Annotated in this window: 49 protein-coding genes and 1 pseudogene (2 of these 50 only partly in view); 29 read left to right on the forward strand and 21 right to left on the reverse strand. The window is 71.2% G+C overall.

From position 1 onward, the window contains the following. Nucleotides 1-483, reverse strand: the 5' portion of a protein-coding gene (locus tag C6Y14_RS23705; protein WP_107018927.1) for a MurT ligase domain-containing protein. It extends 756 nt beyond the left edge of the window; 483 of the gene's 1239 nt are visible here — the first part of the coding sequence; its start codon is at nt 481-483; the stop codon falls past the left edge of the window. 143 nt (nt 484-626) lie between these two features. Between C6Y14_RS23705 and def the strand changes: the two genes are divergently transcribed. Continuing rightward, entirely contained in the window at nt 627-1166 is a 540-nt protein-coding gene (gene def / locus C6Y14_RS23710) for a peptide deformylase (protein WP_107018806.1), read from the forward strand. 240 nt (nt 1167-1406) lie between these two features. On the opposite strand, the gene C6Y14_RS23715 is transcribed toward def, so the two are convergent. After that, nucleotides 1407-2051, reverse strand: coding sequence for a TetR family transcriptional regulator (locus C6Y14_RS23715; RefSeq protein WP_107018807.1), 645 nt, complete (start codon nt 2049-2051; stop codon nt 1407-1409). 169 nt (nt 2052-2220) lie between these two features. On the opposite strand from C6Y14_RS23715, the gene C6Y14_RS23720 reads away from it, so the two are divergent. After that, nucleotides 2221-3450 carry an acyl-CoA dehydrogenase family protein gene (locus C6Y14_RS23720; RefSeq protein ID WP_107018808.1) on the forward strand — a complete coding sequence of 410 codons (1230 nt, stop codon included), beginning with the start codon at nt 2221-2223 and terminating at the stop codon, nt 3448-3450. A 121-nt stretch (nt 3451-3571) separates the two neighbouring features. Here C6Y14_RS23720 and C6Y14_RS23725 read toward each other — a convergent pair whose 3' ends face one another. The 8 genes from C6Y14_RS23725 to C6Y14_RS23760 all read right to left on the reverse strand — a co-directional run bounded on the left by C6Y14_RS23725 (nt 3572) and on the right by C6Y14_RS23760 (nt 11620). Then, nucleotides 3572-4102 carry a cupin domain-containing protein gene (locus C6Y14_RS23725; RefSeq protein ID WP_225891233.1) on the reverse strand — a complete coding sequence of 177 codons (531 nt, stop codon included), beginning with the start codon at nt 4100-4102 and terminating at the stop codon, nt 3572-3574. Further along, nucleotides 4099-5325, reverse strand: a complete 1227-nt coding sequence (locus tag C6Y14_RS23730; protein WP_107018809.1) for a cytochrome P450 — start codon at nt 5323-5325, stop codon at nt 4099-4101. Before C6Y14_RS23730 ends, C6Y14_RS23725 begins: the two co-directional genes overlap by 4 nt. Before the next feature lies 1 nt (nt 5326). Continuing rightward, nucleotides 5327-6391, reverse strand: a complete 1065-nt coding sequence (locus C6Y14_RS23735; protein WP_107018810.1) for a type III polyketide synthase — start codon at nt 6389-6391, stop codon at nt 5327-5329. A gap of 301 nt (nt 6392-6692) precedes the next feature. Further along, a complete protein-coding gene (locus C6Y14_RS23740; RefSeq protein ID WP_107018811.1) occupies nt 6693-6932 on the reverse strand; it encodes a DUF6213 family protein in 240 nt (79 codons plus the stop codon). A gap of 25 nt (nt 6933-6957) precedes the next feature. Then, the gene (locus C6Y14_RS23745) at nt 6958-8343 is read right to left on the reverse strand and encodes an NADP-dependent succinic semialdehyde dehydrogenase (RefSeq protein ID WP_107018812.1); all 1386 of its coding nucleotides are present in this window, start codon (nt 8341-8343) and stop codon (nt 6958-6960) included. A gap of 132 nt (nt 8344-8475) precedes the next feature. Then, complete coding sequence (locus C6Y14_RS23750) at nt 8476-9000, reverse strand: NUDIX domain-containing protein (RefSeq protein ID WP_107018813.1); 525 nt, start codon at nt 8998-9000, stop codon at nt 8476-8478. Continuing rightward, a complete protein-coding gene (locus C6Y14_RS23755; protein WP_107018814.1) occupies nt 8997-10553 on the reverse strand; it encodes an ATP-dependent DNA ligase in 1557 nt (518 codons plus the stop codon). The genes C6Y14_RS23750 and C6Y14_RS23755 overlap by 4 nt, the downstream gene beginning before the upstream one ends. A gap of 131 nt (nt 10554-10684) precedes the next feature. Continuing rightward, complete coding sequence (locus C6Y14_RS23760; RefSeq protein WP_225891234.1) at nt 10685-11620, reverse strand: NAD(P)/FAD-dependent oxidoreductase; 936 nt, start codon at nt 11618-11620, stop codon at nt 10685-10687. A 77-nt stretch (nt 11621-11697) separates the two neighbouring features. Here C6Y14_RS23760 and C6Y14_RS23765 point away from each other — a divergent pair, with 77 nt between their 5' ends. The 6 genes from C6Y14_RS23765 (at nt 11698) to C6Y14_RS23790 (ending at nt 17385) form a co-directional block, all read left to right on the forward strand. Next, on the forward strand, nt 11698-12336 hold the full coding sequence (locus C6Y14_RS23765; RefSeq protein ID WP_107018816.1) for a helix-turn-helix domain-containing protein: 639 nt from the start codon (nt 11698-11700) through the stop codon (nt 12334-12336). 279 nt (nt 12337-12615) lie between these two features. Next, the gene (locus tag C6Y14_RS23770; protein ID WP_107018817.1) at nt 12616-13617 is read left to right on the forward strand and encodes an NADPH:quinone oxidoreductase family protein; all 1002 of its coding nucleotides are present in this window, start codon (nt 12616-12618) and stop codon (nt 13615-13617) included. Further along, nucleotides 13614-14822: an acyl-CoA dehydrogenase family protein gene (locus C6Y14_RS23775; protein ID WP_107018818.1), complete on the forward strand. Its 1209-nt coding sequence runs from the start codon at nt 13614-13616 to the stop codon at nt 14820-14822. Before C6Y14_RS23770 ends, C6Y14_RS23775 begins: the two co-directional genes overlap by 4 nt. Further along, nucleotides 14819-15931 (forward strand): acyl-CoA dehydrogenase family protein, encoded by a 1113-nt coding sequence (locus tag C6Y14_RS23780; protein ID WP_107018819.1) that lies wholly within the window; start codon nt 14819-14821, stop codon nt 15929-15931. The genes C6Y14_RS23775 and C6Y14_RS23780 overlap by 4 nt, the downstream gene beginning before the upstream one ends. Before the next feature lie 248 nt (nt 15932-16179). Beyond that, nucleotides 16180-17046, forward strand: a complete 867-nt coding sequence (locus C6Y14_RS23785) for a phosphatidylinositol-specific phospholipase C/glycerophosphodiester phosphodiesterase family protein (protein WP_107018820.1) — start codon at nt 16180-16182, stop codon at nt 17044-17046. Between the two features lie 144 nt (nt 17047-17190). Continuing rightward, on the forward strand, nt 17191-17385 hold the full coding sequence (locus C6Y14_RS23790) for a hypothetical protein (protein ID WP_107018929.1): 195 nt from the start codon (nt 17191-17193) through the stop codon (nt 17383-17385). 6 nt (nt 17386-17391) lie between these two features. Here C6Y14_RS23790 and C6Y14_RS23795 read toward each other — a convergent pair whose 3' ends face one another. The 7 genes from C6Y14_RS23795 to C6Y14_RS23830 form a co-directional block, all read right to left on the reverse strand. Continuing rightward, on the reverse strand, nt 17392-18651 hold the full coding sequence (locus C6Y14_RS23795; RefSeq protein WP_107018821.1) for a phosphodiester glycosidase family protein: 1260 nt from the start codon (nt 18649-18651) through the stop codon (nt 17392-17394). A gap of 91 nt (nt 18652-18742) precedes the next feature. Beyond that, on the reverse strand, nt 18743-19117 hold the full coding sequence (locus C6Y14_RS23800; protein ID WP_107018822.1) for a DUF779 domain-containing protein: 375 nt from the start codon (nt 19115-19117) through the stop codon (nt 18743-18745). Between the two features lie 257 nt (nt 19118-19374). Then, entirely contained in the window at nt 19375-20391 is a 1017-nt protein-coding gene (locus tag C6Y14_RS23805; RefSeq protein WP_107018930.1) for an ABC transporter ATP-binding protein, read from the reverse strand. 10 nt (nt 20392-20401) lie between these two features. Further along, on the reverse strand, nt 20402-21427 hold the full coding sequence (locus C6Y14_RS23810) for an ABC transporter ATP-binding protein (RefSeq protein ID WP_107018823.1): 1026 nt from the start codon (nt 21425-21427) through the stop codon (nt 20402-20404). Beyond that, the gene (locus C6Y14_RS23815) at nt 21424-22536 is read right to left on the reverse strand and encodes an ABC transporter permease (RefSeq protein ID WP_225891235.1); all 1113 of its coding nucleotides are present in this window, start codon (nt 22534-22536) and stop codon (nt 21424-21426) included. The genes C6Y14_RS23810 and C6Y14_RS23815 overlap by 4 nt, the downstream gene beginning before the upstream one ends. 14 nt (nt 22537-22550) lie before the next feature. Further along, a complete protein-coding gene (locus C6Y14_RS23825) occupies nt 22551-23480 on the reverse strand; it encodes an ABC transporter permease (protein ID WP_107018824.1) in 930 nt (309 codons plus the stop codon). 1 nt (nt 23481) lies between these two features. Further along, nucleotides 23482-25071 carry an ABC transporter substrate-binding protein gene (locus tag C6Y14_RS23830; RefSeq protein ID WP_107018825.1) on the reverse strand — a complete coding sequence of 530 codons (1590 nt, stop codon included), beginning with the start codon at nt 25069-25071 and terminating at the stop codon, nt 23482-23484. A gap of 259 nt (nt 25072-25330) precedes the next feature. Here C6Y14_RS23830 and C6Y14_RS23835 point away from each other — a divergent pair, with 259 nt between their 5' ends. From C6Y14_RS23835 to C6Y14_RS23850, 4 genes are all read left to right on the forward strand, one after another. Beyond that, nucleotides 25331-26311 carry a 2-hydroxyacid dehydrogenase gene (locus tag C6Y14_RS23835; protein WP_107018931.1) on the forward strand — a complete coding sequence of 327 codons (981 nt, stop codon included), beginning with the start codon at nt 25331-25333 and terminating at the stop codon, nt 26309-26311. Nucleotides 26312-26381: 70 nt separating this feature from the next. Further along, nucleotides 26382-27656, forward strand: coding sequence for a glucarate dehydratase family protein (locus C6Y14_RS23840; RefSeq protein WP_225891236.1), 1275 nt, complete (start codon nt 26382-26384; stop codon nt 27654-27656). A gap of 16 nt (nt 27657-27672) precedes the next feature. After that, on the forward strand, nt 27673-28650 hold the full coding sequence (locus tag C6Y14_RS23845) for a 2-hydroxyacid dehydrogenase (protein WP_225891251.1): 978 nt from the start codon (nt 27673-27675) through the stop codon (nt 28648-28650). A 65-nt stretch (nt 28651-28715) separates the two neighbouring features. Beyond that, nucleotides 28716-29639 (forward strand): 5-dehydro-4-deoxyglucarate dehydratase, encoded by a 924-nt coding sequence (locus C6Y14_RS23850; protein ID WP_199854828.1) that lies wholly within the window; start codon nt 28716-28718, stop codon nt 29637-29639. Nucleotides 29640-29690: 51 nt separating this feature from the next. On the opposite strand, the gene C6Y14_RS23855 is transcribed toward C6Y14_RS23850, so the two are convergent. The 3 genes from C6Y14_RS23855 to C6Y14_RS23865 all read right to left on the reverse strand — a co-directional run bounded on the left by C6Y14_RS23855 (nt 29691) and on the right by C6Y14_RS23865 (nt 35690). Further along, nucleotides 29691-31184 (reverse strand): family 43 glycosylhydrolase, encoded by a 1494-nt coding sequence (locus C6Y14_RS23855; protein WP_107018829.1) that lies wholly within the window; start codon nt 31182-31184, stop codon nt 29691-29693. Next, the gene (locus tag C6Y14_RS23860; RefSeq protein WP_225891237.1) at nt 31181-34432 is read right to left on the reverse strand and encodes a discoidin domain-containing protein; all 3252 of its coding nucleotides are present in this window, start codon (nt 34430-34432) and stop codon (nt 31181-31183) included. Before C6Y14_RS23860 ends, C6Y14_RS23855 begins: the two co-directional genes overlap by 4 nt. 229 nt (nt 34433-34661) lie before the next feature. Beyond that, nucleotides 34662-35690: a LacI family DNA-binding transcriptional regulator gene (locus tag C6Y14_RS23865; protein WP_107018831.1), complete on the reverse strand. Its 1029-nt coding sequence runs from the start codon at nt 35688-35690 to the stop codon at nt 34662-34664. 205 nt (nt 35691-35895) lie between these two features. Here C6Y14_RS23865 and C6Y14_RS23870 point away from each other — a divergent pair, with 205 nt between their 5' ends. From C6Y14_RS23870 to C6Y14_RS44180, 17 genes and pseudogenes are all read left to right on the forward strand, one after another. Continuing rightward, entirely contained in the window at nt 35896-37218 is a 1323-nt protein-coding gene (locus C6Y14_RS23870; protein WP_107018832.1) for an ABC transporter substrate-binding protein, read from the forward strand. Nucleotides 37219-37358: 140 nt separating this feature from the next. After that, on the forward strand, nt 37359-38240 hold the full coding sequence (locus C6Y14_RS23875) for a carbohydrate ABC transporter permease (RefSeq protein ID WP_107018833.1): 882 nt from the start codon (nt 37359-37361) through the stop codon (nt 38238-38240). Further along, nucleotides 38237-39055, forward strand: coding sequence for a carbohydrate ABC transporter permease (locus C6Y14_RS23880; protein WP_107018834.1), 819 nt, complete (start codon nt 38237-38239; stop codon nt 39053-39055). Before C6Y14_RS23875 ends, C6Y14_RS23880 begins: the two co-directional genes overlap by 4 nt. 72 nt (nt 39056-39127) lie before the next feature. Next, a complete protein-coding gene (locus C6Y14_RS23885) occupies nt 39128-41158 on the forward strand; it encodes a glycoside hydrolase family 127 protein (protein WP_107018835.1) in 2031 nt (676 codons plus the stop codon). A gap of 13 nt (nt 41159-41171) precedes the next feature. Then, on the forward strand, nt 41172-43376 hold the full coding sequence (locus C6Y14_RS23890; RefSeq protein ID WP_199854829.1) for a glycoside hydrolase family 127 protein: 2205 nt from the start codon (nt 41172-41174) through the stop codon (nt 43374-43376). Nucleotides 43377-43444: 68 nt separating this feature from the next. Continuing rightward, the gene (locus tag C6Y14_RS23895) at nt 43445-44044 is read left to right on the forward strand and encodes an MSMEG_1061 family FMN-dependent PPOX-type flavoprotein (protein WP_107018836.1); all 600 of its coding nucleotides are present in this window, start codon (nt 43445-43447) and stop codon (nt 44042-44044) included. A 107-nt stretch (nt 44045-44151) separates the two neighbouring features. After that, the gene (locus C6Y14_RS23900; RefSeq protein WP_107018837.1) at nt 44152-45030 is read left to right on the forward strand and encodes an ABC transporter ATP-binding protein; all 879 of its coding nucleotides are present in this window, start codon (nt 44152-44154) and stop codon (nt 45028-45030) included. Continuing rightward, nucleotides 45027-46010 carry an iron-siderophore ABC transporter substrate-binding protein gene (locus C6Y14_RS23905; RefSeq protein ID WP_107018838.1) on the forward strand — a complete coding sequence of 328 codons (984 nt, stop codon included), beginning with the start codon at nt 45027-45029 and terminating at the stop codon, nt 46008-46010. The genes C6Y14_RS23900 and C6Y14_RS23905 overlap by 4 nt, the downstream gene beginning before the upstream one ends. A 28-nt stretch (nt 46011-46038) precedes the next feature. Beyond that, nucleotides 46039-48117, forward strand: a pseudogene (locus C6Y14_RS23910) (iron ABC transporter permease); the annotation flags it as partial. A 189-nt stretch (nt 48118-48306) separates the two neighbouring features. After that, complete coding sequence (locus tag C6Y14_RS23915; RefSeq protein WP_225891238.1) at nt 48307-49650, forward strand: sensor histidine kinase; 1344 nt, start codon at nt 48307-48309, stop codon at nt 49648-49650. Further along, on the forward strand, nt 49647-50348 hold the full coding sequence (locus C6Y14_RS23920) for a response regulator (RefSeq protein ID WP_107018840.1): 702 nt from the start codon (nt 49647-49649) through the stop codon (nt 50346-50348). The genes C6Y14_RS23915 and C6Y14_RS23920 overlap by 4 nt, the downstream gene beginning before the upstream one ends. A gap of 158 nt (nt 50349-50506) precedes the next feature. Beyond that, a complete protein-coding gene (locus C6Y14_RS23925; RefSeq protein ID WP_107018841.1) occupies nt 50507-51460 on the forward strand; it encodes an ATP-binding cassette domain-containing protein in 954 nt (317 codons plus the stop codon). Then, nucleotides 51457-53010, forward strand: a complete 1554-nt coding sequence (locus C6Y14_RS23930) for an ABC transporter permease subunit (protein WP_107018842.1) — start codon at nt 51457-51459, stop codon at nt 53008-53010. Before C6Y14_RS23925 ends, C6Y14_RS23930 begins: the two co-directional genes overlap by 4 nt. Next, entirely contained in the window at nt 53007-53783 is a 777-nt protein-coding gene (locus C6Y14_RS23935; RefSeq protein ID WP_107018843.1) for an ABC transporter permease subunit, read from the forward strand. The genes C6Y14_RS23930 and C6Y14_RS23935 overlap by 4 nt, the downstream gene beginning before the upstream one ends. A 149-nt stretch (nt 53784-53932) precedes the next feature. Next, nucleotides 53933-55348 carry an NAD-dependent succinate-semialdehyde dehydrogenase gene (locus C6Y14_RS23940; RefSeq protein WP_107018844.1) on the forward strand — a complete coding sequence of 472 codons (1416 nt, stop codon included), beginning with the start codon at nt 53933-53935 and terminating at the stop codon, nt 55346-55348. An 89-nt stretch (nt 55349-55437) separates the two neighbouring features. Then, nucleotides 55438-56265, forward strand: a complete 828-nt coding sequence (locus C6Y14_RS23945; protein WP_107018845.1) for an aldo/keto reductase — start codon at nt 55438-55440, stop codon at nt 56263-56265. Nucleotides 56266-56329: 64 nt separating this feature from the next. Beyond that, nucleotides 56330-56482 (forward strand): hypothetical protein, encoded by a 153-nt coding sequence (locus C6Y14_RS44180; protein WP_159074306.1) that lies wholly within the window; start codon nt 56330-56332, stop codon nt 56480-56482. A gap of 40 nt (nt 56483-56522) precedes the next feature. On the opposite strand, the gene C6Y14_RS23950 is transcribed toward C6Y14_RS44180, so the two are convergent. Further along, a protein-coding gene (locus C6Y14_RS23950; protein ID WP_107018846.1) for a cytochrome P450 crosses the window boundary here: on the reverse strand, nt 56523-57671 show its 3' portion. 90 nt of this gene lie beyond the right edge of the window; only the last 1149 of its 1239 coding nucleotides appear in the window; its start codon lies off the right edge, out of view; the stop codon is at nt 56523-56525.

The following is a 57671-nucleotide window of genomic DNA, read 5'->3' on the forward strand; positions in this document are numbered from 1 at the left end:
GCCGGCCAGGCCCTCACGCCAGTGCTCGGCCATCATGCGGGTCTCGGCCGCGCGGTCGAGCTGGTCGCGCGAGAGGTTGAGCAGGGCGATGCACTTGGGATCCGTGTCCCGCGCCACCCCGGACAGATACTTCTCGTCGACCTCGATGACGGCGAACCGCGAGTCGGAGCCGCCTGCCAGCGCCGAGGTGATGCCCGCGGGCATGTTCGCGCCCAGCGCGTTCGAGACGACGGGACCCGCCGCCCGCAGCGCCTCGGCGATCAGCCGCGTCGTGGTGGTCTTGCCGTTGGTCGCCGACACCAGGATGACGTCCAGGTGCTGGGCGAGCCTCGCCAGCAGGTCGGGGTCGAGTTTGAGCGCGACCCGGCCGCCGATCACCGATCCGCTGCCGCGGCCCGCGGCACGTGATGCCGCCGCGACCGCTTTGCCCGCTGTCACGGCGAGCTTGGCCCGCGGCGACAGCGGGTCCGAGTTGCCTGCCATCAGTTCCCGATCCTCCTTGCGTACGGCGCCGCGCACTGCCCCCGGCAACGTCTGGCCCTCAGCCTATCGAGATCCACTCGCAGGCCCGAACCGCGGCACCACTCCGTCGGGGGCGCGGCATTGAGGACCGTACCCTTGCCGCCATGCGACACGGCTCGATCCCCGGCGCCCGAGGGCGCGTCCTACCTCTGTCTTTGCTCGGCGACCCCGTGTTGCACACACGGTGTGAAGACATTGAGGAGTTCGGTCCTCAACTGGCGCGACTCGTCGAGGACATGTTCGCGACGATGTACGCGGCGCAGGGGGTGGGGCTGGCCGCGAACCAGGTCGGGGAGTCGTTGCGGGTCTTCGTGTACGACTGTCCCGATGACGACGACGTCCGGCATGTGGGACATGTGGTGAACCCGCGGCTGGTCGCGGCGGACGGGGTGGTGCTGCGGGGGCCCGAGGGGTGTCTGTCGCTGCCGGGGCTTGAGGCGGGTACCGAGCGGTTCGACCATGCGGTGGTGGAGGGGGTGTCCCTGGACGGGACGCCTGTGCGGGTGCATGGGAGTGGGTGGTTCGCCCGGTGCCTTCAGCATGAGTGCGATCACCTTGACGGTGGGTTGTATGTGGACCGGGTCACGGGGTGGCGTCGGCGGAAGGTGCTTTGGCAAGCGGGGCGGGCCGGTTGGGGGCGCTGAGGGTGCGTTGTCGGGTGCGGGTCCGTCGTGGCTGGTCGCGCAGTTCCCCGCGCCCCTAAGGGCAAAAGACTGCGCCGTTCCCCGCGCCCCTTAAGGGCAAAGGATTGCGCCGTTTCCCGCGGCCCTGAAGGGTAAAGCCGGGGCGGAGCCCCGCTTTTCAGGGGCGCGGGGAACGGCGCGAGCAACCCCCACCGGCCCGCGCCTCTGAACGGCCCGCGGTCCCCGAGAAACGAACGTCGGTCAGAAACCCGGGCCGCCCGCCTTGTCGCCCGCTGCTGCCAGGCGGCCCCACAGGAGGTCGGCCAGGGCCTGGACCAGCTCCGCGCGGGCGCAGGGGCGTTCGCCGAGCCACCAGTCGCCGGCCGCGTGCATCATGCCGACGATGCCGTGGCCCCAGACGCGGGCCAACTGTTGGCTGTTCGGGCCGAGATCGACGCGCTCCTCGATGACGTCGGCCAACTCCTCGCCCATGCGGCGCAGGAGGGGGAACGAGTACGCGCCCATGTCGAAGCCCTGGTCGTTCTGCGGGCCGCCCTCGGAGGGGTGCATCAGGAAGCGGTACACCTGCGGGCGGGCCTCGATCGCCGCGAGGTACGTGTCGAGCGTGGCCTCCACCCGCTCCCGGCGCTCGGCGGGCGCGTCCAGCGCGGCGCGTAGCGCTCCGAGGAGGGCGTCGGTGTGCCGTTTGGCGAGGGCCGCGTAGAGTCCGCCCTTGTCGCCGAAGTGGCGGTACAGGATCGGCTTGGTGATGCCCGCCTCCGCCGCGATGGCGTTCATGGAGGCGCCCGGGCCGTCTCGGAGCACCACCCGGTCGGCGGCCTCCAACAGCTCGCGCCGTCGGCGGTCGGCGGACCTCTGCTGATCGGTCCGCTGTGTGGTGTCCATGATCTCTCCCCACCCGTGCTGATTCGGTGACGCCTGCGCAACGTAACACCATGCGCCGACCCCGCCTCGAACGGGCTGCCGACCTGGAACGGGGAGTTGACTTTTACTACTGACCAGTAACAGGCTACCGTTACCGCAAGTAACACGTGAGTGCAGCGCTGGAGGGGACATGGCCGAGTTCACCATGGAGCTCAACGACGAACAGAAGGAGGTGCGGGACTGGATCCACGGCTTCGCCGCCGACGTGATCCGCCCCGCGGCCGCCGAATGGGACGAGCGGGAAGAGACTCCCTGGCCGGTCATCCAGGAGGCCGCGAAGGTCGGCATCTACTCCCTGGACTTCTACGCCCAGCAGTACTTCGACCCCACCGGCCTCGGCATCCCCATGGCCATGGAGGAACTGTTCTGGGGCGACGCGGGCATCGCCCTGTCGATCGTCGGCACCGGCCTTGCCGCGGTGGGCGTCCTCGCCAACGGCACCGAGGAGCAGATCGGCACCTGGATCCCCCAGATGTACGGCGACGCCAACGACGTCAAGGTCGCCGCCTTCTGCTCCTCCGAGCCCGACGCCGGCTCCGACGTCGCCTCGATGCGCACACGCGCCGTGTACGACGAGGCCAAGGACGAGTGGGTCCTCAACGGTACGAAGACCTGGGCGACCAACGGCGGCATCGCCAACGTCCACGTGGTCGTCGCGGTCGTGGACTCCGAGCTGGGCTCCAAGGGCCACGCGTCCTTCATCGTCCCGCTGGGCACGCCCGGTCTGTCGCAGGGGCAGAAGTTCAAGAAGCACGGCATCCGCGCCTCGCACACCGCCGAGGTCGTCCTGGAGAACGTCCGCGTTCCCGGCTCCTGCCTCCTCGGCGGCAAGGAGAAGCTCGACGAGCGCCTCGCCCGGGCCCGTGAGCGAGCGAAGGCGGGGGGTGGCGAGCGCCTGAAGAACGCGGCGATGGCCACGTTCGAGGCCTCCCGCCCGGCGGTCGGCGCCATGGCGGTCGGCACCGCGCGGGCCGCGTACGAGGTGGCCCTCGACTACGCCAAGACCCGCGAGCAGTTCGGGCGGCCGATCATCGACAACCAGGGTGTCGCCTTCCAGCTCGCCGACATGCGTACGTCGATCGACGCGGCGCGGCTGCTGGTGTGGCGGGCGTCCTGGATGGCCGTGAGCGGGAAGCAGTTCACGTCGGCCGAGGGGTCGATGTCGAAGCTGTTCGCCAGCGAGACGGCGAAGAAGGTGACCGGGCAGGCGATCCAGATCCTCGGCGGGAACGGGTACACCCGGGAGTACCCGGTCGAGCGGATGCATCGGGATGCGGCGATCTACACGATCTTCGAGGGCACGAGTGAGATTCAGCGGCTGGTGATCGCCCGCACGCTGTCCGGCATGCCGATCCGGTGATTCGTCGGGTGCGGCGCCGTCGTGGCCGGTCGCGCAGTTCCCCGCGCCCCTAGGTACCTAGGGGCGCGGGGAACTGCGCGGGCGACCCCCACCGGCCTGCACCGTGCCGGCGAGCGGACGCTCATCCGTGGCGCAACGGCGTCAGTTGCTCGATGTCGTAGCGCGACCGCAGCTCGGCGATCGCCGCCACGTCCGGCGAACCCCCCGCGTCAAGAATGCGGAGCAGCTCGTCGAAGTAGCGTTCGTGATCCGGTGGCGGCGACGCCTGGAAGAACATCTTCGCCGGGCTGTCCGTAGGGTTCGCGAACGCGTGCGGACACCCCGGCGGCACGACGATCACCGTCCCCGGCGTCGCCCGCACCACCCGGTTGCCCGACCCCGACTCCCACCGCTGCCAGTTGTCCCGCGTCCGCACCAGCGGCTCGAAGGCGAGCACGTCCAGCTCCCCTTCGAGGACGTAGAACAGCTCCTCGCTGCGCGCGTGGACGTGCGCGCCGACGTCGAAGCCCGGCGGCACGACGACCTCGAAGCTGGACGCCGCCCGGGAGTGCGTACCGGTCACCTTGAAGGTCACGTGCTGGGCCGGAGTCCGTACCGTACGGCCGTGCCCCGGTGGCACCAGCAGACCCTCGGGCGGCGTGAGCGCGGTCACCAGGTGACGGGCAGGGCCTCGGGCCCGCGGATCAGCGCGCCGCGCCGCCACGGCACCTCGTCCGCCGAGACGGACAGCCGCAGCGTCGGAATCCGGTCCAGGAGCGTGTTCACCATCAGCTCCGACTCCAGGCGGGCGAGCATGCCGCCCACGCAGTAGTGCGGACCGTGCCCGAACGCCACATGCGGGTTGGCGGCCCGGTCGAAGTCGATCCGGTCGGGGTCGGGGAAGACGTCCGGGTCCCGGTTGGCGGCCAGGTAGGACACGTAGATCGGGTCGTCCTTCCTGATCCGTACGCCGTGCAGGACGACGTCCTCCGTGGCGATCCGGGAGAGCCCGACGGCGTTGCGGTGCGGGATGTACCGCAGCAGCTCGTCGAGGGCCTGCGGGCGCAGTCCCGGCTCGTCGCGCAGCCGGTCGAACAGCGCCGGCCTGGTCAGCAGGATGTACAGCATCTGCCCGGTGTTGTTGGTGACGGCCTCGCCGCCGATCTGGATCGGACCCGCGAGCGCCACCGCCTCCTCCTCGGTGATGTCGCCCCGGCCGACCGCCGCGCCGAGCAGCGAGGTGACGTCCTCGCCGGTGGCGCCGCGACGCTCGGCGATCAGCTTGGCGAAGTACACCTCCATGTCCCGCTTGGCCCGTTCGCTGGCCTGGGCGCCCTGGCTGGAGGAGAGGATCGACTGCGTCCAGGTGTGCAGGGTCTGCCGGTCGTCGGCCGGGACCCCCATCAGCTCGCAGATGACGGTCATGGGGAAGGGGGCCAGGACCCGGTCGATCAGATCGGCCGGAGGGCCGTCCCTGAGCATCTCGTCGACCATGGTGTCGAGGGTCTGCTGGGCGTTCGCGCGCAGACGCTCCACACCCCGCGAGGTGAACGCCGCGTTCACCGCCCTGCGCAGCCGGGCGTGGTCGGGCTTGTCGACGAAGCTCATCGCGCCCGGCGCGGGGATGAAGTGCGGCGCCAGCCGGGTGACCTGCCGGCCGAGGACCTTCGCCCGGCTGAACCGGGGGTCGTTCGTCACCAGCCGTACGTCGTCGTAGCGCGTGACCAGCCAGGCCCAGCCCTCGCCGTTGGGCAGCTGGATGCGGTTGATGGGGCCCTCGCGCATCAGCTCGGACAGGACGGGGTCGAAGTCGACCCCGGTCAGGTCCAGGGCGGGCCAGTGCCGTACCGGGGGCGCTGCCGCGGTCTCTTGGTTCAGGGTCAGGTCAGAGGTCATGTCACGCCGTCATTTCGCTCGTGCGGTGCCAGCGGCCCAGCGCCATCTCGGCGGTGATCCCCGGCCCGAAGCCGGCGAGCAGGCCGCGCGCCTTGTGATGGGAGCCCCCCTCGTCGAACAGCCTGCGCAGTGCGTCCAGGACGACGGCGCTGGCGATGTTCCCGTACTCGGTGAGCGTCGCCCGGCTGAACCGGAAGGCCTCCGGTGCCACTTGGAGGAACTTGCTGAGGTCGTCGAGGATCCGCGGACCCCCGGCGTGGATGATGTAGAAGTCCAGGTCGGAGGCGTCCCAGCCGTGCAGCCCAGCCAGGTTGTGCAGGGCGGGAGCGAGCGGTTCCATGGTGGCCGGCACCCGCTTGTCCAGCAGGAAGTGGAAGCCGGTGGCCCGCACGTCGTACATGATCCAGTCCTCGGTCTTGGGGATCAGGTACGAACCGTTGCGCTCCAGCCGGATGCCCTCGCCGCCCTGTCCGCGGACCACCGCGGCGGCGATGCCGTCGCCGAAGAGCCCGTTGCACAGCAGGGAGCCGACGCCGAGGTCGGTCGGCTGGTAGCACAGCGAGCAGAACTCGCAGGCCACGATGAGCGCGTTGGCCTCGGGGTAGGCCGTGCAGAAGTCGTGTGCCCGGTTGATCGCGGCGCCCCCGGCGGCGCAGCCCAGCTGCGCTATGGGTATCTGCCGGGTGTCGCTGCTGAACCCCATGGAGTTGATCAGCCAGGCCGTCATCGACGGCATCATGAAGCCCGTGCACGAGACGTAGATGATCACGTCGATGTCGGTGGCCAGCACCTCCGCGTCGTCGAGCGCGCGCTGGACGACGGCCGGCACACGGGCCTTCGCCTCGGCCGTGTACACCTTGTTGCGTTCCTCGAAGCCGGGGTGCTTCAGGGTCTCCTCGATGGGCTGCACGATGTGCCGGGTGCGTACACCGGTGTTCTCGATCAGCCGCAGCGCGAGCGGCAGTTGGGGGTGATCGGGGTGGCGGGAGCGCGCCAGCTCAAGCGTCTCCTCCATCGTGATCACGTATTCCGGAACAGAGACCGCGGGTCTGCACAAAGTCGCCATGTGCCTGCGCCTTCTCTCGCCCGCCGGGAACTCCCTCTCCCGGACGGAAGGGTGGTCCCACCACAATCACCCGAGAAGTCCCGTTTATCGCGCCGGACTACTCCAGACCGGGGACACACACGATCAGGGGCGCGGGGAACGGCGCAGTCTTTTCGCTTTTTGGGGGGCGCGGGGAACGGCGCAATCTTCTGCCTTCAAGGGGCGCGGGGAACGGCGCAGTCTTTCCGCCCTGAAGGGGCGCGGGGAACTGCGCGGCCAGCCCCCACGCACCCGCAGCGTGCCGACGACCTGAAGACCCCCCTCAGCCGGAGGCACCCCCACTGCTGTGCGCAATGCACGCCACATCAATGCGATCAGCAAGCTTCGCCAGCTCGATGGTCAGCGCAGCAACCGTGTCCTCGTCGAGCCCGTCCTCCCCGGCCTCGACGAGATGCAGCCACCGCCCCCCCATCGTGCGCAGCAGCTTGCTCACATCGGCGGCAGCCACCTGCAGGGTCCCGCGGTCGTCGACGATCAGAGGCAGGGTCACTTCGCGGTTCACACCGGGAATCGTAGCCGCGGAAGGCTCACGCCCCGTGCCATACGGTGGTGATGTTGCAGAACTCTCGGATTCCGTGGCCCGACAGCTCACGCCCGTAGCCGGACCGCTTGACCCCGCCGAACGGGAACGCCGGGTGGGACGCGGTCATCCCGTTGAAGAAGACACCGCCGGCCTCCAGATCCCGTACGAAACGGTCGGTCTCGGCCTCGTCGCGGGTCCAGACGTTGGAACTCAGCCCGAACGGCGTGTCGTTGGCGATGGCCACCGCCTCGTCGAGGTCGGCGGCGCGGTAGAGCGTGGCGACCGGGCCGAACGCCTCCTCGTGGTGGATACGCATCTCGGGCGTGATGTCGGCGAGGACGGTCGGCGGGTAGTACCAGCCGTCCCCGTCGGGCCGCTCACCGCCGCACAGCACGGTCGCGCCGCTCTCGACGGCGTCGTCGACGAGTTCCGTGAGGTCGTCACGGCCCTGCTCGGTGGCGATCGGGCCGACGTCGGAGTCCTCGTCCAGCGGGTCGCCCACCGTGAGGGCCTTCATGGCCTCGGTGAAGCGTTCGGCGAAGGCGTCGAAGACGTCGGTGTGGACGATGAACCGCTTGGCGGCGATGCAGGACTGGCCGTTGTTCTGCACCCGGGCCGTCACCGCCGTCTTCGCCGCCTTGTCGATGTCGGCCGACGGCATCACCACGTACGGGTCGCTGCCGCCCAGCTCCAGGACGGTCTTCTTGACCTCGTCGCCGGCGACCGAGGCGACCGCGCGGCCCGCAGGTTCGCTGCCGGTCAGGGTGGCCGCCTTGATCCGCGGGTCGCGCAGGATGTCCTCGATGGCGCCCGAGCCGACGAGCAGCGTCTGGAAGCAGCCCTCCGCGAAGCCCGCCCGGCGGAACAGGTCCTCCAGGTAGAGGGCGGTCTGCGGAACGTTCGAGGCGTGCTTGAGCAGTCCGACGTTGCCCGCCATCAGCGCGGGCGCGGCGAAGCGGACGACCTGCCAGAGCGGGAAGTTCCAGGGCATGACGGCGAGGACCGGGCCGAGCGGGCGGTAGCGCACGAGGACGCGGGAGGCGCCGGAGTCCTCCGCGTCGTTCTTCGCGCCCTCCTCGTCGGCGAGGAGTTCCTCGGCGTGGTCGGCGTACCAGCGCATCGCCTTCGCGCACTTCGCCGCTTCGGCGCGGGCCTGCTTGACCGGCTTGCCCATCTCGGTGGTCATCGTCCGGCCGATGTCCGGTGCGTCGGCCTCCAGGAGGTCCGCCGCGCGGTGCATCAGCCGGGAGCGCTCCTCGAACGAGGTGGTGCGGTGCGTCTTGAACGCGGCCTCCGCGGTGGCGAGGCGGTGTTCGATCTCTTCCTCGCCGAGGGCGTCGTAGGTTTTCAGGGTTTCGCCTGTTGCCGGGTTCACTGTTGCGATGGGCATCGTGCTGGCCTCCTGAAGTCGTATGTCGGGTGCGGGTCCGTCGTGGCTGAGCGCGCCCCGCGGCGGAGCCGCATATCGATGCAGCCCCGCGCCCCCATCGGGGCGCCCCCGCAGGGACGCGTGCCCCTCTCGTCAGCGCATATGTGCTTCCAGGCGGTCCAGGAACTCCGTCTGGGCCTTGATCAGGACCGCTCTGGCTCGGGCAGGGTCCAGCCATTCCACGCGGTCCAGTTCCGGGAACTCCTGGATGTGGCCCGAGCCGCGGGGCCACTCCATCGAGAAGGTGCCGGGGACCATGGCCGCCGGGTCGAGGTCCGCCTCGACGGCCCAGACCGTGACGATCTTGCCGTTCGTCTGGGTGACCTCGCCGAGGGGGACGGGCTCGCCGTCGGGCGGGGGCAGGCCCAGTTCCTCCTGGAACTCGCGGCGGGCGGCGTCCCAGGCCGGCTCGTCGGGCTCGTACTCGCCCTTCGGTACGGTCCACGCCCCGGCGTCGCGCCGCGCGAAGAACGGGCCGCCCATGTGACCCAGCAGCACCTCGATGCCGTGGTCGCCTTGTTCGGTACTGCCGGTACTGCCGGTACTGCCGGTACTGCCGGTACGGCGGAACAGGAGCAGGCCCGCGCTGCGTTTCGCGGCGGCGCCGGCCCGGGTCATGCGGCGACCCCCGGATGCGCGGCGAGCACCGTTTCGACGGTGTCCGCCTCCGCGGGTGTCTTGTCCTCGCGGTAGCGCACGACCCGGGCGAACCGCAGGGCGACGCCCGCCGGGTAGCGCGTGGAGCGCTGCAGACCGTCGTACGCGATCTCCACGACCAGTTCCGGGCGGACGGTCACCACGTAGCCGGTCTCCTCCACGGGGGCGACGGCGAGTTCCTGGAGGCGCTCGGTCTGCCAGGCCAGCATCACGTCGGTGAGGCCCTTGAACGTCTTGCCCAGCATGGCGAAGGTGCCGTCCGGTCTGCGGGCGCCCAGATGCAGGTTGGAGAGCTTGCCGGTGCGCCGCCCGCTGCCCCACTCGGCGGCCAGCACGACCAGGTCGAGGGTGTGGACGGGCTTGACCTTCAGCCAGGAGGCGCCGCGCCGGCCCGCGCTGTAGGGGGCGTCCAGGGACTTGAGGACGACACCCTCGTGGCCGCGCGCGAGCGTGTCCGTGCTGAACCGCTCGGCGGCGGCCCGCGCCGGCTCGTCGGTGGGATCCGGCACGAGGAGACGGCGCACGCGCATCGGCTCGGGGACCAGCCGGGCCAGCTCCGCGTGGCGGTCGGTGAACGGCAGGTCCAGCAGATCCTGGCCGTCCACGGACAGGGCGTCGAAGTAGACGGGGGAGACGGGCACGGCCTCGGCGGCGGTCGCCACGTCCACCCGGGAGCCCACGCGGCCCGCGGTCTCCTGGAAGGGCCGGGGCCGCCCGTTCTCGTCGAGCGCGATCACCTCACCGTCCAGGATGAAGCGATCGACCTTCAACTCCCTTGCGGAGCGTGTGATTTCGGGCAGCCGGTCGGTGATGTCGTCGAGGGTGCGGGTGTAGACGCGTACCTCGTCGCCGTCGCGGTGGACCTGGACGCGGATGCCGTCGAGCTTCTCCTCCACCACGCAGGCGCCGAGCTTGTCGAGCGCCTCGGCGACGGAGGGGGCGCTGTGCGCCAGCATCGGCAGGACGGGACGGCCGACGGTGAGCCGGAACGCCTCCAGGGCCTCCGGACCGTCGGCGAGCAGCCGCTCGGCCACGGTCTGCAGCGAACCCGCCAGCATCACGGCCCTGCGTACGTCCGCTGAGGGCGCGTCCGTCGCCCGGGCGAGCCCTTCGACCGCGACGGCGTCGAGGGCGCCCTGCCGCACCTCGCCGCCGATCAGCGCGCGCAGGAACCTCTGCTCGGGCTCGGTGGCCGCGCCCATCAACTCCCCGACGAGTCGCGCCCGTTCCGCCTGCGAGCCGGTGCCGGAGACGGCGCCGAGAGCCGTCAGCCGGCCGTCCACCTCCCGTACGGTCAGGCTCGGCTCCCCGGCCGGCGGGACGGACGCGCCGAGGAGTTTCCAGCCGACACCGAGCCGCCCCTGGGGCAGGCGGCCCGCCAGATAGGGGATGACGATCGGTACGTCGTCCGCCTCCGCGTCCCGGAACAGCTCCGCGAGCAGAGCGACCTTCCGGGACCGCGCCGAGGTGGCGGCGACCTCCTGGGACACGTTGGCGAGCCGGGACAGCAGCATGAAGTCATCGTGCTACGGAGACGCCCGCTCTACACCTGGGCGGAGCCGGTCCGCCACGCCCGGGCGGGCACCGACGGGCTCGTACCGGCATGCTCGGGCGGCTCGTACCGGCATGCTCGGGCGTGCCGCCGCTACACCCGTACCGCCGCGTCCAGGTCCGCGAACAGCAGTTCCCCGTTGATCGTGGCCCCGGCGCGGTAGCCGCCGCTCGCCGCGTTCACCACCTGCTCGCCGAAGCCGATCGCGTTGCCCGCCGCCCAGACGCCCGGCACGCTGGTCAGGCCCGTCGGGTCGACCGCGGCGTACGAGCCGAACGGGGTCTCCTGGAGGTCGGCGCCCAGCTGTTCCAGCAGGCCGGTGCGGGGGACCGGGCGGGGTGCCACGAACAGCACCGAGCGCTCGTGGGCCGTGCCGTCCGCCAGCCGGACCGCCGTGAGCCGGTCCTCGACGACGTCGAGCCCCGCGACCTCACCCGGCACCACGGCGACCCCGGCCGCCGCGAGCCTGCGCAGATCGTCGTCCGTCAGCTCCTCCTCCGCGACCGTGTGCAGGAACAGGGTCACGTCCTTGGACCACTGGGAGACCATCAGTGCCTGGTGTACGCCCATCGGGGTCGTCGCCAGCACGCCGAAGGCCTGGTCCCGCACCTCCCAGCCGTGGCAGTACGGACAGTGCAGGACGTCCCGGCCGAAGCGCTCGGCGACTCCCGGCACGGCCGGCAGCTCGTCCGCGAGGCCGGTGGCGACGACCAGCCGGCGCCCGTGCACGCGGCGCCCGCCGCCGAGCGTCACGTCGAACTCGCCGTCCGCGTCCCGTGCCACGTCCACCGCCAGGTCCCGGACGAGCTCGACGCCGTACCGCGCGATCTCCTCGCGTCCCACGGCCAGGAACTCGGCCGGTGACATGCCGTCCCGGGTCAGATAGCCCTGCATATGGGCGGCGGGCGCGTTGCGCGGCTCGCCCCCGTCGATCACGAGCACGCTCCGGCGTGCGCGCCCCAGGACGAGCGCCGCCGACAGTCCGGCCGCGCCCCCGCCGACGACGACCACTTCGTATGTATCGGTCACGGTGACCACCTCCACCGAGAAGGTCGCCCCACAGCACCCGTATTGACAAATGGCTTTGCTGAAACTGCAATAAGGGCATGAGTGAGCACAAGGACCACGCAGATCCCGGGGAGCCGGGCGACCGTGACACGGAGGGCGTCCTCGCGGAGGTCGGGCCCCGGCTGCGCCGCGTGCGCAAGGAGCGTGGTGCCACCCTCGCGGGCCTGTCCACCGCCACCGGCATCTCCGTGAGCACCCTCTCCCGCCTGGAGTCCGGCCTGCGCAAACCCAGCCTGGAACTGCTGCTGCCCATCGCCCGTGCCCACCAGGTGCCCCTGGACGAGCTCGTCGGGGCGCCGCAGGTCGGCGACCCGCGCGTCCGGGCGGCCAAGCCGATCGTCATGCACGGCCGTACGCACTGGCCGCTCACCCGCCAGCCCGGCGGCCTGCAGGCCTACAAGGTTCTGGAGCCGAAACGCAAGGACGAGCCGGAGCCGCGTACGCACGAGGGCTACGAGTGGCTGTACGTGCTCTCGGGGCGGCTGCGGCTCGTGCTCGGCGAGCACGACGTCGTCCTCGGGGCCGGGGAGGCGGCCGAGTTCGACACCCGTGTGCCGCACTGGTTCGGGTCGACGGGGGAGGGGCCGGTGGAGTTCCTGAGCCTCTTCGGCCGGCAGGGGGAGCGGATGCATGTGCGGGCGCGGCCGAAGCGGGGTGGCGGCGGGCAGGGCGGCTGATGTCGGTTGCGCCGTTCCCCGCGCCCCTTGGGGGGTTGGGGGTGCGGTGGGTTTGAAGGTGTGGGGCCAGTTGGTGTGGGCGTGCGCCGTTCCCCGCGCCCCTTGGGGGTGGGGGTGTCGTGGGTTTGAAGGGGTGGGGTCGGCTGGTGTGGGTGTGCGCGGTTTCCCTCGGCCCTGGAATGCGCGGCCCCACCTGTTCCCTGTACGGCAAGCGACCGCTTAGTATGCGGTTGACCCCGAGGCGCGAACAGAACAGACACAGTCCCGTGGAGGCCCCGCATGCAGGCATGGCAAGTGCACGAGATCGGCGAGCCCGGCGAGGTGATGCGGCTCGCGGAGGTGGAGCGGCCCGTACCCGGTGACGGCCAGGTCCTGCTCAAGGTGCGCGCGGCGAACATCAACTTCCCGGACGCCCTGATGTGCCGCGGGCAGTACCAGGTCAGGCCGCCGCTGCCGTTCACGCCCGGGGTGGAGATCTGCGGCGAGATCGAGGACGGCCGACGGGTCATGGCCAACCCCGCGCTGCCGTACGGCGGCTTCGCCGAGTACGCCGTCGCGGACGCCGCGGCCCTGCTGCCCGCGCCCGAGGCGCTGGACGACGCCGAGGCCGCCGCCCTGCACATCGGCTACCAGACCGGCTGGTTCGGCCTGCACCGCCGGGCCCGGCTCGAAGCCGGCGAGACGCTGCTCGTCCACGCTGCCGCAGGAGGGGTCGGCAGCGCGGCGGTGCAGCTCGGGAAGGCGGCGGGGGCGACCGTCATCGGTGTCGTGGGCGGCGCGGACAAGGCCGCCGTCGCCCGCGAGCTGGGTTGCGACCTCGTCGTGGACCGGCGTGCCGAGGACGTCGTCGCCGCCGTCAAGGAGGCCACCGGCGGCCGGGGCGCCGACGTGATCTACGACCCCGTCGGCGGGGACGCCTACACGCAGTCCGCCAAGCTCGTCGCCTTCGAGGGCCGGATCGTGGTCGTCGGCTTCGCGAGCGGCACGATCCCCAGCCCGGGCCTCAACCACGCCCTGGTGAAGAACTACTCGATCCTCGGCCTGCACTGGGGCCTCTACAACACCAAGGACCCGAAACTGGTCCTGCGCTGCCACGAGCAGCTCACCGAGCTGGCCGCCCGCGGGGCGATCAGGCCGCTCGTCAGCGAGCGCGTACCGCTGGCCGGTGCCGCCGACGCCGTCCAGCGGGTCGCCGACGGCGTCACCACGGGCCGCGTCACCGTGCTGCCCGCCCTCGGAACCGCCCTTGAGGGCACGAACGGGAACGGAGCCGTCGCATGACCGACACCGTGAGCGGGGGCGGAGCGGTCGACGCCGCCGAACTGCGCCGCCGCACCCAGGAGTTGCTGGCCGCGTACCCGGTCGGGAGCACGGACCGGGTGGACTTCCTCAAGGCGCGCTTCGACGCCGGACTCGCCTGGGTGCACTACCCGGAGGGTCTCGGCGGCCTCGGCGCGCCGCGCTCCCTCCAGGCCGTCGTGGACACCGAGCTGGAGGCCGCGGGGGCTCCCGACAACGACCCGCGGCGCATCGGCATCGGCCTCGGCATGGCCGCGCCGACGGTCCTCGGTTACGGCACCGAGGAGCAGAAGAACCGCTTCCTGCGGCCCCTGTGGGTCGGCGAGGAGGTCTGGTGCCAGCTGTTCAGCGAGCCGGGCGCGGGCTCCGACCTGGCGGCCCTCGGCACGCGCGCCGTACGGGACGGCGACGACTGGGTGGTCAACGGCCAGAAGGTGTGGACGTCCAGCGCCCACCTCGCCCGCTGGGCCATCCTCATCGCCCGCACCGACCCGGACGCGCCCAAGCACCGCGGCATCACGTACTTCGTCTGCGACATGACCGACCCCGGCGTCGAGGTGCGGCCACTGCGCCAGATCACCGGCGAGGCCGAGTTCAACGAGGTGTTCCTCACCGACGTCCGCATCCCCGACGCACACCGCCTCGGCGAGGTCGGCGACGGCTGGCGGGTCGCGCAGACCACCCTCATGAACGAGCGGGTCTCCATCGGCGGCATGCGCATCCCCCGCGAGGGCGGGATGATCGGCCCGGTCTCCAGGACCTGGCGCGAACGCCCCGACCTGCGCACCCACGACCTCCACCAGCGCCTGCTGAAGCTGTGGGTCGAGGCCGAGGTGGCCAGGCTCACCGGCGAACGCCTGCGCCAGCAGATGGTCGCGGGACAGCCGGGCCCCGAGGGCTCCGGCATGAAACTCGCGTTCGCCCGCCTCAACCAGGAGATCAGCGGCCTGGAGGTCGAACTCCTCGGCGAGGAAGGCCTGCTGTACGAGGACTGGACGATGCGCCGGCCCGACAAGGTCGACTTCACCGGCCGTGACGCCGGCTACCGCTACCTCCGCTCCAAGGGCAACAGCATCGAGGGCGGGACCAGCGAGGTCCTGCTGAACATCGTCGCCGAACGCGTGCTGGGGCTGCCCTCCGAGCCGCGCACCGACAAGGACGTCGCCTGGAAGGACCTCGCCCGATGACCCCGACGACCACGCAGCGCGCACAGCCCGACCTGCTGTACTCGGAGGAGGAAGAGGCGCTGCGCGCCGCCGTCCGTGACCTGCTCGCCGACCACTGCGACCCGGCGGGCGTGATCGCCCGTACGGAGTCCGGTGCCCCGCACGACCGCGAGGCGTGGAAGGCCCTGGCCGAGGGCATGGGCCTCGCGGGTCTGCTGGTGCCCGAGGCGCTGGGCGGCCAGGGCGCCACGCACCGCGAAGCCGCCGTCGTCCTGGAGGAGCTGGGCCGTGCGGTCGCTCCCGTGCCGTATCTGACGAGCGCGGTCGTCGCCACCGAGGCGCTGCTGGCGTGCGGCGCCGACGACCTCCTCACCGAGCTGGCGTCCGGCCGCCGTATCGGCGCCCTCGCCGTCGCCCTGAACATCGCTCCTGGCGGCGCCCACCGGACCGTACGGATCGAGAACGGCGCCCTGCACGGGGAGTTGACCGGCATCGCGGACGCGACCGCCGCCGACGTACTGCTCGTGCCCGCCGAGGACGGCGGCCTGTACGCGGTCGACTCGGACGCCGTGACCGTCACCGCGCAGGTGTCCCTGGACCTGACCAGGCCGGTCGCGACGGTCGTCCTGGACGGAGTGCCCGCCCGCCGGATCGGCGACGCCGCCCCCGCCGTACGGCGTGCCCTGCGGGCCGGGGCCGGACTGCTCGCCTCCGAGCAACTGGGCCTCGCCGAATGGTCGTTGACGGAGACGGTCCGCTATCTGAAGGAGCGCAAGCAGTTCAACCGCCCGGTCGGCGGCTTCCAGGCGCTCAAGCACCGGCTCGCCCAGCTCTGGCTGGAGACCGTCCACACGCGCGCCGCGGCACGCAACGCGGCCGACGCGCTGGCCGGCGGCAGCGGGGACAGCACGGAGGTGGACGTGGCGGTGGCCCTCGCACAGGCGTACGCGGCGCCCGTCGCCGTCCATGCCGCCGAGGAGGCCCTCCAGTTGCATGCCGGTATCGGCATGACCTGGGAGCACCCGGTGCACCTCTACCTGAAGAGGGCCAAGGCCGACTCGATCGCGTACGGCACGGCGGGCAGCCACCGGGAGGCACTGGCCGGGCTGGTGGACCTCCAGGCTCCCTGACCGACCCGCCGACTCACCTGCACGCAGTGCGCGAAGGCCCGCTTCTGTCCCCTGGGATGCCTCATGGGGACGGGAGCGGGCCTTCGTGTGCAGGTGTCGGCCGGTGAAGTGAACGCACCACGGCAGTCCGGCCAACTCCCCGCACGGCTCTGCTCCTTGGGCATGTCCACGCCGCATACTCTCCCCAGTCCCGACTTCGTCGGCCCGGGGCGTCCGTGGCCCCGTACGGCATTCCCAGGGAGGCAGACATGGCCCTCACCACCCGTCGCAGAGCCCTCACCACCCTCGCCGCCGGACTCGCGGGCGGTATCGCCCTGCCCGCGTACGCACAGGCGAGCGAGGACAGGCACCGCCCGCGCCCGCTGTGGCGTGCCCACGCCCACAACGACTACCTCCATCCCCGGCCCCTGTTCGACGCGCTCGGCCACCGCTTCGGCAGCGTCGAGGCCGACATCTACCTCGTCGACGGCCAACTCCTCGTCGCCCACGACCCGGTGGAGCTGGACCCGGCCCGCACCCTTGAATCCCTCTACCTGAAGCCCCTCGCCGCCCGCGTGAAGGCCAACGGCGGCTCGGTGTACCGGGGACACCGCAAGCCGCTCCAGCTGCTGATCGACATCAAGACCGAGGGCTCGGCCACGTACCTCGAACTGGACCGCCGACTGCGCCGCTACCGGCACCTCTTCACGACGTACGCCAAGGGCCGTGTCCAGCCCGGCGCGGTGACGGCCGTGATCTCCGGCGACCGGGCCGCCCGGGTACCCATGGAGGCCCAGACCGTACGGCACGCCTTCTACGACGGCCGCCTCCTCGACCTGCTGGCCCCCGTCCCGGCCCCGGCCTCCTTCATCCCGCTGATCAGCGACAACTGGACGCTCAACTTCACCTGGCAGGGCGTCGGCACGTTCCCCGAGGCCGAGCGGCAGAAGCTGCGCGGGATCATCCTGGCCGCGCACTCGCGGGGGCAGAAGGTCCGCTTCTGGGCCACCCCCGACCTGGCGGGCCCCGCCCGTGACGCGGTCTGGAGCGAACTGCTCGCCGCGGACGCCGACCACCTCAACACCGACGACCTCGCGGGCCTGGAAGCCTTCCTGGACGCCCACCGGCGGGCGTGACCGGGGCGCGGGTCCGGGCCGGCGCCGTCACGCGCAGTCAACACACGTTCGGCGGACACGTCAGCCGCACGGACGAACCCTCCGCTACGCCACACTTGCGGCCGAAAGCCGCGGAGTGGCGTGGCGTGGCGGAGGAGGTTGACGGTGGCTATTTCCATCTCTGTGGTGCTGCTGCTCGTGATTCTGACGGTGGTCTTCCTGCGCAACGGCGCGCTGAAGCTGTCGCACGCGGTGGTCTGCGTCCTGCTCGGCTTCTATCTCGCGAGCACGAGCATGGCGCCGACCATCCACGACGGGATGACGGCGACGGCCGACATCGTCAGCAGCCTCAGGCCCTGACGGACCTCAAGCCTTGGAGAAGACGCCGATCCCGTTCGGCACCGGGCGTTCGGCGCCGCCGCTGGGGTGGTTGCGTACGGTCGCGGAGGTCGAGCCGGGCTGCCGGGCAGCCAGTGTGGTGGAACCGCCGCCGTCCAGACTGAACGCGTCCACCGAACCCAACTTCTTCATCTCGACGGCGACTTCTGCGATGGTGAGACCGCTGCGGAACTCCGCCGCCCCGTCGAGCGCCAGCAACAGCAGCCGGTGCCCGCCGTCGGAGACGCCCGCCGCGGTCCGAACCGCCGCCGTCGTGTCGTCGAGCCCCGTGAGCGGCTGCCCGCCGCGCAGGACCGGATACCCACCGATCGCGAAGCGGTACGGGGTCTTCGACGCGGCCGCCACCAGCCGGTGCCGCACCACGACCTGCTCGCCCACGGACAGCTTGCGCAACTGCTGGGCCCCCGCCTCCCGGCCGACCAGGACCGTGGTGTCAGAAGCGATGGTTCCGCTGCCGGGAGTGTCGGCCGACGACACGACCCGGCCGTCCTGGACGGTCACCTCGAAGGTGTCCGTGCTGCAGGGCGCGGCCCGGTCGGTGTCCGTCCCGCAGATGGCCCGCACCCGGGAGACCTGACCCCAGTCCGAGGTGAACGCGCCGACGGAGCCCACCGGCAGCGCGTACTGGTTGAGGCCGCCGAGCGGCAGGGTGGCCCCGGTGGTCTCCACCGAACCGTCGAGCGCCAGGCTGTCCAGGCGGGCCTTGCGGTCCGTGCCGACCCCGAGCACGTCCTCGGTGCTCGTGCCGGGCGGCAGGGCCGGTCCGAAGCGCTGGCCGTTCGGGACCGCCGCCTTGAAAGTGTGTCCGTTCGCGATCGCCGGGCCGACGGACGCGCCGGTCGCCTCGACCCCCGGGTGCTGGGTCTCGGTGATGTTGAAGAAGTCCCCGTTGACGCCGGCGACGGCGCCCTGGGCGTCGGTCAGCCGGGAGACCGTCGCGCGGGCCGCGACCACGCCCGGGTGCAGCAGATCGACGCTCACCTTGGGGTTGGCGAGATCGACGCTGAGCACATGCGCGTGCGTCACGCCCTTGGCGGCCTGGATGTCGAACTCCGTGTAGCGCACGCCCGGCGCGATCCGGCTGAAGGCGGGTGCGCCGCCGGTCCGTGCGCCGTTCGCCTGTGCGCCGCTGGCCGGTGCCGCCCCGGACAGGGCGGCGCCGGCCAGCGCGCTCCACGTGGCGAAGACCGCCAGTGCGGTTCTGAGTCGTCCGGTGCGAGGTGTCACTGGTGTCACGGTGCCCCTGCTCTCTCCGCTGTCTCCTCAAATGGCCCAGGACACAGGGGAGTTCACCACAGAGAGGGTGCCCTGACGATGACTACGTGCCGACGAGGCGCGAACGCGTCAGGAAACGTACCCCTTCGGGTGCCTCCAGGGAGAAGCCGCTGCCCCGGCCCGGCACCACGTCGACGATGAGCCGGGTGTGGCTCCACACCTCGTGCTGGCTCCGTGACATCCAGAACGTCACCGGTTCCTCGACGCCGTCGACGGCCAGGGAGGCGAGCAGGATGTCGGAGTCGCCTGTCCTGAACTCGCCCTCCGGGTAGCACATGGGCGCGCTGCCGTCGCAGCAGCCGCCCGACTGATGGAACATCAGCGGGCCGTGCGCGTCGCGCAGTCTGCGCAGCAGGTCGGCTGCGGCGGGGGTGAGTTCCACGCGTGGGGCGGAGTCGGGGTCGGTGGTCGAGGACACCGGGCATCACTCCTCATCGCTTCGGAGGTACTGCCGCGGACCCTACATCCGGCTGCGGACCGGTGGGGGTGACCCGCGCAGTTCCCCGCGCCCCTTGAGGGGCGGGGCTGCGCCCCGGCCCGCCGGTCGGGTACATCCTTGGCTGCGGGCCCGGTGGGGGTGGGCCGCGCAGTTCCCCGCGCCCCTGCCCGCGCGGGCGGGCGCATCTTTGGCTGCCGACCCCCACCGGGCCCGCAGTCGAAGATGTACCCAACCGCTCACGCCCGCGCAGCGACCCCCTCCAGAGGAAAGTGGCACAGCGCGCTGTGGGAGCCCCCTTCAACCACCGGCGGAGCCTCCAGCGCGCACAGATCCTCCGCCCGAGGGCACCGCGTGCGGAACCGGCACCCCGACGGGATGTCGAAGGGGGAGGGGATCTCTCCCGTCAGCTGGATCTCCCGGTCCCCGGACGCGCCGGACGCGTCCAGCACAGGCGCCGCAGACATCAGCGCACCGGTGTACGGATGCCGAGGCCGTTCGAAGACATCCTCCGTGGCACCGTGCTCGATGACCTTGCCGAGGTACATCACGGTCACCCGGTCGGAGATGTACCGCACCACGGACAGGTCGTGGGAGATGAAGACGTAGGCGACGCCGAGGCGTTCCCGGAGTTCCGACAGGACGTTCAGGACCTGGGCCTGCACCGACAGGTCGAGCGCGGAGACCGGCTCGTCGCAGACGATGAGGTCGGGGTCGAGGGCCAGCGCGCGGGCGATGCCGATGCGCTGGCGCTGTCCGCCGGAGAACTCGTTCGGGTAGCGGTGGGCGTCGCTCGCACGCAGTCCGACCAGGGAGAGGAGTTCGCGCACGCGCTTCTCCCGGGCCTTGGCGTCCGGTACGACGTCCCGGTGCGTGCGCCAGGGCTCACCGATCAGGTCGGCGGCCGACATCCGCGCGTTGAGCGAGGCGAAGGGGTCCTGGAAGACCATCTGGACACGGCGGCGCCAGGCCAGCAGTTCCTTGCCGCGCAGGGCGAACGGGTCGGTGCCGTCGAACCGTACGGTGCCCGCGTCGGGCCGTTCCAGGCCGAGCAGCACCCGGGCGAGGGTGGACTTCCCGCAGCCCGACTCGCCGACGAGCCCGAGGGTCTCGCCCCGGCCGAGCCGGATGTCCACCCCGTCGAGGGCGGTCAGCCGGCGGCGGCCGTGGCCGAAGGTCTTGGTGACGCCCTTGACCTCCAGCAGGGGCCCGGACTCCTCCGGAACGTCAGGGCGCTGTCCTTCGACGGCGGTGATGGCGCGGCTCTCAGACACGGTCGAGCTCCTCGGAGAAGTGGCAGGCGGCCGTACGTCCGTCGCCCGACGCGCGCAGGACCGGCCGTTCCTGGACGCAGCGCTCGCGCACCAGCGGACAGCGGTCCTGGAAGACGCAGCCGGCCGGCACGGCGCTGAGTTCGGGCGGGCTGCCGGGCACGGCGGGCAGCGGACGTCCGCGTACGGCGTGTTCCGGCACCGAGTCGAGCAGTCCCCGGGTGTAGGGGTGGCGTGGGGCGGCGAAGACCTCGCGCACCGGGCCGTTCTCGACGACCGTGCCCGCGTACATGACGACCACGTCGTCCGCGCGCTGGGCGACCACGGCCAGGTCGTGCGTGATCAGTACGAGCGCCATCTCGCGCTCGTCCTGGAGGTCCCGCAGCAGCCGCATGATCTGCGCCTGCACGGTCACGTCGAGCGCGGTGGTGGGTTCGTCGGCGATCAGGACGTCGGGGTCGAGGGCGACGGCCATCGCGATCAGCAGCCGTTGCCGCATACCGCCGGAGAACTGGTGCGGATAGGAGCGGGCCCGCTGCCGCGGCTCCGGGATGCCCACCCGGGTCATCAGCTCGACGGCCTTCTCGTGCGCCTCACGCCGGGAGAGTCCGCGGTGGATACGGAACGGCTCGCCGATCTGCCGGCCGACCGGCTGGACCGGATTGAGGGCGGTCAGGGCGTCCTGGAACACGATCGACAGCACTGGACCGGCCAGCTTGCGGCGTTCCGCCGGGGTCATGCGGAGCGTGTCGTCGCCCCTGACCCGGACGGCGCCGCCGGTCACCTCGGCCGCGGGGTCGAGGAGCCCCACGACCGACAGCGCGGTCATCGACTTGCCGCAGCCCGACTCGCCGAGGAGGGCGAGGGTACGCCCGCGGCGGACGCTGAAACTGACGCCGTCGACGGCACGTACCCGCCCGGAGGGTGTGCTCAGGTCGACGCGGAGCCCCTCGACGTCGAGGGCGGGGGTGTCGTCGGGGAGGCCGGCGGCGGACGGTGAGGGCGCGGCGGTGGTCGTCACGGGATCAGCTCCGGGGGTACGGCGGCGGAGGCTCCGCGGCGCTTGGTGGGCAGTGTCAGTCGCCAGCGCTGGGCGGGGTCGGTGGCCATGCGGACCCACGCGGCGAGCACGGTGGCGGACACGGTCGTGAACACGATGGCGAGACCCGGCAGCACGGTGATCCACCAGGCGGTCTGGAGGTACTGCCGGCCCTGGGCGACCATCAGGCCCCAGCTGACGTCCGGCGGCTGGATGCCGATGCCGAGGAAACTGAGCGAGGACTCGGTGAGCATGACGAAGCAGAAGTCGAGGGTGGCGACCGTCAGCAGCGTCGGCAGGGCGATCGGCAGGATGTGCCGGTGGATGATGTGCCGGGCGGGGGTGCCGAAGGTGCGGGCCGCGTCCACGAACAGGCGGCTGCGCAGTTCGGCCGCCTCCGCCCGCGCGGTGCGCAGATAGACCGGGATGCGGGCCACCGCGAGGATCAGCACGATGTTCAGCGCGCTCGGCGAGAACACGTACAGCACGACCACCGCGATCAGCAGGGAGGGGAAGCTGAGGATCACGTCGGCGACGCGCAGGGCGACGCTCTCGCGGCGGCCCCCGTGGTAACCGGCCCACAGGCCGAGCGCCGAGCCGATCAGCAGCGAGCACAGTACGGCGGGGACGGCCACGGACAGGGTCGTCGCGGCGGCGTCGACCAGCCGGGCCAGCACGCTGCGCCCGAGGACGTCGGTGCCGAACAGTCCGTACACCCCGTCGCCCAGGGACGGTGGCCGCAGGGAGGCGTCCAGGTCCTGGCGCTGCGCGCGGTCGCCGATGACGAGCCGCCCGAAGACCGCCACGAGGACGACCAGCGAGAGGACGACGGCGGCGACGGCCGCCGCGCGGTCGCGGCCCAGCATGCGCCACCAGTTCGCCCGGTGGGGCGCGCGTCCGGCACCGGTGGCGGTGCCGGACGCGGCCGTCTCCGCGGTGCCGGCAGCGGTCATGCCCGCGGTGTCGGCCGCAGGGTCGTCCAGGGCGCCGGCGGCGGAGGTGCCCGGGGTGTCGGCCGCGGCGACGTCCGCTGTGGTGTCCGCGGAGGCGCCCGCAGTGGTGTCCGCGGTCGTGGGTTCTTCTCGGGGCATGGTGCTTCCTTCGCTCACGCCGGCACCGCCAGTCGCACACGGGGGTCGGTCAGCGCGTGACAGACGTCGACCAGGATGTTGAGCGCGAAGATCGTCACGGCGGTGAGGAGCACGGCCGCCTGGAGGACCGCGAAGTCGCGCTGGAGGATGGAGTCGATCATGAGTTTGCCGATGCCCGGCCAGCCGAAGATCGTCTCGACGATCACCGCGCCGTTGACCAGACCGACCGCGAGGTCGCCGGCCACGGTCAGCACCGGCGTCACCGCGTTGCGCAGGGCGTGCCCGAAGATCACCCGCTGAGGCGTGGCGCCCTTGCTGCGGGCGATCTTCACGTAGGGGGCGGAGAGCGCGGTGACCATGCTGCCGCGTACCACCTGGACCAGTACGCCGAAGGGGCGGATCAGCAGGGTGGCGACGGGCAGGATCCAGATCTCGGGTCCGCCGAGGGTGCCGGAGGTCGGCAGCCAGCCGAGGCTCACCCCGAAGACGAGGACGCCCATGATGGCGAACCAGAAGTCGGGGATGCTGGCGGCCGTCATCGACAGCAGGCTGGCGATCCGGTCGACGAGCGAGTTGGGGCGGTAGGCGGCGAGGCTGCCGACCAGCAGCGCTCCGGTGATCGCGAGCAGCATGGTCACCCCGGCGAGCTGCAGGGTGACGGGGAAGGCGTCGAGCACCATCTCGGTCGCGGGCTGCCCGGTCCGCAGCGAGGTGCCGAAGTCCAGGTGGGCCGCGTCGACGAGGTAGTTCCACAGCTGCGCCGGGATCGACAGGTCGAAGCCCTGGGCGGCGGAGAACTCGGCGCGCTGCTCGGCGGTGGCGCTCAGGGGGAGGTAGAGGTCGACCGGATTGCCGGTCATCCGGGCCAGGAAGAAGACGCCCAGCACCACACAGAAGAGCGGGATGGCGCTGGAGATCATGCGTTTGCGCAGGAAGGGGATCATGTCAGTCCTTCGCCCCCTCGGCGGGACCGACCTCGGCCAGCCGCATTTCGTCGCCGGTGGCGGAGTTCGGTTCGTACCGGATCGACGGTGACAGCCCGAGCAGTCCGCTCATGTGGGCGATGTGGGTGTACTGGACGACGGTGTCGTTCTGGTCGGCGAGCAGCTCGGCGAAGGCCTGCTGGCGCTTGTCGCCGGACAGCAGGCCCGCGTCGGCGATGCGCCGGTCGAGTTCCTTGCTTCCGAAGGTGGACTGCGGGCCGTCGCTGAGCAGGTACTGGCTGGCGGTGAAGGCCGCGTCACCGGCCTGGTTGCCGTGCATGATCAGCAGGGCGATGGGTCCGACGTTCTTCGGCAGCGGCCTCAGCTGGTACTGGAGCTGGGTGGCGGTGTCGGCCATACGCACCTTGACGCTCAGCCCGATCTCCTTCATCTGGTACTGCAGGGCCTCCGCGGTCTCCGAGACCCCGGAGAACATGCCGTTGCGGGCGACCAGGGTGATGGTGCGGCCGGTGGGTACGCCGTCGGCCTTCGCCTCCTTCACCAGGGCGCGGGCCTCGTCCACGTTCTGGCGGGTCGGCTCGATCGCGTCGCTGTGTCCGACCACTCCGGGCGGTACGAGCTGGCCCGCGGGTTCGGCCAGTCCGCCGAGCAGCGCGTCGATGATGCCCTGGCGGTCGACGGCCAGGTCGATGGCCCGGCGCACGCGCACATCGTCGAGCGGCGCCTCGCGGCCGTCCAGCCGCAGCGCGGTCGTCTCGTTGTTGGGATAGGAGGCGGTCGTGTCCTTCTCCGCCTCCATCGAGTCGAGCGCGACGGCGATCTCCGCCTCGTCCTTGTCGATCATCGCGGCCCGGACACTCGCGTCGCTGCGCCAGACGTAACGGGCCCGGGGAAAGGCGGGAGCCTTGCCCCAGTAGTCGTCGTAGCGGCTGAGGGAGATCGCGGTACCGGCCTGCCACGAGCGCACGGCGTACGGGCCGGTCCCGATCGGGACACGCACCTTCGCCTCGGTGCTGGTGGAGCGCGGCACGATCTCCACGAAGCTCAGGCGCAGCGGCAGGATCGGGTCGGGCTCGGGCGTGGTGACGGTCAGCCGGTTGTCGTCGACCGCCTTCACCTTCAGGTCGTCGTCGCCGAAGACATAGCCCTCGACGTTGCAGGCGAGGTCGGAGTTGACCGCCCGGTCGATGGAGAACGCGGCGTCCTTCGCGGTGAACGGTTCACCGTTCTGGAAGGTCACCCCGCTGCGGGTGTCGAAGGTCCAGGTGCGTGGCCCGGTCTGCTTCCAGCCGGTCGCGAGCAGCGGGTGCAGTTCGCCGGAGTCGGGGTCGCGTTCGACGAGCGGTTCGGTGATGTTGGACCGGACGACGACGCCGGTACTGGTCAGGGATGCCTCACAGGGCTCCAGCGTCGGTGGTTCCTGGGTGAGCACCACGCGCAGGGTGCGGCCGTCGGCCTCGCCGGCGTCACCGCCGGCGCTGTTGGCCACGGCACAGCCACTGGACACCAGCACCGTGCCCGCCAGCAGCAGGGCGGTCGTCGTGCGGGGCCGCCGTCGGCCGGGCGGAAGGGAGGAAACGGGGGACTTCATCGTCGGCGTATCTCCGGGGGAGTGCTGATGTGTCACGTTCCGAGTTCGGGCCGACCTCCTGAGCTGTTTACACTTACGTACTCGGTCCGCATCTGTGAACGCCGAAGCTAAACCGGTGCCGTGGCAGCGTCAAGGGATGCGCGTCGACGGATCTGCGACCGTCACCGCCCGCTGCCGGGCGATCACCGTCCGGCCCGACCGCTCCGGTGTCCTGGACCTCGCACGTCACCGAACCTTCTGCTCTGACGGGAGTACCACCATGTCCCACCCCGCCGCCCCCGACGACCTGGCCGCTCCGGCCGCCCCCGGCACCGTCCTCCAGGTGTCCCCGCTGCTCCCCGCCCTGGAGAAGGCGCTGGCCGAGCGGCACCGCACCGTGCGGCTGCACGAACTGCCCGACCCCGCGGCCTACCTGCGCGAGGAGGCCGGCGAGGTGGTGGCCGCGGTCACCAGCGCGCGGTTCGGCGTCGCCAACTCCCTCATTGACGCGCTGCCGAGGCTGGGCGCGATCGTCCACTTCGGCGTCGGCTACGAGACCACGGACGTGGCCCACGCCAGGGCGCGCGGCATCGACGTCAGCAACACCCCCGACGTGCTGAACGACTGCGTGGCCGACCTCGCCGTCGGCGGCCTGATCGACGTCATGCGCGAACTGTCGGCCGCCGACCGGTACGTACGGGCCGGTAAGTGGAGCGCGGCGCCCTACCCGCTGACCTCCCGGGTGAGCGGGAAGCGTGTGGGCATCCTCGGCCTCGGCCGGATCGGCCGGGCCGTCGCGCGCCGCCTCGAAGGCTTCGGCACGGACATCGCGTACTGCTCGCGGACCCCGGTCGCCGACGTCCCCTACCGCCACCTCCCGAGCGCGCGGGAGCTGGCCGCCGCGTGCGACGCGCTCGTCGTCACGGTCGCGGGCGGGGCCGGTACCCGGGGCCTGGTCTCGGCGGAGGTGCTCGACGCGCTCGGCCCCCGGGGTTTCCTGGTCAACGTCGCGCGCGGCAGCGTCGTCGACGAACCCGCCCTGGTCGCGGCGGTGCGCGAGGGGCGGATCGCCGGTGCGGCGCTCGACGTCTTCGCCGACGAGCCGAACGTGCCGCGGGCGCTGCTGGAGTCGGACCGGGTGCTCCTGCTGCCTCACGTGGCCAGCGGGACGCACGAGACACGGCAGGCGATGGCCGACCTGGTTCTGGACAACGTCGGGCGGTTCATGGCGGAGGGGGTCCTGCTCACCCCGGTTCCGTGATCAGCCATTGACAGCGATGAGGATGGCTGTCTACAAATGAGAACGCGGACTACATATGAGGACGGCATTCATGGCTAGGAACGCAGCACGCATCGCCGACGTCACCGTGACCCCCGTGGCCTTCAAGGACTACCCACTGCTCAACACGGTCGGGGTGCACGAGCCCTACGCGCTGCGCACGATCGTCGAGCTGACCACCGAGTCCGGTGTCACCGGCATCGGCGAGACCTACGGCGGCACGGTCCACCTGGAACGGCTGCGCCGCGCCGCCGACGAACTGACCGGCCTGGACGTCTGGAACCTCAACGACCTGATCGCCCGCACCACACGCGCGCTGGGGGAGGACACCTCCGGCGGCGACGGCATGTCCGGGATGGTCACCGGCAGCAGCGCCGTGGACCGGGTCATGTCACCCTTCGACGTCGCCTGTCTGGACATCCAGGGCAAGCTGCTCGGCAGGCCGGTCAGTGACCTGCTGGGCGGCGCCGTCCGCCCCTCGGTGCCCTACAGCGCCTACCTCTTCTACAAGTGGGCCGCACACCCCGGACAGCCCGACGACGACTGGGGCGCCGCCCTCGACCCGGCGGGCCTCGTCGACCAGGCCCGCCGCATGATCGACGCGTACGGCTTCTCCTCCATCAAGCTCAAGGGCGGCGTCTTCCCGCCGGACGAGGAGATCGCGGCGGTCAAGGCCCTGCGCAAGGCCTTCCCCGACCTGCCGCTGCGCCTCGACCCCAACGCGGCCTGGAGCACGGAGACCTCGCTGCACGTCGCCCGCGAGCTGGACGGCGACCTGCAGTACCTGGAGGACCCCACCGAGGGCATCGACGGCATGGCGGCCGTCGCCGCGGGGACACAAACACCCCTGGCGACCAACATGTGCGTCGTCTCCTTCGACGACCTCGCCCCGGCCGTGGCCCGCGGCTCCGTGGGCATCGTCCTGTCCGACCACCACTTCTGGGGCGGGCTGCGGCGCGGCCTCCAGCTCTCCGCGATCTGCGACACCTTCGGCCTCGGCCTGTCGATGCACTCCAACTCGCACCTCGGCATCAGCCTCGCCGCGATGACCCATCTCGCGGCGGCCACCCCGCGCCTCACCTACGCCTGCGACACGCACACGCCCTGGAAGCAGCCGGACGAGGACGTCGTGGACACCGGGGTCCTGAAGTTCACCGAGGGCCGCGTCACCGTACCCACCGCTCCGGGCCTCGGTGTGGAGCTGGACCGGGACGCGCTCGCCAGGCTCCACCGGCAGTACCTCGACTGCGGACTGCGCGACCGCGACGACACCGGCTACATGCGCACCGTGGACCCCTCCTTCTCGACCAAGACCCCCCGGTGGTGACCCGCCCGTGCACATCATGCTCAACCACCGCATCCTGAGCCGCTTCCACGAACCCCTCAAGGCCCGCGCGCAGGGCCCGCACACCTGGCTGGAGTCCTTCGACTGGACCCCGGAACGGATCTCCGAAGCCATCACCGGAGTCGAGGTGTTCGTCGGTTCCCACCTGCGCGCCGAGGACGCCCGGCGCGCCGGACGGCTGCGGCTCGTCCATGTCGTCGGCGCCGGCTACGACGGCATCGCGCTGGACGCGCTCGGCCCGCAGGTGTCGGTCACCACCACCCACCACCACGGCCGTTCCATCGCCGAGCACGTCCTCATGTCCGTCATGATGCTGTCCCGCGACGTCCTGGGCGCCGACCGCGCACTGCGGGCCGGACAGTGGCGCAACGTGGCCGTCGACCCGCAGCTACCGTTCGGGACGACGCTGGAGGGCCGCCGGGTCGGCATCATCGGCTTCGGCGAGACCGGCACCGAGGTCGCCCGCCTCTGCCAGGCGGTCGGAATGCGCGTACGTGCCGTGCGGCGCGACCCCTCAGCGCCGGTCCCGCAGGACCTCCGGACCGACTGGATCGGCGGCAACGACCGGCTGCCCGACCTGCTGGCCGAGTCCGACGTCGTCGTGGTCACCGTTCCCCTCGGCCCCGCCACCCGCGGGCTGATCGGCCCCGCCGAACTGGCGGCCATGGGACCGGGAGCCCTGCTGGTCAACGTGGCCCGCGGACCGGTCGTCCAGGAGGACGCGCTGTACGAGGCCCTCGACACGGGTGTCATCGCCGGTGCCGCACTGGACGTGTGGTGGTCGGGCCCGCCCCAGGCGCCCAGCAGGCTGCCGTTCCACGACCTGCCCAACGTGCTGATGACCCCGCACCACTCGGGCCACACCACCGACACCTTCGCCGCCCGCGCGCTGGAGATCGCCGACAACATCAACCGCCTGGAGCAGGGCCGCCCGCTCACCAACGTGGTGCGCGCGGGCGCCGCCACGGCCACCTGACCCGGCACCCGCGCCCTCACCCCCGGCCGTCCCACCCCCGCCCTCTCGCCCCACTGCCCCAGGAGTTGAAGACCCCCATGCTCGAAGGTGTCCTCTTTTTCCCCGTCACCCCCTTCACCGATGCCGGTGAGGTCGACCTGACCGCCCTGCACCAGCACGTCTCGGCAGGAGCCGCCGCCGGCCCCGGCGGCGTGTTCGTCGCCTGCGGCACCGGCGAGTTCCACGCCCTGGACGTCGAGGAGTTCACCGCCGTCGTACGGACCGCCGTCGACGCGGTGGCCGGACGGGTCCCCGTGTACGCCGGGGCCGGCGGCGCGCTCGGACTGGCCCGCCGCTTCGCCCGTGCCGCCGCAGAGGCCGGCGCGGACGGCCTGCTGCTCATGCCTCCCTACCTCGTCGACTCGCCCGCCGAGGGCCTGGTCGCGTACGTCCGCGCGGTCGCCGAGGAGACCGCCCTGCCGGTGATCGTCTACAACCGGGGCAACGCGCGCTTCGACGAGCGCACCGCCTCGGACGTGGCCCGACTGCCCACGGTGACCGGCTTCAAGGACGGCACCGGCGACCTCGATCTCGTCGCCCGGATCATTCCCGCCGTACGTGAGTCGCTGAGCGCGTCCGGCAAGGAGTTCCAGTTCTTCAACGGCATGCCCACCGCCGAGGCGAGCCAGCCCGCCTACCGCGCCCTGGGCGTGAAGCTGTACTCCTCGGCCGCGTTCGCCTTCGCCCCCGACATCTCCCTCGCCTTCCACCGCGCGGTGGAAGAGGACGACACCCAGCGCGTCGACGCACTGCAGCGGGCCTTCTTCCACCCCCTCGTCAGGCTCCGCAAGAGGGTCCCCGGCTACGCGGTGGCCCTGGTGAAGGCAGGCGTGACCCTGGAGGGCAACAAGGCGGGACCGGTCCGCCCGCCCCTGACCTCCCTCGGCGCGGCGGAGATCGAGGAGCTGGCGGCCATCATCGCCGAGGGGCGCGCCGTACTCGCCTCCTGAGATGTTCATACGAGGTCCATGGGAGGGCCGTAGGAGGTCCGTCGGGCGGGGTCACTCGCCCGACGGCACGGTCTGGGCGGCGCCGAGAGCCACCGGGGTGCCGATGTTCGGCGTGCCGTCGGCGTTCCAGGTGAACTTCTGCGCCCTGGTGCTCCGGTTCATGTCGCAGCCGCCGGAGGCGGAACTGTTGGCGTGGTAGACGATCCAGTCCTCCGTCCCGTCGGGCGACTTGAAGAAGCCGTTGTGCCCGGGCCCGTACACACCAGTGGCGTTGGACCGCTGGAATACGGGGTTCGGCGACTTGACCCAGGACGACGAACTGAGCGGATCACCGCCGTTCCAGGTGAGCATGCCCAGCTTGTAGTCGGGTGTGGAACAGTGGCTGGCGGAGTACACGATGAAGGTCTTTCCGCCGCGCTGGAGGACCTCGGCGCCCTCGTTGACCGCGCCGCCCACCGTCTCCCAGCTGTACGTCGGCGTGGACAGGACACGGCGGGTGCCGCTCGCGGTCCAGGGGTTCGACAGCGGCCGGATGAACATCGGCTGCGAGCCGTTGTAGAAGGTCCCCAACAGGTAGAGATTGCCGTTCAGTTGCAGGATGCCCGGGTCCAGTTCCCAGGTGTTGTCCTGGGTCGGGTCGAGCAGGTCGGCCTTGAAGCTGTAGGGCCCCATCGGGTCGAGCCCGGCGCTCTCCAGCACATGGATCCGCTGGGTGCCCAGGTCGTACGGCTCCTGCCCGGCCGTGTAGTAGAAGTACCACCGCTTGCCGTTGGGGCCGTCGAGCAGATGGAACTCGGGGGCCCACATCGTGCCCGCCCCGTTCGGCCGGGTCAGGTTGAAGACCACCTGCTCGGCGGCCGTGGCGAGACCACCCAGGGTGGCCGACCTGCGCATGGTGACCGTCGAGTTCCAGGTCGTCGTGGCGAGGTAGTAGTAGCCGTCGTAGTAGGTCAGCCAGGGGTCGGGCCCGCGCTGGGCGAGCGGGTTGGTGAACGTGCCCGGGCTCGTACCGCCGCCGCTGAAGCCGGGCAGCCGCCACACCCTGCCGTTCGCCGCGGAGCACGGCAGCTGCACCAGGTTGGTGTTCGAGGCCGACGAACCACCGCTCGGCGCCACGCACCTGCCGGAGCCGACGGACACCAGGTTGAAGGTCCGGTCCGTGCCCGGCACCGTCACCGGGACGAGCCGCCACTGCTGGTTCGTCGCGCTGTGGCAGGGCCACTGGATGACCGCCGCGTTGTCCGCCGTCGACGCGCCGGAGACGTCGACGCACTGACCGGACTGCGTGGTGACCGTGTACGTGTCGGTCGTCCCCGCGACCAGGGTGTAACCGAAGCTCTGGTTGGCGCCGGAGCTGCAGGTGAAGGCGCGCAGCTGAGTGCCGTTGGTCGACGAACCGTTGGGCAGGTCCAGGCAGTTGTTGCCGTTCTGGTTCACCCCGGCCGAGGTGAACGCGACGGCGGCGGAGGCGGGCGGCGCCACGAGGAAGGCGACCGCCAGGGTGAACAGGGCGACGAGCGCGGAGAGACATCGGGAACGGGTCACGGGCCGTACACCTTCGCTTCCAGGAGGCCGACGGAGTTCGTGCCGTTGCCCGTCAGCAGCACCCGGAGCCGCGTGGTGCTCGTGGGCGTGAAACTGACGGAGTTGTACTGGTTCCTGACCACCGGATAGGTCCCGGCGCCCGGCACATCGACATAGGCGCTGCCGTTCCAGTACTGGAGCTTCCACGAGGCGGGCATGTCGATGCCCTGGTCGTCGTCGAAGAAGTAGACCTCGGCCCTGGCCAGGTTCTTCGCCGAGGACCACGTCAGGTCGACCCACTGCTGACCCGTCTCGGGCCAGCACCCCCAGCGCGGGTTCACCGTGTCGTTGGACGACGGCGGATCGATCCCGTCGTTGACCGCGGCGACGCTCTCCCAGGACGAGGTGGCCGACGCGGACGCCGTCGCCGACCCGGCGAGGTTGGCGGGCGGCTGGACCCCGCCCCGGTTGAACACCTTGACCTCGGTGAGTCCCGTCTTCGCCCCGGAGGCGTTGGTGGCCAGGACCCGGATGCGCTGCGCGCCGACCGCCGGGAACCGTACCAGGTTGTAGTTGGCGCGCGGCACGGCCGGACTCTGCGTCTGGTCGGCCACGTTCACCCACGAACTGCCGTTGTAGTACTGGATGGTGTACGCGGACGGCGCCCGGTAGGTGGTGCTCGCCGGCCGGCTGTCCTTGAAGTACAGCCGCACCTCGTCGAGTGTGCGCGTGGCGCCCAGATTCAGCTCGTACCAGTCCTGGCTGTTGGGGGAGCCGCCCGCGCCCCAGAAGGGTTCGTTGGTGGGATAGCCGTCGACCGCCCCGGAGACGGCGGAGCCGGAGCCGGTGTGGGACGCGGACACGGTCGCGCCGGAGGCGAGGTTGGGCAGGTCGGCGGTGAGGTCGACGCCGGCCTTGGCGAGCATGTCGACCATCCGGGGGCTGCTCTGCACGACCTGGTTCGGGGCCTTCAGCCCGGCCACGGACGCGTGGTGGGTGACCGTGCCGCTCGTGGTGACGTCACCGGTGGCCGGGTCCCAGGTGAAGGGCACCAGAGAGCTGACGGTCGCGGCCCGGCTGCCGTTGACGTAGATCGAGTAGCCCTCCGGGACACCGGGATAGCGGACCACGCCGTCGGCGGGGTCGTCCCAGACGATGGTCAGGTCGGCGCCCCGGTAGCGGAGGTTGTTGACGGTGAAGTGGCTCCAGCCGATGTTGATCGGGGACAGCTCGACCTTCGCGTCGCTGCGCGGGCGCAGTCCGGCGACGTCCTCGATCACGGTCCAGTTGCTGCTGCCCAGGATGTTGTGGTGGATCCAGGAGCGGTAGTCGATGCCGGTGCCGTTCCAGTCCGCCCAGAACTCGTTGGCGTCCGGCCACTGGGTGTTGCCGCCGACGTACTGCGCCCAGGTGTTCCAGTACAGGAGCTTCTTGTAGTCGGTCGCGTTCATCCAGGAGTTGGAGTAGTTGCGCAGCACGGAGGAGTAGAGGCGGAACTGCACGGTGGAGTTGATGGTGGAGAAGTTGTTGGAGCCGGGGTTGCCGGCGTCGGCCGCCGCCTTCTTGTCGACCTGGTTGGCCGTGTAGAAGGGGAACACGGGATACTGGGCGGGGTCGTCGTACAGGCGCAGGGCCTGCTTGTACGTTGCGGTGTCGGGGACCGCGCCGACCGAGAACGGGTAGTAGTTGTTGATCTCCTTCCAGGGCACCCATTCGTTGGTCGACTTCAGCCGGTGCTCGAAGAGTTGCCGGTTCGGGTTCCAGAGCACGTTGACGATCGCGTCCTTGATCTGGGTCGCGAGCGTGCGCATCTCGGTGGCCTTGGCCGTGTTGCCGGTCGCCTCGTAGGCCTGCGCGGCGGCGAGCGCGCCGCTGTGCTGGTAGGCGGACTCGGCGCGGTCCATGTTCCCGGGCTTCCAGTGGAAGGAGACCGCGTCGGCGTCGTTGCCGGTCAGCGCGCCCCAGTCGTACTCGATGAGCTTGTTGTCGTCGTGGTCGTAGTAGGCGAGTTGCCCCTTGACGTCTCCCTCGGCGTAGCGGGCCAGGTTGGCGGCGATGCCCGGCTGGCCGCCGTGGATCTGGTAGCTCTTCCAGGCCGCCTCGGCGATGTACTGGGTGTAGCTGTTGGACCAGTTCTCGGGGTCACCCGGATTGTCGAGGAACCGGGCCCCCTTGGAGGTCTGGCCGACACTGAGCCAGTCCCCGTACGCGTAGGACGGATCGCGCAGGTACTTGAGGTCGTCGATGTGCATGGGCTGGGTGAGTGCGATCGCGTTGTTGTAGCCGAGGACGCCCTCCGTCGAGGTCGGGAACTGGAAGGTCTGCCCGGGGATGTCGGCGTCGAGGCTGTTGAAGCGCATCAGCCACCAGCGGTAGTAGATGTTCTTCTTGATGGCGCCCTCGGGCACGTCGATGTAGGGCACGTTCTGCGCCCACCACAGGTTGTAGGCCCTGACATGGGTGGCGAACGCGGTGGCGGCCGAGTGGCCCGCGTAGGCGTTGTACTCCGTGAGGGACGCGGGGATCTCGTCGGTGACGAAGCCCATCACCACCTTGGTGGTCACGGTGGCTCCGGCCGCGATCGTCACGGACCGGTTGAGCCCGCCACTGGAGACGGCGAAACCGTCACCGGTCAGGCGCGGGCGCACGGTGGTGAGGTTGTTGTACGCGTTGACCTGCCCGGTCAGCTCGCTGCCGCTGCCGGAGGTGGCGTACGGGGAGGTCGCGCGCAGTTGCAGTGTGGTGGCGGCGCTGCCGTTGTTCCTGATCGACAGGTTGGTCACCGCGACGTTGTTGTCGGTGATGAACTTGGTCTGCTCGACGCTGACCGACCCGGCGGTGTGCACACTCTTCCAGTGGCTCGGGGTCTGCCGGCGCTGGGCGACCTGTTCGGTGAAGGTGCCGGGCGAGATCGCGACCGCGTAGGCGTTGTTGTCGTTGACGCTCTCCCAGTAGGCGACGTGCCCGCCGAAGCCGAGCACCGCGGGATCGTGGGTCTTCATGAAGAGGGCGCGGCCCCGGCTCATCAGCCAGGGCCCGGCCGGGTCGTTGCCGGTACGGGCCAGCAGCCGGTCCATCCAGAAGTCGGTGCCCGAGCTCTCCGCGTCGTAGATGCTCCGCATCATGTCGCCGGTCGTGTGGGCGACGGGCGGGGCGGGGATCGCGGGGCCGCTGAAGGTGGGGAAGCCGATGGTCTGCGCGGCGTGGGCGGGGGTCGCGGTGACCACCGAGCAGCCGATGAGCGCCAGGGCGACGAGGAGGCGCTTCACGGCAGAGCGGTAGGAAGTGCTGTTGGTTCTGGACGGTCTTCTCATCGGAGCTCCCTGTCCAGTTATGTTGTGCTCATGACATTCAGTAAGGCGTATCTGTGCACGTCGAAGCGCTGGAGCGCGAAACTGAAGAGCAGGAATGAAACGACCTAAAAGGTTTTCGCAACGTAGGTCCGTGCCGTGGAAGTGTCAAGAGGGGTGCGCGCGACCTGGGTTCACGCACCGGCCGTCACGACAGGGCCGCCGTGGACCCCCTGATCACCACCCGGCCGGGCTGGATCTCCACGCCCGACCGCCGTGTCCCGGCGATCGCGCCGAACAGGGCCTGCGCCGCCGCCCGCCCGACCTGTTCGAGGTTCATGTCGACGCTGGTGAGCGGCGGACGCGAGGCCGAGGTCAGCACCTGCCAGTTGTCGAAGCCCATGACCGCCACGTCCTCCGGCACCCGGTGCCCGCGCTCCCGCAGTACGTCCATCACGCCCCGGGCGATCTGGTCGCTGCCGCACAGCACCGCGTCCACGTCCGGATGCCGGTCGAGCAGCATCGCGGTGGCGGCCCGCCCCCAGCCCTCCGACCACTCCCCGAACCGCGGTTCGCCGATCAGGGTGAGCCCGGCGTCGTCGAGCGCGGCCCCGGCGCCCTCGGCCCGCTCCCGCGCAGCGAGATACCCGGGGTCGCCGGTGATGTGCGCGATCCGCGTCCGGCCGCAGGCGAGCAGATGGTCCACCGCGAGCCGGCCGGCGCCCACGCTGTCGGGGACGATGGACAGATCCGCCGGGTCCTCCGAGGGCGCGTACGCGTAGACCACGGGGACGGGCAGTTCGCTGCCCAGGGAAGGCCGCGGGTCGGTCCGGCTGCCCACCACGATCAGACCGTCGACCCGGCGGCCGAGCAGCGCGCGGACATGGTGCTGCTCGCGGATCGCGTCGCCCCGCGCGTCACAGAGGAACACCGCGACCGCGCCCGCCCCGAACGCGTCCTCGGCGCCCATCAGGATCGGGATGCTGAATCTGCCCTCCAGGTCGCTGGTGAGCAGGCCGACGGTGCCCGTGCGGCCGGCGAGCAGACCACGGGCCAGCTGGTTGGGCCTGAACGACAGCCGCTCGGCCGCGTCGACCACCCGCTGCCGTGTCTCCGCCCGCACCTGGGCGCGGCCGTTGAGCGCCTTGGAGGCGGTGGCGAGGGACACGCCCGCCAGCCGGGCGACATCGCTCAGCGTGGCGGGCCCCGAACGAGCGGGGTCGGTGGCCTGGGCCATGGGTGTTCTCCTGTCTCGCGGCGCGTGGGTAAACCGTACGCGAGAGGGTTTCGGCCGCGGTGCCTTCAGGATGTTCTCCCGGGGACCGCCTGGTCCCGGACTTCCCCATTGTGCAAGGGGATTGACGGGCGATGAGCCGCGTCCTAGCTTTCAGAAAGGCTTTTCGGTTTCTTTCCGGCGCAGAACCCACACGAGGGGGATCGTTATGGGGAGCACGACCGGACCACCTGGACGTCGACGCCGACGCGTCACCGTCGCCGTAGCCCTGCTGGCCGCCGCGAGCCTGGTCACGGCATGCGGCTCGGGGGACGACGGCTCAGGCGACGGGGGCGGTGGCGAGGCCGGGGCCGGGGCCGCGAAAGGTACCGACGACGGGGCCACCCTCACGATGTGGACGCGCGCGGCGACCCGGCCGCAGAGCGAGGCACTCGTCAAGGCGTACAACGCGAGCCACGAGAACAAGGTGGAGCTGACCGTCGTCCCCACCGACGACTACCAGGCCAAGGTCGGCGCGGCAGCCGGGTCGAAGGACCTGCCCGACCTGTTCGCCTCCGACGTCGTGTTCGTCCCCAACTACACCTCCAGCGGCCTCTTCGCCGACCTCACCGAACGCATCGACGCGCTGCCCTTCGCCGACGACCTCGCCCAGTCGCACATCAAGGCCGGTACGTACGAGGACAAGAAGTACGTCGTCCCGCACACCCTCGACCTGTCGGTCCTCTTCTACAACAAGGACCTGTACCGCAAGGCGAAACTGGACCCCGAGAAGCCGCCCGCCAGCCTGGCCGAATGGGACGCGCAGGCACGGGCCGTGGACAAGCTGGGCGGGGGAGTCGACGGCACCTTCTTCGGCGGCAACTGCGGCGGCTGCGGCGTCTTCACCTGGTGGCCGTCGATCTGGGCGGCCGGCGACGAGGTGCTGAACGAGGAAGGCACCGCGGCGACACTCGACTCCGCCACCGCCGAGCAGGTCTACGCCGCCTACCGGGGGTGGGTGCGGGACGACATCGTGGCACCCGGCGCACGCGACGAGACGGGCACCACTTGGACCGGCGTCTTCCCGAAGGGGAAGGTCGGCGTCATGCCGATGCCGTCGACCACCCTGGGACTGATGCCCAAGGACCTCGACCTCGGGGTCGCGCCCATCCCAGGACCCGACGGCGGCAGGTCCACCTTCGTCGGCGGCGACGCCATCGGCATCTCCGCCACCAGCAAGTCGGCCGACCAGGCCTGGAACTTCCTCGCCTGGTCCCTGGACGACACGGCGCAGATCGACGTGGTCGCCGCCCACAAGGACGTGGTGGCCCGCACCGACCTGGCGTCCAACAAACACTCGAAGGCGGACCCGCGCCTGGTGACGATCAACCAGCTCGTCGCCGACGGCCGCACCCCGTACGCCCTGAAGTTCGGCCAGACCTTCAACGACCCCAACGGCCCCTGGCTGACCCTGATGCGCGACGCGGTCTTCGGCGACGCCTCGAAGGTGAAGAAGGACAACGAGGCGGTCAGCGCGTCACTGGCGGACTGAGCGCCGACCTTTTGGAGGACAGGGGCGCAGCCCTGTCCTCCAGGGGCGCGGGGAACTGCGCGCCCAGCCCCCACGCACCCGCACCCGCACCCGCACGCCACCCACGCACCCGCCCCCACACCACACGCCGAAGGAGCCACATGCAGGGGTTGAGCCCGCGCGCGGTACGGGGCCTCGCCTATGCCACCCCCACGGCGGTCCTGGTCACCGTCTTCTTCCTCCTGCCCCTCCTCCTCGTGGGTCAAATGTCCCTCAGCGACTGGCCGCTCCTCGCGGGCGACCGAGGCATCAACACCCCCGAGAACTTCACCGATGCCACCGACAGCACCCTGTTCTGGCCCGCGGTCCGCTTCACCCTCCTCTACACGGTGATCGTCACGGTCGTCCTCCTCGGCCTGGCCCTGCTTCTCGCCCTGCTGGTGCAGGAGTCCCGCCCCGGAGCCGGCTTCTTCCGCACGGTGTACTTCCTGCCCGGCGCCCTGGGGCTGGCCTCCGCTTCCCTGCTGTTCTGGGGCCTCTACAGCCCCGCCACCGGCCCCCTGAGCCGCATCCTCGAAAAGCTCGGCCTCGTGGACGACCCGGTGTCCTTCCTGGGCACCCCGACCTCGGCCCTCCTCTCGACGGTCTTCCTCATCGTGTGGAAGTTCGCCGGTTTCTACATGCTGATCCTGCTCGTCGGCCTCCAGGGCATCCCCCACGAGGTGTACGAGGCGGCCCGCATGGACGGTGCGAGCCGTGCCCAGATCTTCCGCCGCATCACCCTGCCGCTGCTGCGGCCCTCCATCGCCCTGACCCTGCTGCTGTGCGTCACCGGATCCCTGCTGGCCTTCGACCAGTTCTTCATCCTCACCAAGGGCGGCCCGGACAACAGCACGGTCACCGTCGTCCAGTTGATCTACCGCGAGGCCTTCCAGCGGCTGAACCTCGGCACCGCCGCGGCCCTGTCGATCATCGTGCTCGCCGTACTGCTCCTGCTCAATGCCCTCCAGTTCCGCGGGCTGCGCCGCGCCGACGAGTCATGAGCCGCGCCCTGGGCCGTACGCCCTACTACGTCGTCGCCGGCGGACTGGCCGTCATCTTCCTCTTCCCCCTGCTGTGGAACGCCTGGGCCTCCGTCAGCGGACAGCCCGGCACCGCACAGGAGTCCGGCCACGGGTTCGGCAACTACCGCACACTGCTCCACTACGACGCGGGCCTGTGGCGCTACCTCCTCAACAGCACGGTCGTCTCCGCGCTGACCGTCGCCCTGACCCTCGGGGTGTCCCTGCTGGGCGGCTACGCCTTCGCCCGCTTCGACTTCCCCGGAAAGAACCTGCTGTTCCTGCTCACCCTGGCCATCCTCATGGTCCCGTACGCCACCCTCCTCATCCCCCTCTACGTCCTGCTCGGCAGACTCCACCTGCAGAACTCGCTCGTCGGGCTGAGTCTGGTGCTGGCCATGTTCCAACTGCCGTTCGCCACCTTCATGATGCGGATCTCCTTCGAGGCGGTGCCGCGCGAGCTGGAGGAGTCGGCGTTCGTCGACGGGTGCGGCACGGCGGGCGCGCTGCGCCGGGTGCTGCTCCCGGCGGTGCGACCGGGGCTGATCACGGTCGGGCTGTTCGCGTTCCTCGCCGCCTGGAACGACTTCATCGCCCCGCTGATCCTGATCTCGGACAGCGAGAAGGCGCCCCTGCCGCTGGCCGTCGCGAACCTGCGGCAGCAGAGCATGGGCGCCGTCGACTACGGAGCCACCGAGGCGGGTGTGGTGGTCCTTGCCGTGCCCTGCCTCCTGCTGTTCCTGCTGCTGCAACGGCACTACATGCGGGGCTTCATGTCGGGCGCGCTCAAGGGCTGAGGCCCTGACCGGCCTCGACGACCGACCTCGACTCGACGGACAACCGAAGGGACGAACCGAAGGCATGAAGTGGTGAAGGAGAACGAGGAGACCAAGGCCGGCAGGCCAAGCAGCCAGAACCCGGCGCCGTCAGCCGTCCTCCCGGTGTCGCCGACCCGCGGCAGACTGCGGCCGCTCGGGCTCGACGAGGTCAGCATCACCGGCGGATTCTGGGCCCGCCGCAGGCACACCAACGAGACCGCCACCCTCGGCCACTGTCACGACCGGATGGAACGCTCCGGCTGGACCGGCAACTTCCGCGCCGCCGCCGAGGGACGCGTGCAACAGGACCGGCAGGGACGGGAGTTCGCCGACTCCGAGATCTACAAACTCCTCGAAGCCACGGCCTGGCAGAGCGCCACAGGTACCGCGCCGGACGTGGACGTCACCGCACTCGTCGGGGCCGTCGCCGCCGCCCAGGAACCGGACGGCTATCTGAACACCGCCTTCGGCCGCCCCGGACAGCACCCCCGTTACAGCGACCTGGAATGGGGCCACGAGCTGTACTGCTACGGGCATCTGATCCAGGCGGGCGTCGCCTGGGCCAGGGCGCGGGGCGAGAGCGAGGGCGAGCTGACGAAGGTCGCCCGACGGGCCGCCGACCACATCTGCGCCACCTTCGGCCGGGGCGGCATCGAGCGCGTCTGCGGCCACCCGCTGATCGAGACGGCCCTGGTGGAACTGGCCCGGCTGACAGGGGAGGAGCGCTATCTGGCCCAGGCCGCGCTCTTCGTCGACCGCCGGGGCCACGGCACGCTCGCCGACGGCGAGTTCGGCCGCGTCTACTACCAGGACGACCTTCCCGTACGGGAGGCTCAGACGCTGCGCGGTCACGCCGTACGCGCCCTCTATCTCGCGGCAGGCGCCGTCGACGTGGCCGTGGAGACCGGTGACGAGGAACTGCTCGCCGCCGTCGTACGGCAGTGGGAGGCGGGGGTCGCCCGGCGCACCTATGTCACCGGCGGCATGGGCTCCCACCACCGGGACGAGTCCTTCGGCGACGACTTCGTCCTGCCGCCGGACCGCGCCTACTCGGAGACCTGCGCGGGTGTCGCCTCCGTACAGCTCAGCTGGCGGCTGCTCCTGGCCACCGGAGAACCGCGCTTCGCCGACCTCGCGGAACGGACCCTGTTCAACGTGGTCGCGACCTCACCGGCGGAACACGGCAGGGCCTTCTTCTACGCCAACACGCTGCACCGGCGCCACCGGAGTGCCGTGCCCGCCGCCGACACGGTGAGTCCGGGCGCCGATCCCGGTCCGCGCGCGCCCTGGTTCGCGGTGTCCTGCTGCCCCACCAACGTGGCACGGACGCTGGCCCAGCTGCCCGCGCACCTGGCCACGGCGGACGACCACGGCATCCAGCTGCACCAGTACGCCGACGCGCGCATCGCCACCTTCCTCACCCCCGGTCACGGTGTCGCCCTGCGGATCCGCACCGACTACCCGGCCGACGGGACCGTGGTCGTGCACGTCGAGCGGTCGCCTTCGGACCGCCCCTGGACCGTGTCGCTGCGCGTCCCCGCGTGGACGGCGGGGGCCACGGCACGGCTGACCGAACCGGACGGCACCCGTCGCACGGTCGCCCCGGGCACGGTCGAGGTCACCCGCGTCTTCCGGCCCGGCGACGAGATACGGCTCGAACTGCCCGTACGGCCGCGCTGGATCGACGCCGATCCACGCGTCGACGCGGTGCGCGGCACCGTGGCCGTCCAGCGCGGGCCGCGGGTGTACTGCGCCGAGTCCGTGGACCTGCCCGGCGGCCTCGACGTCGACGCGATCCGGGTGGACCCGGCCGTCGATCCGCGCGACGGCCCGGACGCGGCGGGAGACACCGTGGTCGTCGACGGCCGGATCACCGCGTACGACCCACGGTCATCCGCGTACGACCCACGGTCCACCGCGTACGACGCGCGACGCGACGAGCCCTGGCCCTACCGGCCGCTCGACGCCCCCACCGCCCCGCCCGAGGCAGACCGGGTGGAGATCACCCTGGTCCCGTACCACTCCTGGGCGAACCGGGGCCCCTCGACGATGCGGGTGTGGCTGCCCGCGGACGACCGATGAACGGAGACCGGGCATGTCCCAACCCCCCACACGCCGAGGCCTGTTGCGGCTCGCCGCCGGGACGGCGGCCGCCGTCCCCCTCGCACAGGCGATCACGCCCGCGCATGCCGTGACCGGCGCGGCCCCGGACGCGCCGGGCATCGCGGGAACGGTGAGAACGGCGGGTGCGGCTCCCGGCCGGACCGCCGTGGCCGCCGCGCCGGCCCTGCCGGTACAGCCGTTCCCCCTGGGCCAAGTCGCCATCGGCGACGGCGTGTTCCGCCGCAAGCGCGATCTGATGCTCGACCACGCCAGGGCCTACCCCGCCGACCGGATCCTGGCCGTCTTCCGGGCCAACGCCGGACTGGACACCCGCGGGGCCCGCCCGCCCGGCGGCTGGGAGACCGCCGACGGCAATCTGCGCGGGCACTACGGCGGCCACTTCCTCACGCTCGTCGCGCAGGCGTACGCCGACACCCGCGAGGCGGCGCTCAAGACCAAACTCGACCATCTGGTCGGCGCGTTGGGCGAGTGCCGGCAGGCCCTGGCCGACCACGGCTCCCCGAGACCGAGCCACCCCGGCTATCTGGCGGCGTACCCGGAGACGCAGTTCGTCCTGCTGGAGAGCTATACGACCTACCCCACCATCTGGGCGCCGTACTACACCTGTCACAAGATCATGCGGGGGCTCCTGGACGCGTACACCCTCGGTGGGAACGCCCAGGCCCTCACGCTCGCCTCCGGGATGGGCGACTGGGTGCACAGCCGGCTCGGCGCGCTGCCGAAGGCGCAGCTGGAGCGCATGTGGTCGATCTACATCGCGGGCGAGTACGGCGGGATGAACGAGGTCCTGGCGGACCTGCACGCCCTCACCGGACGGCCCGAACACCTCGCCGCCGCCCGCTGCTTCGACAACACCGCGCTGCTCGACGCCTGCGCAGAGGACCGCGACATCCTGGAGGGCAGACACGCCAACCAGCACATCCCGCAGTTCACCGGCTACCTGCGGCTGTACGACCACACGGGGGAGGAGCGGTACGCCGCCGCGGCCCGCAACTTCTGGGACATGGTCACCGAGTCCCGGACGTACAGCCTGGGCGGTACGGGACAGGGGGAGATGTTCCGGGCCCGGGGCGCGATCGCGGCGACCCTCGACGACAAGAACGCCGAGACCTGCGCCACGTACAACATGCTCAAGCTGAGCAGGCAGCTCTTCTTCCACACGCCGGACCCCGTGTACATGGACCACTACGAGCGCGGCCTGACCAACCACATCCTCGCCTCCCGCCGGGACACGGGCGGCGCGCCGAGCACAAGCAGTCCGGAGGTCACCTACTTCGTCGGCATGGGGCCCGGAGTCGTGCGCGAGTACGGCAACATCGGCACCTGCTGCGGCGGCACCGGCATGGAGAACCACACCAAGTACCAGGACTCGGTGTACTTCCGCTCCGCCGACGGCAACGCGCTGTACGTCAACCTCTACCTCGCCTCGACCCTGCGGTGGCCCGAGAAGGGGCTCGTCGTCGAGCAGACGAGCGGCTACCCGGCGGAGGGCGTCCGCACGCTGGTCTTCCGTGAGGGCGGTGGCACGCTCGATCTGAGACTGCGGGTGCCGTCCTGGGCCATCAGAGGTTTCACCGTCACGGTCAACGGGGTGCCGCAGCGGGCCGAGGCCGTGCCCGGCAGCTATCTCACGCTGAGCAGGAACTGGCGGCGCGGCGACCGGGTCAGTGTGTCGGCGCCCTACCGGCTGCGGATCGAGAGGGCCCTGGACGATCCGGCAGTCCAGTCGCTGTTCCACGGGCCGGTGCTGCTGGTCGCGCGGAGTCAGCAGACGGGGTTCCGCGCGTTCTCCTTCTACAAGGACTTCACGCTCCGCGGGGATCTCGCCGACGCGATCGACCCCGAGGGCCGCCCCTCGCACTTCACCACCCACGGTCTGACGCTGGCGCCGTTCCACCTCGCGGACGACGCCCGCTACCACGCCTACTTCAGACGGGCCGAACCCGTCGTCGTGTTCGGCACGGCCGACTCCGGCGTACCGAACCGTGCCCGCGGGGACGGGCTGACCTTCCTCGACGTCCTCTGGGCCCAGGCCCCCTTCGCGGCCTCCGACGATTTCGTACGGGCGGTGGGCGCCCTCGCCGAGCTCTGGCTGTCCGAGGGACGCCTCACGCGGGCCGAGCGGGACCGTGTCGTGGCGGCGGCCCCGGGCGTCTCTCAGGTAAGGCATGCCTAACGACGTCGGATAATGTTCTGCGTGCAACTACTTGTACCCGCCGGACGCACGCATGTTTGGAGTCGGCCTTGCCGCACACGATCGACACCGCCGGAACAGGGCCGGACGCCGTGACCGAGGAAGGCCGGGACGGCCGGGACAGCCAGGACAGCCGGGAAGGGTGGGTCGGGCTGGGGTCGAGTGCCGAGCTGCGCGAGCTGCTCGGTGAGCCCTGGCCCATCGTGATCGAGAAGGTCCACGACCGGCTCGCCGACCAGGACCGGGACATCATCGCCCGCTCGCCCTTCTGCCTGCTGGCCACCTCCGACTCGCGCGGCAACTGCGACGTCTCCCCGCGCGGGGACACCGCGGGCTTCACCCACGTCATCGACTCCGGCACGCTCGCCCTGCCCGACCGGCCGGGGAACCGGCGGGGCGACAGCTTCCACAACATCCTCGACAACCCGCACGCCGGCCTGCTCTACCTGATACCCGGCAGCAAAGAGGTGCTGCGGGTCAACGGCCGGGCCCGCATCCTCTCCGACGCCCCGTTCTTCGACGCCATGACGGTGAAGGGCCAGCGTCCCGCGCTGGCCCTGGTCCTGGAGATCGACGAGATATATCTGCACTGCCCGGCATCGCTGCGGCGCTCGGGCGTGTGGAATCCGGAGTCGTGGCCGACCGACTGACCGACGAGCCGGCCGACTGACCGACAGGCCGACCACTGACCGACGGGTCGGCCGACTCGCGGGCACCCCCTGTCCAGCACAAATAAGGGTAGGCTAACCTTCGTCAGGTGAGATCTGGTGAAGAAACAGCCGACACCCCGCGTCTTCGCGGTCACCAACTGTCGGCCACGAGCGTGACCGTCGCGTACGACGGCGTCGACGTCGTGCACGACGCGGCGGTCGCCCTGCGGCCCGGTGAGGTGACCGTCCTGGTCGGCCCCAACGGCAGCGGCAAGTCGACGCTCCTGCGGACGATCGCCCGTCTGCAGCGGGCCCGCCACGCCACGCTCAGGATCGACACCGAGACCGACGGCCTCGCCCTGAGCGCCCGTGAGTTCTCACGGCACGTCGCCCTGTTGACCCAGGGCCGCCCCACCCCCAGCGGACTGACCGTGCGGGACGTCGTCGAGTTCGGCCGCTACCCCTACCGAGGCCGCTTCGGCCGGCCCGACCCGGACGCGTCGGCCGCCATCGACCGCGCGCTCGCGTTGACAGGTGTCACGGACCTTGCCGAGCGCGGCGCCGACCACCTGTCCGGCGGGCAGCTGCAGCGGGTGTGGCTCGCGAGCTGCCTCGCCCAGGAGACCGGCGTGCTGCTACTGGACGAGCCGACGACCTACCTCGACCTCCGCTACCAGATCGAACTCCTCGACCTCATCCGCGACCTGGCGGACGACCACGGCATCGCCGCCGGCGTCGTCCTGCACGACCTCGACCAGGCGGCGGCCATCGCCGACCGGATCACCCTGCTCGAAGCGGGCCGCATCGTCGCCGACGGCCTGCCCGAGGACGTCCTCACCCCGGAACGCCTCACCGCCGTCTACGGCATCCGCATCGACGTGGACCACGACCCCCTCACCGGCCGGCTGCGCACCCGCCCGATCGGCCGACACCACACCCGGCACACCCGCCACACTCGACCCGAAAGGCTCGGCACCACCTCATGAGACGCCTCCTGCTCACCGCGGCAGCCACCACCGCCGCGGCGCTCACCCTCGCCGCGTGCGGCACCACCGAGCCCGCCGCCGACAAGACCGAGAAGAAGACGTCCGAGGCCATCACCCTCACTGACGGCGGCGGCAAGAAGCTCAAGCTCGACGGCCCGGCCACCAAGGTCGTCGCCACCGAGTGGAACGAGGTCGAGAACCTCATCACGCTCGGCGTCGACCCGGTCGGCGTCTCCGACGTCAAGGGCTACAACACCTGGGACTCCGCCGTCCCGCTGAAGAACGAGCCGAAGGACATCGGCACGCGCGGCGAGCCCAGCATGGACACCGTCGCCGCTCTCGCGCCCGACCTCATCCTGGCCTCCTCGGACCTGGCGCCCGCGGCCGTGAAGCAACTGCGCGAGGTCGCCCCGGTACTGGAGATCAAGTCCGCCGACGGCTCCGACCAGATCGGTCAGATGCTGGAGAACCTCGACCTGATCGCCAAGGCCACCGGCACCACCGACAAGGCGGAGACGGCCCGCAAGGACTTCGAGGCCAAGCTCACCGAGGGCAAGAAGGCCCTCGCCGACGCCGACCTCGCGGGCACACAGATCGCCTTCGCCGACGGCTACGTCACCTCCAACCAGGTCACCCTGCGCCCGTACACCGACGGTTCCCTCATCGGCTCCGTCAACAAGCGCCTAGGCCTGAAGAACGCCTGGAAGGTCAAGGGCGACGCCGCCTACGGTCTCGGGTCCACCGACGTCGAAGGCCTCACCGACCTGCCGAAGGACACGCAGTTCGCCTACATCGGCAACGAGGACGACAAGACCGCCACCCCCTTCACCGGCGTGCTCACGAAGAACGCCGTGTGGAAGTCCCTGCCGTTCGTGAAGTCCGGTGACGTGCACCGACTGGACGACGGCATCTGGATGTTCGGCGGCCCCGGCTCGATGTCGGCGTACATCGACGCCCTCGTCGCCGCGCTGACGAAGTAGCAACAGAGACACAAGCAGGCGAAGCAGAAGCAACGGAGCCATGGCCGTCACCGCAACCTCCCCCGTCACCCGCCCCCCGACGGCCACGTCCCGGGCGGGCGCGGTCGCGGTGACGGCCGCGCTCGTCCTCCTGGTCGTGGCCCTCGGGACCGTCGACATCGCGCAGGGCACCGCCGACGTCGGCGCGGCCGAGGTGTTCAAGGCCCTGACCGGACAGGCGGACGCGTCCGACGCGTCCGTGGTGATCGCCTCCCGGCTGCCGCGGATGGTCGCCGGCATCCTGGTCGGTGTCATCCTCGGCGTGGCCGGCGCCGTACTGCAGGCCGTCAGCCGCAACGTCCTCGCCTCACCCGACACCCTCGCGGTGAACGCCGGTTCGTATCTGGCGCTCGGCCTGGTCGGAGCCACCGGCGTCTCGCTGCCGCTGCTCGCCTCCTCCTCGGTCGCCTTCGTCGGCGGACTCCTCGCCGCGGCCGTCGTACTCGCCCTGTCCGGTCTCGGCACGGGCACCGTACGGCTGGTCCTCGCGGGCACCGCGCTGGCCCTGGGCCTGAACTCCGTGACGGAGGGCCTGCTCCTGCTGTTCCCGGAGCAGACCGAGGGCCTCTACCAGTGGAACCAGGGCAGCATCAGCCAGAACGGCTTCGACGGCGTCCTCCAGATGCTGCCCATCGCCCTGCTCGGGATCGCCGGGCTGCTGCTGGTCGCCCGCCGCGTCGACGCGCTCGCCCTCGGCGACGACGCCGCGCGCGGCCTCGGCGTCCCCGTCCGTGCCACCCGCGTCACGGTGGTCGTCCTGGCCTCGCTGCTGTCCGCGGCAGCCGTCACACTCGCCGGACCCATCGGCTTCGTCGGCCTGTGCGCACCGGCCCTGGTGCGTCCGCTCGCCCGCAGGCTCAAGGGCTTCGCCCGCGCCCGTACGGCCCTGCCCGTGGCGGGACTCGTCGGCGCGGTGCTGGTCCTCGGCTCCGACGTGCTGCTCCGGGCCCTCGTCCCCTCGGACCGGGCGGTCGCCGTGCCCACCGGCGTCGTCACCAGCCTGGTCGGCGCCGTCTTCCTGGTGGCGATGGCCCTGCGGCTGCGGGACACCTCCTCGGCCGAGGCCCCGGACCGGATACGCATCCCCAGCCGGACCGTGTTCCTGGTGACCCTGGCCGGGCTCGTCGCCGTGGTCGTCGGGGTCACGATCGCCGGCGCCCTGCTCGGCGACAGCAAACTCCTGCTCGGCGATGTCGTGAACTGGGCGCAGGGGAGGGCCGGCCGCGGTGTGTCCTTCGTCCTCGAAACCCGCGTCCCCCGCGTGCTCGCGGCCCTGTGCGCGGGAGCTGCCCTCGCCCTGGCCGGCACGCTCGTACAGGCCGTGACCCGCAACCCGCTGGCGGAGCCGGGCGTCCTGGGCGTGTCCGGCGGCGCCGCGCTGGGCGCCGTACTCCTCGTCACCACCGCGCCCGTCGCCGGTACCTGGGGTGTCGCGGGTGCCGCGTTCGCGGGCGCCGCGCTGACCTCCGTCCTCGTCTTCGGGCTCGCCGCCCGCGGCGGCTACCAGCAGAACAGGCTGGTCCTCGTCGGCATCGGCGTCGCCGCCGGTACCGCGGCGCTGATCAGCCTGCTCATCGTGCTCACGGACCCGTTCAACGCCACGAAGGCGCTGACCTGGCTGTCCGGTTCGACGTACGGCCGGACCATGCCGGACGTGCTGCCCGTCGCACTCGTACTGGTCCTCGGCCTGATCGTCGCCTTCGCCCGGCGCACCGAACTGGACCTCGTCTCCCTCGACGAGGACACCCCGCGCCTCCTCGGCCTGCCGCTGTCCCGGGCCAGGCTCGGCTTCCTGGTGGTGGGCGTCCTGCTCAGCGCGACCGCCGTCGCCTCGGCCGGCACCATCGGCTTCGTGGGTCTGGTCGCACCGCACGCGGCCCGCGCCCTCGTGGGCCGACGGCACGTGCGGGTGGTACCGGTGGCCGTCCTGCTGGGCGCCGCGCTCGTCTGCACGGCCGACCTCCTCGGCCGCACGGTCATCGCCCCCGCCCAGCTGGGCGCGGGCCTGATGACGGCCGTGATCGGCACACCGTACTTCCTGTACCTGCTGGTACGAAGCCGCCGCTGAACCGTCGAAGCCCGGGCCCGGCGCCGGCTCTGAGAAGGGGGTAGGGGGCTGCGCGCCCGGCTCACCAGCTCGCCCGGCAGGCCGGCGGGTCCCGCCGGCCGGTGACGGCGTCGTCCCCCGCTCGGGGGACGATGTCATCGCCCGCTGGAGGGATGATCCCGAACAGTCACGACTGCCATACTGACCGGCGTGCCCCGTGCGACGGCTTGGTGTGACACCTGGATCGCGACGCGACGGCGGGTGTCCGAACTCCCGCACGCGGGTGCGCTGTTCGGGACCCTGCTCGGCCTGATCGCCGTCGTGGAATCCCTCGCCGAGTTCGTCGGCGCCCATGGGTCGATACCCCGGCTGTTCGCCGACTCCACCGCGCAGGCCGGCCCGCACGGCAGCGCGGCAGGCGTGCAGTTCGCCATGGTGGTCGGGCTGTTGTGCCTGTCGACCGCCCTGCCCCTGGCGTTCCTGCGCCCCTTGGCGGCCGGGGTCACCGTCACCACGGCGAGCGTCGGCTCGCTCCTGATCTTCGAGACGCTGACCCTGGCGGGCCTGGCCGCCCAGCTCGTCGCCCAGTACCGGCTCGGCCGCGGCGGCGCCGTCCTGTCAGCGGCACTTCTCGGCACGCCCTTCCTCGTCCTGGCCCTCACCGGGCCCGACGGCGCCGACCACCGCGTGCGGGTGGTGCTCGTCGCGGCACTGGCCCCGCTGGCCGCCTTCGCCGGACTGGCCGCCCGTTCCCACGAGCAGAACCGGCGGCACAGTGCCATCCGCGAGGTCATCGACGGCACCCGGTGGGAGAACGCGGCACGTGGTGAACGCGTGCGCATCGTCCGTGAGTTGCACGACGTCGTGGGCCACCACATCTCCATGATCGCCGTGCAGGCGGAGACGGCCCGGATCGCCACCGCGGGCATGCCGGCCGAGGGCGCCGAACGGCTGCTCGGCATCGGGGACACCGCCCGCGCGGCCCTGACCGAGATGCGCCGGCTGCTCGGCGTGCTCCGCGAGGACGCCGAGTCCGTCACCGGCGGCGACCGCCGGCCGCAGCCCGATCTGGGACAGCTGCACGAACTGCTCGAAGAGGCACGCAAGGCGTCCGCCACGTCCATCCGCCTCATCCTCAGCGGCTCACCGAGCGCCCTGGACCCCGGCGTCGAACTAGCCGCCTACCGCATCGTCCAGGAATCCCTCACCAACGCCCGCAAGCACGCTACCGGCGCCGCCGTCGACGTGGAACTCGGCTACGCCGGCGACGCCCTGCACCTGCGCGTCCGCGACAACGGCCCCGGACCGCCGCACGACCGGCCCACCGGCGGACACGGCCTGCTCGGCATGCGGGAACGCGCGTCCGCGGTCGGCGGCGACGTCCGCACCGGTCCGGGGTTCGGCGGCGGCGGTTTCGTCGTCGAGGCGCGCTTCCCCATCAGGACGCCAGAGCCCACCACGCCAGAGCCCCACCACGCCAGATCCGATGACGCCAGAGCCCATGACGCCAGTTCCCACGAGGCCAGAGCCCTCATGACGGAAGAGAATTCATGACCAGTCCGTCCTCGCTGATCCGGGTTGTCGTCGCCGACGACCACGTCGTGGTCCGCACCGGTTTCGCCGCGATGCTGGACAGCCGGCCGGAGTTCACCGTCGTACGGACCGCGTCCTCCGGAGCGGAAGCGGTGAGGGTCTGCCGCGAGGTGTCCCCGGACGTGGTCCTCATGGACATCCGCATGCCCGAGATGGACGGCATCGAGGCCACCAGACAGCTCGTGGGCTCTCCGCCCGACGGCGTCGACGCACCGCGCGTGCTGATCCTGACGACGTTCGACCTCGACGAGTACGTGTACGACGCGCTGCGCGCCGGAGCCAGCGGCTTCCTCCTCAAGGAGGTGACCGCGGAACGGCTCTTCGACGCCGTACGTGTCGTCGCCGCCGGGGACGCCCTGCTCGCGCCGGGCATCACCCGCAGGCTCATCAGCGAGTTCGCGCGGATGCCAGCCAGGACCGACGCCACGCCGCCGCCCGGCATGAAGGCGCTCACCGCACGCGAGCGGGAGGTCCTGCTGCTCGTCGCCGAAGGGCTCTCCAACCCGGAGATCGGCGCCAGGCTGACCGTCAGCGAGGAGACGGTGAAGACCCATGTCAGCCGCATCCTCGGGAAACTCGCGCTGCGCGACCGCACCCAGGCCGTGATCGCCGCGTACGAGACGGGACTTGTCGTACCCGGCTCCCGCAAGCCGCAGTAGCGTGACCGGCGTTCGTACGCCGGCCTCACTCGCAGACAGCGCTCGGTCCGTCCCTCCTGTGAGGGACGGACCGAGCGCTGCCTGGCTCTTGTGGGTGGCGCGGAACATGGCTCCGGTCCGTGACGACCTGGCCGCTCCTCTCTCCCTAGTCTGCGGACATGGAGAAAGCGATCGATGAGGCGGACGCGAGGATCGAGGTCCGGGGCGTGCACAAGCACTTCGGACGCACCCGGGCACTGGACGGAATGACGTTCGACGTCCGGCCGGGCCAGGTCACCGGCTTCGTCGGTCCGAACGGCGCCGGCAAGTCCACGACCCTGCGCGTCATCCTCGGCCTGGACAGACCCGACAGGGGAACCGCACTGGTCGGCGGGCGCCGCTACCAGGACTTACGGACCCCGCTCACCCACATCGGGGCGCTGCTGGACGCCGCAGCCGTGCAGCCGAGCCGTACCGCCCGCCATCATCTGCTGTGGCTGGCCCACTCCCAGGGGCTGGGCGCCGGGCGGGTCGACGAGGTGATCCGGCAGGTCGGCCTCCAGGACGTGGCCCGGCGCAGGGCGGGCGGCTTCTCCCTGGGCATGAGACAGCGTCTCGGTATCGCGGCCGCCCTTCTCGGCGACCCCCCGGTGGTCATGCTCGACGAACCCTTCAACGGCCTGGACCCCGAAGGGTTCGGGTGGATGCGCGGCTTCCTCGCCTCGCTGGCCGGGCAGGGCAGGGCCGTACTGGTCTCCAGCCACCTGATGAGCGAACTGCAGGACAGCGCCGACCATGTGGTGGTCGTCGGACGCGGCAGGGTCGTCGCCGACATGAGCGTGCGCGAGCTGCTGGCGTCGATGTCCCGGGGCAGGGTGACCCTGCGGACGTCCGCGCTCGCCCGCGCCATGACGGTGCTGGCCCGCTCGGGTGCCACCGTGAGCTCCACCGGGGCCGACACGATCAGCGTGACGGGGCTGCCCGCGGAGGACGCGGTGTCGCTCCTCGGCCGGGACGGGGTGCCGTTCTCGGAGATCTCCGAGCACCGCGCCTCGCTGGAGGAGGCGTACATGGAGCTGACCCGGGACGCCGTGCAGTACCGCGGTGCCGTCCCCGAGGAGGCCGGCCGATGACCGCCACGCTGACACCGCCGCGCACGACCGCGCGACCGGGCCGGGGCGGCTTCGGACAGCTCCTGCACGCGGAATGGACCAAGTTCCGTACGGTACGGGGCTGGGTGTGGAGCACGGTCGGTGCGGTGCTGGTCATCTGCCTGGTGGGCCTGCTCGCCACGGCGGCCGGCAACACGGCCGACCCGCAGGGCAGTTCCGCGCTCCCCGTCGGCCCCGGCGGCGAGGCGGTCAACGACAGTTTCTACTTCGTCCACCAGAAGCTCCGGGGGGACGGCAGCATCACCGTCTCGGTGTCCTCGCTGTCCGGCGTCGTCCAGAGGGGCCCGGACGACAGCGGAAGCGGCCTCGCGCCGTGGGCGAAGGCCGGCGTCGTCGTGAAGGACAGCCTCGACCAGGGGTCGTCGTACGCGGCGGTGATGGTCACCGGCCGACATGGCGTGCGGATGCAGTACGACTACACGCACGACATCGCCGGGGCGAGCGGGGCGGTCTCCCAGGAGGCGCCGCAATGGCTGCGTCTTCAGCGCACGGGCGACACGCTCACCGGCTACGAGTCCGCCGACGGTTCGTCATGGACCGAGGTGGGCCGCGCGAACCTGTCCGGTCTGTCGGCGGCACCGGAGGTCGGACTGTTCGTGACCTCCCCGTCCGTCGAGGACGAGACCGGCACCGGAACGGGCTTCGCCCCGGCCGTCGCCACCGGCACCTTCGACGAGGTCGCCCTCGGCGGCGGGTGGACCGGCGGCTCCTGGGCGAGCGATCAGGTCGGCAGGGACGCGGGCACCTCCGCCAGCTACAGCCAGGACACCCATGGCGGAGCCACCCCCTCCGGCGGCGGCTTCGAGGTGACCGGCGCCGGTGACATCGCCCCCGTCGTCGGCGGCCCCGCCGGCAGCGGCGTACGGACCGTCGAGAACTTCCTTGTCGGCGCGTTCGCCGGACTGGTCGTCATGGCCGTCGTGGGCGCCGGCTGCGTCACCGTCGAGTACCGGCGGGGCATGATCGGCCTGACCCTGGCGGCCAGTCCGCGCCGGGGCCGCGTCCTGGTGGCGAAGGGACTGGTGGTCGGCACCGTGGCCTTCCTCGTCGGCGTGGTCTCCGCCGCGGTGATGGTCCCTCTCGGGGGACAGCGGTCGCAGGCCGGCGGCTTCCCCGTGCTGACGGTCCCGGCGGCCACCGAACTGCGCGTCGTCGCCGGTACGGGCCTGCTGCTCGCCGCCGCGAGCGTCCTCGCCCTCGCCGTCGGCGCGCTCCTGCGGCGCGCCGCCGTGGCCGTCACCGTGGTCGTCGTCGGCATGGTGCTGCCCTACCTCCTCGCGACCGCGTCCGTTCTGCCCGACGGGGCCTCGCGGTGGCTGCTGAGGGTCACTCCCGCAGCCGGCTTCGCCATCCAGCAGAGCGTCGGGCGCTACGACCAGGTCGTCACCGTCTACGCGCCCTCGTCCGGATACTTCCCGCTGGCCCCCTGGACCGGTCTCGCGGTCCTGTGCGCCTACGCGGGGGTCTCGTTCGCCGCCGCCGTGGTGCTGCTCCGCCGGAGGGACGCGTGAGAACCGCCGGACGTGCCGAATGGACGAAGCTGCGGACGGATGCGACCAACGGGTGGCTGATGCTCGGCATGGTCGTGCTGACCCTCGCGGCCGGTGCCGCCGTGGCCATGACGTCCCGGTGCGACGCCACGGGCTGCGGCGGGGATCCGGCGCGGCTCAGCCTCACCGGCGTGCTGGTCGGCCAGGTCGTCGTCGCGATCGTGGCGGTGCTGATGGTCGGCGACGAGTACAGCACCGGCATGATCCAGGCGACCCTCGCCGCCGTGCCGCGCCGGCTGACGGTCCTCTTCTCGAAGTCCGCCGTGCTCACCGCGGTGACGCTGGTGGCGGGAACGGTCTCCGTCCTCGGTTCCCTGCTCATCGGCGGCCTCGTGCAGCCGGGGCGCGGCTTCACGGAGGACCACGGCTTCGCGCCCCTGTCCCTGACCGACGGGGCGACGCTGCGGGCCGCCGTGGGCTCGGTCCTCTACCTCGTGCTGATCGGCCTGCTCGGCCTCGGCATCGCCCTGGTCGTCCGGAACTCGGCGACCGCCGTCGGGATCGTCCTCGCCCTGCTGTTCGTCCTGCCGATCCTGACGCAGGTGGTCGCCGACCCCGACTGCCAGCGCCACCTGCGGCAGATCTCCCCGATGACGGCGGGCCTCGCCGTGCAGACGACCGTGCACGTCGACGAGCTGCCGATAGGGCCCTGGCAGGGTCTGGGCGTCCTGGCCCTGTGGGCGGCCGGCGCGCTGGCCGCCGGTGGCCGGCTGCTGGGAGCCCGGGACGCGTAGGGGAAAGGGCGCACTCACAGCGGGCGCACAGCGGGCGCACCCTTTTAGCTCATATGAACTGTTTCGCATCCTGGTGCCGGGTACCCGGCACCAGGGCGGAACACGAGGTTCCGTCTGGGTCCGCCCTCCCTCGTCGTTCTGGAGATGTCATGTCAGGCCAGCACAAGAGCTCGTTCGCGACCGTGAACCCGTATACCGGGGAGACGCTCAAGGAGTTCCCGGTCATCGAAGGCGGACAGGTCGATGCGGCGCTCGGCACGGCGGATCAGGCGTTCCACGCATGGCGGAGCCGGCCGATCGAGGAGCGCGCCGCCGTCGTGGGACGCGCGGGCGAACTGATGAAGGAACGCAAGGAGGAGCTGGCCCAGCTCATCACCCTGGAGATGGGGAAGCTGATCTCCGAGGCACGAGGCGAGGTCGATCTCGCCGCGTCGATCCTCGGGTACTACGCCCAGCACGGCCCGGACTTCGCCGCCGCCGAACCGCTCGACGTGGCGGAGGGGGAGGCGTACCTCGTCAACGAGCCCCTCGGAGTCCTGCTGGGCGTCATGCCCTGGAACTTCCCGCTCTACCAGGTGGTCCGTTTCGCGGGCCCGAACCTGGTGCTGGGCAACACCGTGCTGGTCAAGCACGCCGGCATCTGCCCGCAGTCGGCGCTCGCGCTGGAGACACTGTTCCGCGACGCACAGGCCCCCGAGGGTGTGTACACGAACCTGTTCGTGAGCCACGACGAGATCTCCCGCATCATCGACAGCCCGGTCGTGCGCGGAGCCTCCCTGACCGGCAGCGAGGGAGCGGGCGCCCAGGTGGCCGAGCGCGCCGGCCGGAATCTCAAGCCCAGTCTGCTGGAGCTCGGCGGCAGTGACGTGTTCATCGTCCTCGACGGCGAGAACCTGGAGCGCACGGTCGGCGCCGCGGTGGCGGGCCGGATGGCGAACACCGGCCAGAGCTGTGTGGCCTCGAAGCGGTTCATCGTGCTGGCGGACGTGTACGACGACTTCGTGGACGGGCTGCGCCGCGGCTTCGAGGAGCTGCGGCCCGGGGACCCCGCCGACGAGGCGACCACCGTCGGGCCGCTCTCCTCGGAGTGGGCGGCCTCCGACCTGGCCGACCAGATCCGCGAGACGGTCGACCAGGGCGCGGAACTCGTCACCGGCGGCCACCGGATCGACCGGCCGGGCGCCTTCGTCGAACCCACGATCATCACCGGCGTCAAGCCGGGCATGCGCGCCTACGCCGAAGAGCTCTTCGGGCCGGTAGCGGTGGTGTACCGCGTCGCCGACGAGGACGAGGCCGTCGCTCTGGCCAACGACAGCCGGTACGGGCTCGGCGGATCCGTGTTCTGCGCCGACGTGGAGCGGGGCCGCAGGGTGGCCGAGCGCGTCGAGACCGGCATGGTCTGGGTGAACCACCCCACCTCGACCCAGCCCGACCTGCCGTTCGGCGGCATCAAGCGCTCCGGCTACGGACGCGAGCTCTCGAAGCTCGGCATGCAGGAATTCGTGAACCGCAAGCTGGTACGGATCCTGCCGCCGGACGCGGAGCTGACCGGCATCGCGGGCTGACCGGGCCCCGGCCCCGCTGCTCACCGCCCGCCGGGGGCCTCATCCCCTCTGCCCTTGCAACTTTCGAAACCCCGACCACAGGAGTCACCGTGACCGCAGTACCCTCCCTCACCCTCAACAACGCCGTGCAGATCCCGCAGCTCGGCTTCGGCACCTTCCAGATCCCGCCGGAGGACACGCGCGAGACGACGCTGGCGGCGCTGGAAGCCGGCTACCGGCACATCGACACGGCGCAGATGTACGGCAACGAGAAGGAGGTCGGCCAGGCGGTCCGGGACTCCGGGCTCGATCGCGCCGACGTCTTCGTGACCAGCAAGCTCAACAACGACGCCCACGGGCACGACAACGCGCTCCGGGCGTTCGACCGCACGCTGGAGGCCGTGGGCCTCGACTATCTGGACCTCTTCCTCATCCACTGGCCGCTGCCCGCCAAGGGTGAATTCGTGGAGACCTGGAAGGCTCTGGAGGAGGTCTACCGTTCCGGCCGGGCCAAGGCCATCGGCGTCTCCAACTTCCAGCCGCGTCATCTGCGCCGACTGCTGGAAGGCAGCGACGTGGTGCCCGCGGTGAACCAGATCGAGGTGCACCCCTACCTCACCCAGGACGAGGTCAGGGCCTTCGGTGCCGAGCACCAGATCGCCACCGAGGCCTGGTCGCCCATCGCGCAGGGCAAGGTGCTCGACGATCCGACCATCAACCGCATCGCGGAGCGGGTCGGCAAGTCACCGGCCCAGGTCACCCTGCGCTGGCACATCCAGCGCGGGGACATCGTCTTCCCGAAGTCGGTGACCCGGAAGCGGATCGAGGAGAACTTCGACCTCTTCGACTTCGAGCTGAGCGAGGGCGACATCGGCGAGATCAGCGCCCTGAACCGGAACGAGCGCACCGGCTTCGACCCGGACCGCTTCAACGGATAGGCGACGCGCGACCAATCCGGCCATCCCGTTGCTCCGGATCACCTGTGGAAGAGAGGTGAGGGCGATGACTGACGAAGAGTTCGACGCATTGGTGGCCGAAGCCCGCCGGGAGATCCGTCAGCAGCACCTCGCTCCGCCCTCGCCGCAGGACCAGCGGGACAACGACGCGTACGCCACAAGGGCCCGCCACACGGAGTTCGGCGCCTGCGCGCACTGACTCCGTCCCGGACGGCCACGCCTGTCAGGCGCCCGCCCCGTCACCAGGTGACGGGCAGGGCGTGGAGGCCGTAGATGACGGCGTCGTACTTGAAGGGGATCGTGTCGAGGCCGTCGACGGCGCGCAGTGTGGGGATGCGGCGGAACAGGGTCGGGTAGATGACCTGGAGTTCCATACGGGCCAGGGGCTGGCCGACGCAGTGATGGGCTCCGGCGCCGAACGCCTGGTGCCGGCGGGCGTCGCGGGTCAGATCGAGGTGGTCGGGGTCGGGGAAGACCGAGGGGTCCCGGTTGGCGAGTTCGCCGAGGAGGATCACACCGTCCCCGGCGCGGATGGTGTGGCCGGCGACCTCGATGTCCTCCATGGCGGTGCGGCGGCGGCCGAGGTGCACGATGGAGAGGTAGCGCAGAAGCTCCTCCACGGCGGCGCGGATGACGGCGGGGTCGTCCGTGTCGCGGATCAGGGCGAGCTGTTCGGGGTGCTGCAGCAGCAGGAGCGTACCCAGGCTGATCATGTTCGCCGTGGTCTCGTGGCCGCCGAGCAGCAGCAGTACGCCCATCGTGGCGGCCTCGCGGCGCGTGAGTTCGCCCTTCTCGATCTGCGCGCAGAGGCTGGAGAGGAGGTCGTCGCCGGGTTCGGTGAGTTTGCGGCCGACCAGCTCGTCGAGGTACGTGGCGAGGTTGGTGTGGGCCGCCCCGCGTTCCTGGGGGGAGGCGACGGCGGAGACGATGGTCCTGCTGTTGCTCTGGAAGAACGCGTGGTCCTCGTAGGGGACTCCGAGCAGGTCGGAGATGACCAGGGACGGGATCGGCAGGGCGAGATCCTGGACGAGGTCGGCGGGCCGGGGTCCCGCCAGCATGGCGTCGATGAAGTCGTCGGTCATCTCCTGCACGCGCGGCCGCATCGCTTCGACGCGTTTGATGGTGAAGGTGCCGCCGATCATGCGGCGCAGCCGGGCGTGTTCGGGGTCGTCCATGCCGACGAAGCTCAGGTCGGTGCCGCCGGCGTGGGCGTGGGCCGGGTCCACGGGGCTGGGGAAGCCCGGCCGGGTGAACTCCGCACTCAGGCGCGGGTCGGACAGCAGCGCCTTCTGCTCGGCGTGCCCGGTCACGGCCCAGGGGGTGCTGTCGCCCCAGGAGCGGACCCGGGTGAGCGGTCCGTACCCGGACAGCGCCCGCATACCGGGGGA

The organism is Streptomyces dioscori (genome assembly GCF_003024195.1).
Classification (GTDB): domain Bacteria; phylum Actinomycetota; class Actinomycetes; order Streptomycetales; family Streptomycetaceae; genus Streptomyces; species Streptomyces dioscori.

Coding starts and splice junctions, on each gene's coding strand:
- C6Y14_RS23780 (WP_107018819.1), top strand. CDS start 14,819: ATGACCCCGACGACCACGCAGCGCGCACAGCCCGACCTGCTGTACTCG.
- C6Y14_RS23715 (WP_107018807.1), bottom strand. CDS start 2,051: ATGGACACCACACAGCGGACCGATCAGCAGAGGTCCGCCGACCGCCGA.
- C6Y14_RS23890 (WP_199854829.1), top strand. CDS start 41,172: ATGTCCCAACCCCCCACACGCCGAGGCCTGTTGCGGCTCGCCGCCGGG.
- C6Y14_RS23720 (WP_107018808.1), top strand. CDS start 2,221: ATGGCCGAGTTCACCATGGAGCTCAACGACGAACAGAAGGAGGTGCGG.
- C6Y14_RS23730 (WP_107018809.1), bottom strand. CDS start 5,325: ATGACCTCTGACCTGACCCTGAACCAAGAGACCGCGGCAGCGCCCCCG.
- def (WP_107018806.1), top strand. CDS start 627: ATGCGACACGGCTCGATCCCCGGCGCCCGAGGGCGCGTCCTACCTCTG.
- C6Y14_RS23735 (WP_107018810.1), bottom strand. CDS start 6,391: ATGGCGACTTTGTGCAGACCCGCGGTCTCTGTTCCGGAATACGTGATC.
- C6Y14_RS23920 (WP_107018840.1), top strand. CDS start 49,647: ATGACCAGTCCGTCCTCGCTGATCCGGGTTGTCGTCGCCGACGACCAC.
- C6Y14_RS23875 (WP_107018833.1), top strand. CDS start 37,359: ATGCAGGGGTTGAGCCCGCGCGCGGTACGGGGCCTCGCCTATGCCACC.
- C6Y14_RS23815 (WP_225891235.1), bottom strand. CDS start 22,536: ATGCCCCGAGAAGAACCCACGACCGCGGACACCACTGCGGGCGCCTCC.
- C6Y14_RS23825 (WP_107018824.1), bottom strand. CDS start 23,480: ATGATCCCCTTCCTGCGCAAACGCATGATCTCCAGCGCCATCCCGCTC.
- C6Y14_RS23940 (WP_107018844.1), top strand. CDS start 53,933: ATGTCAGGCCAGCACAAGAGCTCGTTCGCGACCGTGAACCCGTATACC.
- C6Y14_RS23750 (WP_107018813.1), bottom strand. CDS start 9,000: ATGACCCGGGCCGGCGCCGCCGCGAAACGCAGCGCGGGCCTGCTCCTG.
- C6Y14_RS23925 (WP_107018841.1), top strand. CDS start 50,507: ATGGAGAAAGCGATCGATGAGGCGGACGCGAGGATCGAGGTCCGGGGC.
- C6Y14_RS44180 (WP_159074306.1), top strand. CDS start 56,330: ATGACTGACGAAGAGTTCGACGCATTGGTGGCCGAAGCCCGCCGGGAG.
- C6Y14_RS23755 (WP_107018814.1), bottom strand. CDS start 10,553: ATGCTGCTGTCCCGGCTCGCCAACGTGTCCCAGGAGGTCGCCGCCACC.
- C6Y14_RS23870 (WP_107018832.1), top strand. CDS start 35,896: ATGGGGAGCACGACCGGACCACCTGGACGTCGACGCCGACGCGTCACC.
- C6Y14_RS23845 (WP_225891251.1), top strand. CDS start 27,673: ATGCTCAACCACCGCATCCTGAGCCGCTTCCACGAACCCCTCAAGGCC.
- C6Y14_RS23785 (WP_107018820.1), top strand. CDS start 16,180: ATGGCCCTCACCACCCGTCGCAGAGCCCTCACCACCCTCGCCGCCGGA.
- C6Y14_RS23865 (WP_107018831.1), bottom strand. CDS start 35,690: ATGGCCCAGGCCACCGACCCCGCTCGTTCGGGGCCCGCCACGCTGAGC.
- C6Y14_RS23840 (WP_225891236.1), top strand. CDS start 26,382: ATGGCTAGGAACGCAGCACGCATCGCCGACGTCACCGTGACCCCCGTG.
- C6Y14_RS23745 (WP_107018812.1), bottom strand. CDS start 8,343: ATGCCCATCGCAACAGTGAACCCGGCAACAGGCGAAACCCTGAAAACC.
- C6Y14_RS23880 (WP_107018834.1), top strand. CDS start 38,237: ATGAGCCGCGCCCTGGGCCGTACGCCCTACTACGTCGTCGCCGGCGGA.
- C6Y14_RS23765 (WP_107018816.1), top strand. CDS start 11,698: ATGAGTGAGCACAAGGACCACGCAGATCCCGGGGAGCCGGGCGACCGT.
- C6Y14_RS23830 (WP_107018825.1), bottom strand. CDS start 25,071: ATGAAGTCCCCCGTTTCCTCCCTTCCGCCCGGCCGACGGCGGCCCCGC.
- C6Y14_RS23930 (WP_107018842.1), top strand. CDS start 51,457: ATGACCGCCACGCTGACACCGCCGCGCACGACCGCGCGACCGGGCCGG.
- C6Y14_RS23835 (WP_107018931.1), top strand. CDS start 25,331: ATGTCCCACCCCGCCGCCCCCGACGACCTGGCCGCTCCGGCCGCCCCC.
- C6Y14_RS23770 (WP_107018817.1), top strand. CDS start 12,616: ATGCAGGCATGGCAAGTGCACGAGATCGGCGAGCCCGGCGAGGTGATG.
- C6Y14_RS23905 (WP_107018838.1), top strand. CDS start 45,027: ATGAGACGCCTCCTGCTCACCGCGGCAGCCACCACCGCCGCGGCGCTC.
- C6Y14_RS23775 (WP_107018818.1), top strand. CDS start 13,614: ATGACCGACACCGTGAGCGGGGGCGGAGCGGTCGACGCCGCCGAACTG.